General features: G+C 44.1%; 39 protein-coding genes (2 of these 39 running past the window's edge). 21 read left to right on the plus strand and 18 right to left on the minus strand.

The window, feature by feature from the left end; translation table 11 throughout:
- Nucleotides 1–9,119, plus strand: the 3' end of a protein-coding gene (locus R7M72_RS01405) for a retention module-containing protein (RefSeq protein ID WP_318055993.1). It extends 9,499 nt beyond the left edge of the window; the window shows 9,119 of its 18,618 coding nt (coding positions 9,500–18,618); its start codon lies off the left edge, out of view; the stop codon is at nucleotides 9,117–9,119.
- 184 nt (nucleotides 9,120–9,303) lie between these two features.
- On the opposite strand, the gene R7M72_RS01410 is transcribed toward R7M72_RS01405, so the two are convergent.
- From R7M72_RS01410 to yccS, 3 genes are all read right to left on the minus strand, one after another.
- Nucleotides 9,304–9,606: a hypothetical protein gene (locus R7M72_RS01410; RefSeq protein WP_170893184.1), complete on the minus strand. Its 303-nt coding sequence runs from the start codon at nucleotides 9,604–9,606 to the stop codon at nucleotides 9,304–9,306.
- Between the two features lie 80 nt (nucleotides 9,607–9,686).
- Nucleotides 9,687–9,917, minus strand: coding sequence for a hypothetical protein (locus R7M72_RS01415; protein WP_005376575.1), 231 nt, complete (start codon nucleotides 9,915–9,917; stop codon nucleotides 9,687–9,689).
- Between the two features lie 190 nt (nucleotides 9,918–10,107).
- The gene (gene yccS, locus R7M72_RS01420) at nucleotides 10,108–12,261 is read right to left on the minus strand and encodes a YccS family putative transporter (protein WP_005376573.1); all 2,154 of its coding nucleotides are present in this window, start codon (nucleotides 12,259–12,261) and stop codon (nucleotides 10,108–10,110) included.
- A gap of 324 nt (nucleotides 12,262–12,585) precedes the next feature.
- On the opposite strand from yccS, the gene helD reads away from it, so the two are divergent.
- Nucleotides 12,586–14,655 carry a DNA helicase IV gene (gene helD, locus R7M72_RS01425; RefSeq protein WP_005376572.1) on the plus strand — a complete coding sequence of 690 codons (2,070 nt, stop codon included), beginning with the start codon at nucleotides 12,586–12,588 and terminating at the stop codon, nucleotides 14,653–14,655.
- Nucleotides 14,656–14,732: 77 nt separating this feature from the next.
- On the opposite strand, the gene R7M72_RS01430 is transcribed toward helD, so the two are convergent.
- The gene (locus R7M72_RS01430; protein WP_005376571.1) at nucleotides 14,733–15,188 is read right to left on the minus strand and encodes a methylglyoxal synthase; all 456 of its coding nucleotides are present in this window, start codon (nucleotides 15,186–15,188) and stop codon (nucleotides 14,733–14,735) included.
- Nucleotides 15,189–15,252: 64 nt separating this feature from the next.
- Nucleotides 15,253–16,302, minus strand: coding sequence for a TMAO reductase system periplasmic protein TorT (gene torT / locus R7M72_RS01435; protein ID WP_081051359.1), 1,050 nt, complete (start codon nucleotides 16,300–16,302; stop codon nucleotides 15,253–15,255).
- 43 nt (nucleotides 16,303–16,345) lie between these two features.
- Here torT and torS point away from each other — a divergent pair, with 43 nt between their 5' ends.
- Nucleotides 16,346–19,309: a TMAO reductase system sensor histidine kinase/response regulator TorS gene (torS, locus tag R7M72_RS01440; RefSeq protein ID WP_053307617.1), complete on the plus strand. Its 2,964-nt coding sequence runs from the start codon at nucleotides 16,346–16,348 to the stop codon at nucleotides 19,307–19,309.
- Nucleotides 19,310–19,359: 50 nt separating this feature from the next.
- Here the strand turns inward: torS and R7M72_RS01445 are convergent, their stop codons facing one another.
- The 3 genes from R7M72_RS01445 to R7M72_RS01455 form a co-directional block, all read right to left on the minus strand.
- Complete coding sequence (locus R7M72_RS01445) at nucleotides 19,360–19,551, minus strand: hypothetical protein (protein WP_005376565.1); 192 nt, start codon at nucleotides 19,549–19,551, stop codon at nucleotides 19,360–19,362.
- An 18-nt stretch (nucleotides 19,552–19,569) separates the two neighbouring features.
- Complete coding sequence (locus R7M72_RS01450) at nucleotides 19,570–21,924, minus strand: fatty acid cis/trans isomerase (protein ID WP_318055994.1); 2,355 nt, start codon at nucleotides 21,922–21,924, stop codon at nucleotides 19,570–19,572.
- An 80-nt stretch (nucleotides 21,925–22,004) separates the two neighbouring features.
- Nucleotides 22,005–22,391 (minus strand): winged helix-turn-helix domain-containing protein, encoded by a 387-nt coding sequence (locus R7M72_RS01455; protein WP_005376561.1) that lies wholly within the window; start codon nucleotides 22,389–22,391, stop codon nucleotides 22,005–22,007.
- A 306-nt stretch (nucleotides 22,392–22,697) separates the two neighbouring features.
- On the opposite strand from R7M72_RS01455, the gene R7M72_RS01460 reads away from it, so the two are divergent.
- Entirely contained in the window at nucleotides 22,698–24,245 is a 1,548-nt protein-coding gene (locus R7M72_RS01460; protein ID WP_005376560.1) for an arylsulfatase, read from the plus strand.
- 134 nt (nucleotides 24,246–24,379) lie between these two features.
- Here the strand turns inward: R7M72_RS01460 and R7M72_RS01465 are convergent, their stop codons facing one another.
- A complete protein-coding gene (locus R7M72_RS01465; RefSeq protein WP_025767859.1) occupies nucleotides 24,380–25,237 on the minus strand; it encodes a LysR family transcriptional regulator in 858 nt (285 codons plus the stop codon).
- A gap of 141 nt (nucleotides 25,238–25,378) precedes the next feature.
- Here R7M72_RS01465 and R7M72_RS01470 point away from each other — a divergent pair, with 141 nt between their 5' ends.
- The 11 genes from R7M72_RS01470 to yegS all read left to right on the plus strand — a co-directional run bounded on the left by R7M72_RS01470 (nucleotide 25,379) and on the right by yegS (nucleotide 37,484).
- Nucleotides 25,379–26,905 carry an arylsulfatase gene (locus R7M72_RS01470; RefSeq protein ID WP_054576045.1) on the plus strand — a complete coding sequence of 509 codons (1,527 nt, stop codon included), beginning with the start codon at nucleotides 25,379–25,381 and terminating at the stop codon, nucleotides 26,903–26,905.
- Between the two features lie 106 nt (nucleotides 26,906–27,011).
- Nucleotides 27,012–28,313, plus strand: coding sequence for an anaerobic sulfatase maturase (locus R7M72_RS01475; protein WP_054576044.1), 1,302 nt, complete (start codon nucleotides 27,012–27,014; stop codon nucleotides 28,311–28,313).
- 85 nt (nucleotides 28,314–28,398) lie between these two features.
- On the plus strand, nucleotides 28,399–29,382 hold the full coding sequence (locus R7M72_RS01480) for an AAA family ATPase (RefSeq protein ID WP_005376549.1): 984 nt from the start codon (nucleotides 28,399–28,401) through the stop codon (nucleotides 29,380–29,382).
- Nucleotides 29,383–29,394: 12 nt separating this feature from the next.
- Complete coding sequence (locus R7M72_RS01485) at nucleotides 29,395–30,357, plus strand: DUF58 domain-containing protein (protein WP_132937204.1); 963 nt, start codon at nucleotides 29,395–29,397, stop codon at nucleotides 30,355–30,357.
- Nucleotides 30,358–30,936 (plus strand): DUF4381 domain-containing protein, encoded by a 579-nt coding sequence (locus R7M72_RS01490; protein WP_054729304.1) that lies wholly within the window; start codon nucleotides 30,358–30,360, stop codon nucleotides 30,934–30,936.
- Nucleotides 30,929–31,999 (plus strand): vWA domain-containing protein, encoded by a 1,071-nt coding sequence (locus R7M72_RS01495; RefSeq protein WP_104980600.1) that lies wholly within the window; start codon nucleotides 30,929–30,931, stop codon nucleotides 31,997–31,999. The genes R7M72_RS01490 and R7M72_RS01495 overlap by 8 nt, the downstream gene beginning before the upstream one ends.
- On the plus strand, nucleotides 31,992–33,722 hold the full coding sequence (locus tag R7M72_RS01500; RefSeq protein WP_213966174.1) for a vWA domain-containing protein: 1,731 nt from the start codon (nucleotides 31,992–31,994) through the stop codon (nucleotides 33,720–33,722). Before R7M72_RS01495 ends, R7M72_RS01500 begins: the two co-directional genes overlap by 8 nt.
- Complete coding sequence (locus R7M72_RS01505; RefSeq protein ID WP_318055995.1) at nucleotides 33,719–35,020, plus strand: BatD family protein; 1,302 nt, start codon at nucleotides 33,719–33,721, stop codon at nucleotides 35,018–35,020. The genes R7M72_RS01500 and R7M72_RS01505 overlap by 4 nt, the downstream gene beginning before the upstream one ends.
- Nucleotides 35,021–35,069: 49 nt before the next feature.
- Nucleotides 35,070–35,495, plus strand: coding sequence for a bifunctional diaminohydroxyphosphoribosylaminopyrimidine deaminase/5-amino-6-(5-phosphoribosylamino)uracil reductase RibD (locus R7M72_RS01510; protein ID WP_005376542.1), 426 nt, complete (start codon nucleotides 35,070–35,072; stop codon nucleotides 35,493–35,495).
- Between the two features lie 172 nt (nucleotides 35,496–35,667).
- Nucleotides 35,668–36,573, plus strand: coding sequence for a LysR family transcriptional regulator (locus tag R7M72_RS01515; RefSeq protein ID WP_005376541.1), 906 nt, complete (start codon nucleotides 35,668–35,670; stop codon nucleotides 36,571–36,573).
- A gap of 8 nt (nucleotides 36,574–36,581) precedes the next feature.
- Nucleotides 36,582–37,484 carry a lipid kinase YegS gene (yegS, locus tag R7M72_RS01520; protein ID WP_017635356.1) on the plus strand — a complete coding sequence of 301 codons (903 nt, stop codon included), beginning with the start codon at nucleotides 36,582–36,584 and terminating at the stop codon, nucleotides 37,482–37,484.
- A gap of 81 nt (nucleotides 37,485–37,565) precedes the next feature.
- Here the strand turns inward: yegS and R7M72_RS01525 are convergent, their stop codons facing one another.
- The 4 genes from R7M72_RS01525 to R7M72_RS01540 all read right to left on the minus strand — a co-directional run bounded on the left by R7M72_RS01525 (nucleotide 37,566) and on the right by R7M72_RS01540 (nucleotide 41,642).
- A complete protein-coding gene (locus R7M72_RS01525; RefSeq protein ID WP_203345389.1) occupies nucleotides 37,566–37,901 on the minus strand; it encodes a YgiW/YdeI family stress tolerance OB fold protein in 336 nt (111 codons plus the stop codon).
- 15 nt (nucleotides 37,902–37,916) lie between these two features.
- Nucleotides 37,917–38,564: an AcfA family outer membrane beta-barrel protein gene (locus R7M72_RS01530; RefSeq protein WP_318055996.1), complete on the minus strand. Its 648-nt coding sequence runs from the start codon at nucleotides 38,562–38,564 to the stop codon at nucleotides 37,917–37,919.
- Nucleotides 38,565–38,728: 164 nt separating this feature from the next.
- Nucleotides 38,729–40,342: a VRR-NUC domain-containing protein gene (locus R7M72_RS01535; protein ID WP_318055997.1), complete on the minus strand. Its 1,614-nt coding sequence runs from the start codon at nucleotides 40,340–40,342 to the stop codon at nucleotides 38,729–38,731.
- A 67-nt stretch (nucleotides 40,343–40,409) separates the two neighbouring features.
- A complete protein-coding gene (locus R7M72_RS01540) occupies nucleotides 40,410–41,642 on the minus strand; it encodes an OFA family MFS transporter (protein WP_005388232.1) in 1,233 nt (410 codons plus the stop codon).
- A gap of 576 nt (nucleotides 41,643–42,218) precedes the next feature.
- Between R7M72_RS01540 and R7M72_RS01545 the strand changes: the two genes are divergently transcribed.
- Nucleotides 42,219–42,575, plus strand: coding sequence for a hypothetical protein (locus R7M72_RS01545; RefSeq protein ID WP_005376535.1), 357 nt, complete (start codon nucleotides 42,219–42,221; stop codon nucleotides 42,573–42,575).
- 103 nt (nucleotides 42,576–42,678) lie between these two features.
- Here the strand turns inward: R7M72_RS01545 and dcuC are convergent, their stop codons facing one another.
- Both dcuC and R7M72_RS01555 read right to left on the minus strand, forming a co-directional pair.
- Complete coding sequence (gene dcuC, locus R7M72_RS01550) at nucleotides 42,679–44,046, minus strand: anaerobic C4-dicarboxylate transporter DcuC (RefSeq protein ID WP_005376528.1); 1,368 nt, start codon at nucleotides 44,044–44,046, stop codon at nucleotides 42,679–42,681.
- Nucleotides 44,047–44,405: 359 nt separating this feature from the next.
- Nucleotides 44,406–45,530 (minus strand): acyl-CoA desaturase, encoded by a 1,125-nt coding sequence (locus R7M72_RS01555; RefSeq protein ID WP_318055998.1) that lies wholly within the window; start codon nucleotides 45,528–45,530, stop codon nucleotides 44,406–44,408.
- Nucleotides 45,531–45,801: 271 nt separating this feature from the next.
- Between R7M72_RS01555 and R7M72_RS01560 the strand changes: the two genes are divergently transcribed.
- Entirely contained in the window at nucleotides 45,802–46,350 is a 549-nt protein-coding gene (locus tag R7M72_RS01560; RefSeq protein ID WP_104980607.1) for a GNAT family N-acetyltransferase, read from the plus strand.
- Between the two features lie 89 nt (nucleotides 46,351–46,439).
- Here R7M72_RS01560 and R7M72_RS01565 read toward each other — a convergent pair whose 3' ends face one another.
- Nucleotides 46,440–47,057: an HAD family hydrolase gene (locus R7M72_RS01565; RefSeq protein WP_171345646.1), complete on the minus strand. Its 618-nt coding sequence runs from the start codon at nucleotides 47,055–47,057 to the stop codon at nucleotides 46,440–46,442.
- 363 nt (nucleotides 47,058–47,420) lie between these two features.
- Here R7M72_RS01565 and R7M72_RS01570 point away from each other — a divergent pair, with 363 nt between their 5' ends.
- Complete coding sequence (locus R7M72_RS01570; RefSeq protein WP_318055999.1) at nucleotides 47,421–49,466, plus strand: response regulator; 2,046 nt, start codon at nucleotides 47,421–47,423, stop codon at nucleotides 49,464–49,466.
- A gap of 103 nt (nucleotides 49,467–49,569) precedes the next feature.
- Here R7M72_RS01570 and cqsA read toward each other — a convergent pair whose 3' ends face one another.
- Together cqsA and ylqF are read right to left on the minus strand one after the other, a co-directional pair.
- A complete protein-coding gene (cqsA, locus tag R7M72_RS01575; protein ID WP_017635350.1) occupies nucleotides 49,570–50,751 on the minus strand; it encodes an alpha-hydroxyketone-type quorum-sensing autoinducer synthase in 1,182 nt (393 codons plus the stop codon).
- Nucleotides 50,752–51,088: 337 nt separating this feature from the next.
- Entirely contained in the window at nucleotides 51,089–52,033 is a 945-nt protein-coding gene (gene ylqF, locus R7M72_RS01580) for a ribosome biogenesis GTPase YlqF (protein ID WP_005376521.1), read from the minus strand.
- Nucleotides 52,034–52,480: 447 nt separating this feature from the next.
- Here ylqF and R7M72_RS01585 point away from each other — a divergent pair, with 447 nt between their 5' ends.
- The 3 genes in view from R7M72_RS01585 to R7M72_RS01595 are tightly spaced (each overlapping or abutting the next) and all read left to right on the plus strand, a layout consistent with a single transcriptional unit that may run on beyond the window.
- A complete protein-coding gene (locus tag R7M72_RS01585) occupies nucleotides 52,481–56,146 on the plus strand; it encodes an ATP-binding protein (protein ID WP_318056000.1) in 3,666 nt (1,221 codons plus the stop codon).
- Complete coding sequence (locus R7M72_RS01590) at nucleotides 56,130–57,296, plus strand: EAL domain-containing protein (RefSeq protein WP_213906657.1); 1,167 nt, start codon at nucleotides 56,130–56,132, stop codon at nucleotides 57,294–57,296. The genes R7M72_RS01585 and R7M72_RS01590 overlap by 17 nt, the downstream gene beginning before the upstream one ends.
- Nucleotides 57,289–57,671 carry the 5' portion of a response regulator transcription factor gene (locus R7M72_RS01595; protein ID WP_017635347.1) on the plus strand. Its footprint extends 214 nt past the window's final position, so 383 of the gene's 597 nt are visible here — the first part of the coding sequence; its start codon is at nucleotides 57,289–57,291; its stop codon lies beyond the right edge, outside the window. Before R7M72_RS01590 ends, R7M72_RS01595 begins: the two co-directional genes overlap by 8 nt.

The raw sequence follows: 57,671 nt of genomic DNA on the forward strand, positions 1-57,671 counted from the left end.
TGGGACAAACACCGGGTGGAGTGACGGTCTTCACGTTGACACTTCATCAAGATGGTAAATACGACTTTGAGTTATCTGGTCAGTTAGATCACGCGGTTAACTCTGATGAAATTTTGTTGAATCTACCTGTGAAGATCACGGATGGCGACAACGATACCATCACTGCGACCTTGCCAGTGACGATCGTAGATGACAAACCAACCATTGATGCTATTAGCTCTGGTAGTACCTTGTCTGTGGATGAGGATGATATTCCAAGCCAAGGTTCGGACGACACGCCAGAACCCAATATCATTGGTGGTAACTTTGACGTTACGGATGGTGCCGACTCTATCGTTAGCTTCCAGTTGGATAGCTTAACGTCGCCTGTATCTGGACTTACCTCAGGTGGTCAACCGCTCGAGTTGGTTGAGTTTTCAAATTCAAACGGTGTGATTGAGTACCGAGCTTATGTACAAGGTACGACGGACACCGTCTTTAAACTGACGCTAAATGGTTCAGCAGACAGTTATGAATTTGAACTGTTGGGCGCACTTGATCATCCTACGGGTAACGATGAGAACTCGTTAGTCATCAACTTCCCAGTCAACGCGACCGATTTTGACGGTGATGTGTCCAATAACATCACCTTGCCGATCACCGTGGTGGACGATGTTCCAGCTATTGTGAAAGTGACAGACTCTAGCCAACAAACCGTTGATGAAGATGATCTTTCCGGTGGCTCTGACACGACAAGTAATGATTCTACGGTATTGAACGGCGGATTTGAGGTCGTTGCTGGTGCAGACAAGATTGTCAGCTACCAAGTTTCAGACCTCGATGCAGTCGTGTCTGGTTTAACGTCGAATGGCAGCAGCATCGAGTTGAATCTAGTAAGCACGAATGCTGGAGTAACCAGTTACGAAGCGGTTATTACTGGCACATCAACTAAGATCTTCACGCTGTCTCTTGATGCGAATAATGACAGCTACCAATTTGAGCTGTTGGGACCAATCGACCATGACGCTGTTCAAGGTGAAAACAACCTTGTCATTGATATTCCAATTACAGTAACAGACTTTGATGGTGACACGTCATCATCACTGAATCTTCCAATTACCGTAGTTGATGACATTCCCGAAATTAAATCAGCAGATGCTTTGGCTGTTGATGAGGATGACCTTGCCAACGGCTCTCAGGCAACCAACAAAGACAGCCTAGAAGCAACGGGCAATTTCGATACGGTGGAAGGGGCAGATACCGTTGTCTCTTATCAGCTGGATCTTACTTCTAACCCGATACCAGGAGTAACTTCAGGTGGTTTTGCGGTGACGTTAGTTCAAACCGCGGTAAGCAACAACAACTTTACTTATCAAGGTCAAACACCTGATGGTAACTCAGTGTTCACACTAGTTTTGAACGCTGACGGCTCTTACAAGTTTACGCTTGAGGGTGCGCTAGATCACTCAACTCAAGGCGAAGATACACTCATACTTGATCTCCCAGTCTTTGCGACCGATGTCGATGGTGATACGGCAGGTATTAACTTACCAGTGACGATTACCGATGATGTTCCAACCTTGCACGATGCATCTATTTCGCGTGTTGAGGGGCAAGGCAGCCGCACGGTTCGTTTATTCCGAGACCCTGTAGAGGGGGATGATGACCTTGGTGCTGACGGCGCACAAGTGACTTCATTCTCGGCTGATGATTCAGGCATTTACTTTAAGCAAAACGGTGTTGATTCTGATTCTGTCGATTTGAACGGCAGCGACCAAGTCGTATTTGTTCACAAGGTTCTTGACGGAGTGGATACTGAAATCGGTCGTTTGGTTGTTCGAACCGATGGCAGTGTGTCATTCCGTCCGAATGACGATCTTGACCATACCGAAACCGACTCGATTGATTTCACCATCAACGTTGTTGCAACCGATGGTGATGGCGATATCGCTGATGCCGATGTGGATATCTCGATAAGAGACCGCAATGCGCAAATTGACAAGTCTACCGTTACTGCGTTCGAAGACCAAGGGCGTGATGGTGTCGTTGTGGGCGTTGACTCTGCAAATACTCAGGACAACTTGTCGACGCTGGATGTTAGCCCTGCGAAAGTCGACTTGGTTATCAATTTACATGATATCGACCGTAACGAGAGCTTAGGTGACATCACTATTCGAGATGCTGATACTCACAACGGTACGTTCTACTACAGAGACGGCAGTGGCAACTACATTGAATTAACATCTGTGGGCAATACGGTTGTTCTCGACGCATCAAATGTTGAGCAGTCATTCAATGGTGAGCTTGTCTCGTTAGATAACTTGTACTTCGTACCAGATCGACATACATCAACCGATGCTTCTGGTATCGATCCTCGTATCCGCGTGGAAATTCTTAACAATGGTACGCCAGATCATACGATTAATGGTCGTTTAGACATTGAAGTTGCTGCCGTTGCAGATATTGCAACGTGGACGGCAAACAGTGAATTTAACTACTCGGTTGATGAAGATGGAAACAATGTCGCACTTAACATCACGGCTGAAACCCAAGACACTAGTAACCCTGAAGGCATTGTGTACGAGCTTGTCTTTACACAAGGAGAAGGTAACGCAGAGTTAGTCTATTCAGATGGTAGTGCGATACCAAAATCCGGTGGTGTTTATCTGGTGGATGCAAGCCGAATTGATGAAGTTCAAGTTGATCCGATAGATAACTTCTCGGGCGAAATCAGAATTGATGTCACCGCTATTACGACGGAAAACAACAATCCACTGCTTGGGAAAGATACCGCTCGCTCAGAAACCGAAACCATCATTATTGATGTAAACCCAGTTGCGGATAAAGGTAGTTTTACTGTAAACCGAATTAATGTGTTTGAGGATAACGCTCGAACTCAAAATACGGTAGACCCTGTCACTGATCACGACCCACTCCAATTAAGTGAAGTGATCACCATGAAACCATCAGCGGACTTAGATGGTTCTGAAGCGTTATTTGTGCGCATTTCTAACTTCTCAATTGATGGGGTTACTTTGGTGTGGCTGGACTCAGCAAACCCAAGTCAGATAGTAGAAGTGACCGATTCAGGCGGCAATGTACTTTATTACGAAGTGCCAGAGTCTGAATTAGCGAACGTCGAAGTTCTTCCTCCGTTGCACAGCAATGATGACTTTACTTTCAATGTCGAAGGCATTGTGAAAGACACAGCATCATTGTCTACCGGTACGACAGAAGATGTGTTGTCACTGGGCAGTAAGACCGTCATCGTTGGTGTAAAAGGTGTTGCTGACATACCAGACACGGTATTAATTGACGCGGGGAACGTTTGGAACCGATTCGTAGACGGAGATGTGGCCGGGATAGAGACGACTATTGAAGAGAATGGTGTTGTAAACCTCAACTTCTCGGTTGTATCAGGTGAAGTTGCCGATAGACCACAGGATGATTCAGAAGCCATTACTGTTATCCTGTCCAACATCCCCGACGGTGTTCGTGTCGTAGATTCAGACGGTTCAAGCGTTGACCTCACCTTTGTTGGCTATGATGGTAACGGTCAACCGATTTACGAAGCAAACATCACTGGGCTGAATTTTAATTCCGGTATTCAAATTATTCCGGAAGCCTCTTCAACTGAAAATATTGCGATTACAGGGACGATCATTGTTACCGAGAATGATGGTCATAGTCGTGTGATTGAAAGAGAGGTAAGGATCAAGGTCGAACCCGTTATTGACGCTCAAGATAACTACGTTGTTCGATCGGAGGGAGATGAAGATACGCGCTTTGACATCGATTGGAAACCGACGCTCGTACAAAGCCCTGATACCGATGAATTCTTTAGTGATGTAACCATCTCTGGATTTCCTCCAGGCAGCACGGTCTATGTAGATGGTGTGGCACAAACGCTTGTTTCTGGAACACTAACGCTTTCGCCGCAAGCCGGTGAATCAGAGCAAGATTTTTCCGCTAGAATCTCTCAAAGTGGCTATGTTCAAGTCCAGTTGGAGCAGGATTCAAGTACTGACTTTGACTTGACCACGACCGTCACTGTGAAAGAGATTGACCATGAATATGTTGACGCTTCGAATCCCGGTGAAGGTATCGCTGAGAAAACCATCAATGGTACGGTGAATGTCCAAGTTAATCCAATCGTTGAGCCAGAGGATAAGACGGGGGCAATAGATGACCAAACCCGTCTGCTTGTCACTGAAAGTGGTGGTGGTGCTACCGATATCGTGAAGTCAGACGATCAAGGTAACATTGACTTTACGATCAACACTTCTTTGGGGGGCGAATCTGGTGCTCATATCATTAAATATCAAGAGTTTGATGCGTCTTCAGATGAAGTGGTGACTCAACTTGTTGTTCAATTTCACAATGTGGACCCTGAGATCCTCAACCAATTGGTTATCGTCGGTGCACTAAATGAAGGTGGGGGTCGTTGGACAGTAACCAATGAAGATAACTTCTCAATTAAAGCGCCGTCTGGTCTTGATTTAACACCAAACGATGACAGCGACGATGGCGATAACGGCGGTCTCTCTCAAATTGGCTTAACCATTTACGCAGAAGTGAATGATTTGGGCGAAGATTTGGGCAACGAAAAAGATGCGACGGTCATGCGCCAAACGGATGTGACACTTGAATTTCCTACCGTTCTCACACCGCAAATGAGTGTAGCGGCAGAGATTCAGGTGGCTGATGATGTCCAAATTCAAGCGTTGGAAGATAATTCTATCAACCTTGGTGCTCAGTTAACGTCGAAAGTTGATGCGATTAATGCAGATGGCGTGGAGGATGTCTTGACTATTATCGTCGATCCTTCAGCTCCTGGCATTCCTCCTGGTTTGGTGATTACGGGGACGGATATCGACTTTGTCAATGGCAAATACGTGTTCCAAGCCCATATCGATGCGAGTGGAAATATTACTGGCCTTGATGGTTTGACGATGCACTTGGCAGAAGATTACGCAGGTGATTTCGATTTACCAATTCGGTTCGTCACTAAAGACACTGAGTCCGGTGATGAAAAAGAAAATAATGTTCAGTTTCCAGTTCAGGTTTTACCGGTTGCAGACGTTCCGAGTTCAGCCGGGGATCAGCCGTTGGATAGCGATGTCACACCAAATGTAAGAGTAGATATCGTCGGTACTTTCGGCTTGGATGCAAACAAACAACCTGTGACTGATCTAAATAACGACGTTCCCACGGCGGATGGTGTTGGTTACGAAGATGGCTTAATCCAACTTAACTTGAGTGTTGATTTTGCCGATCAATTTAACAACACTCAAGGTGGTCGAGAAACACTAACGAACATCAAGTTAGAGCTTGATGACACAACATTAGGTGAGTTTGTTGATGCCAATGGTAACAGCTTAGGAACCAGTATTGAGTTTAATGAAGCTGAGATTTTAGCTGGTGCGCTTGACAATGTTCTGTTTAAGCCAAAAGAAAATTACCCCGTAGGTGGTGGCCAAAATACCGTCAAGATTAATATCGAGGGAGAAATTACTGATGAAGCTGTGTTTGATCAGTCTATCTTGAATAACTCTGGCGATAATATAGATGTAAGAACCTTCACTGACGATGTCACATTTGAAGTTACGCCAGTCGTTGATGACATTACCATTACAGGTGCCGATCCGACGCAGCCAATCACGGTGATTGGCGACGAAGATACTTTAATTTCGCTTAATCAATCAGGGTCTGGTGTTTCGATCAGCCTGAACGATAATGACGGTTCTGAGAGTTTCGTTTCACTCAAGTTAACGGGGCTTCCTGATGACTTTATCGTTAAATCCAATTCCTCTGATTATGTTGTTAAGAACAACGGTGGGGGCGAATGGAGTATTCAACTAAAAGATCTCACTCAGACGTCCATTGACCTGAGTGACATCCAAATTAAACCGCCAAAACACTTTAGTGGCGAGGCTGAGATAGGTATTACGGTCTTCATTCAAGAGGAGTTGCTACAAGTTCCAACGGAACGAAACAACAACTTTACGCTTATTGTCAATCCTATTGGTGATGATGTTGATGTGAATCCCGATACTTCGGCTGCAGGTAATGAGGGCGAAGACATTGTTATTAATGTAAATGCGTTAGTGGTTGATAACAAAGAGTCCATCGGAGATGGTGCAAACTACCAGGAAAATGATCCAGAGACGCTGAGAGTTGAGGTCTCCAATGTCCCTGATGGGGCGAGTGTTTCATTACCTGATGGGACCGTGTTTACTGACCAAGGCGGCGGCATTTTTGTCTTAGAAATCAATGCTCAAGACTTGGATCAAGTGGTGTTTAATTCTGGGGATCGCAACGATAACTCATGGGATGGTTCGCTGCATTTCAAAGTGCAAGCCGTTGATACTGGGCTCGATGGCAGTCAAAGCTTGGGCTCCGCAGAGGAGTTTGATGTCACTGTTGATGTTGAAGCAGTGAACGATCGTCCAGAGTTCGTCAACACCGTGGATGTGGAAACACCAGAAGATACGCCATTGCTGCTTGATGGTTTCAGCATTACCGATATTGATGCCGTACTCGATGATCCGAATGCTGAATACGTACTCAATGTGAACGTCGACAGCGGTATCTTGGAGCTTAATCCAACGCTCATCACTACTTACAACCTAACCGTGAGCGGTGATGGTACGGACTCCGTTGAACTGAAAGGCACAGTGGCCGATCTAAACAATGCCATTGCAGACGGTCTGATTGAGTTTAATCCAGACCTGAACTTCTTTGGTGACGTTCAGGTGGACGTGACAGTCGATGACCAAGGTAATGAAGGTATCGTAATTGGTGGGGTAGATGACACCCTAAATACCAACAGCAGCAGCTTCAATATTGAAGTGACAGCGGTGAATGATACCCCAGAAACTACGCCAGTGACGCTACCGGATATTGAAGAAGATAGTGGTGTGTTCTCCATCTCTGAAGCGGATCTTATTGCGAATGCGACAGACGTAGAGAACGATAACCTCACGGTCAGCAATGTTCAGTTAACGGATCCGAATTCGGGCAGCATTACTTTCAACAGTGGCACGGGAGAGTGGGAATTTACCCCAGCACCAGATTACAACGGTCCAGTTGAAATCACGTACACCATTACAGATGATGGCACGACAAATGGTGCATCCGATCCTAAATCGGTTAACGGCAGCGCATCGTTCAACGTAACGGAAGTCAATGATGCTCCAACGACGTCTGAAGTGACACTTTCTGATATCGCAGAAGACAGTACGGCGGTTGATATTACCCAAGCTGATTTGTTGGCGAATGCGTCTGATATTGAAAACGACACCTTGATGGTGAGTAATGTCCAGTTGGTTGACCCAAGCAGCGGCACATTGGATTTCGACAACGTAACAGGTACATGGTCATTTACTCCTGCGCCTGGCTACAACGGCAAGGTCGATCTGACCTACGACATTACCGACAACGGTACAACGAACGGTGTTTCTGATCCTCAAACGGTGTCAGGAACGGCGACCTTCGAAGTCACTGAGGTGAACGATGCACCGGTAACATCAGAGGTAACGTTGAGTAGTACGGAAGAAGATGGTGGTTCGGTAACTATTACGGCTACTGAGTTGCTGAGCAACGCAAGTGATCCTGAGTCAGACAACTTGACCGTCGATAATGTTGTGTTAGTGGATCCAGCTTCCGGCACGCTGACTCAAGTGGGTGCGACAGAGTGGACGTTTGAACCCGCAGCAGATTTCTTTGGTGACGTTAATTTCACTTATGAAATCACAGATGACGGAACCACTAACGGCGCTCCAGACCCAATTACAATCTCGGGCACAGCAGTGTTGAATGTTGAAGCTACCAATGACGCACCTGAAATCACTGCAACGTCGGTAACGGATACGATCAATGAAGCTGATGGCCAGAAAGTAACGGGTATTAGTGTGAGTGACGTCGACTTTGCGGGCGCACAAGCAAATGAAAGCATGACCGTGACTCTTACAGTTACCGAGGGCGACCTTCGTGTCGAGCCGCCAGCAGGTAGTGGTGTGACTGTTGGGGCGGGGATGGCTGGTGAAATAACCCTAATGGGCACACCAGATAATATTAACTCTGTTCTTGGAGCAACAGACGCTTCTGAGGGTGTATTTGTGGATGCAGGAGATGTCAACGCAGCTTCAATCACTTTATCGGTGAAAGTCGAAGACAACGGCGTGTACTTCGAAAATGCGGGTACCGCATTGGAAGCGAATCAAGATTTCACTATCAATGTGACACCTGTAGCTGATGCACCTACATTGAGTATCAATCCTCAGTTTAATTACATTCGTCAAATTGCGGCTAGCCAAACCGCGAGCAGTCAAGGTTTAGCGATTGTCGGAATCATGGCGGCGCTTACTGATATTGACGAGGTGCTGTCTTTGGAGCTAACGGGCGTACCAGCTAGTGCTGAGGTAACAAGTGGCGTTTCTCCATCAGGCATTAGCTTCGATGGTACCACTTGGACAGTACCAAGCGATGAAATTGATACGCTAGAAATTGTCGCAACAGATACTAACAGTGGTATTGATGTCGGTTCTTACGATATTTCGCTTACGGCGATATCAACGGAATCTAATGGCGATGAAGCGCAGTCTTCACCTGTCCAAATTAGTTTGGATGTGAGTAGTGATAGCGACGATATTGACCAGTCAACCGAAGTGGACGACAGCTATTTAGTCGGCGGAGACACAGGTATCAACTTGATTGGTGGAGACGGTGACGACGTTATTCTGGGTGGTGATGGTGATGACGTGCTTATCGGTGGCTTAGGTTCAGATATCTTAACGGGTGGAGACGGCAGCGATATCTTCAAGTGGACGGTAGATTCTGTTGATGAAGGGGCAGTGGATACCATTACTGACTTCACTGTTAACGAAGACAGTATCGATTTACGTGAAGTTATCTCTGATCTCAATAACTCAATGATCGACATGGATGATCTGCTTGGTCACATTTCGGCAGACTACGATGCATCGACGGAAAGTGTTTCTCTGAACATTACGACGGATGCAAATGTTCAACAGACTATTGTCGTGGAAAACTTAGGTACTTCAATCGACTTCAACGGTCTCAGCTCCAACGAGATTGTAGAGTCATTGCTCAACAACGGTGTTATTGATAACGGATAAACCTGTATGCAACATAAAAATGGGCGGCTCTGATAAGCCGCCCATTTTTTTCGGGAAAGCTTGATTTTAAACAGGAGATATTTGAATCGAAATAGAAAGAAAGAGCGAAGCAAAGGGGTTATCTTGTTACGACGTTATAGTGATAGTTGGAAATTAAAATAGCGATAATTTGACGTTAAATCGCCTAAACGTGGATGTCTAGCAAGCTGCCAATGATTTCATTGTTTTTCTCTATGACAGACGCGCCAACTCGGTTATAACCAGCGGCTTGTGCTAGGTTGATGAGAGATTCAACTTTTTGAGAGGGAAGGCTAGGTGTTGAGGCTGTTATTGCGACATCCGCAACCGCAGCTAAATCGATGTTGTGATCAGAAAGCTCTTCTTTTACCTTACTTACATTATTGCTAATGCCATGTGCAGCTTTCTCGGTCATTTGTTGTGACATCTGAACGATGTGGTGTCCAGATTGAATTCCCGATACAGGCATATCACTACTCCCAACATTATGATAGTGAGAGCATAGGTGGAGTTTATAAAACGTTCAAGTGTTTTATATCAATGACTTGATTAGGCAAACAGTTTGGCAAGCATTTCTCTTTCTTCACCAGATAGAACCGGTTTTTGCGCTTTATTTAGTTTCACGCTGATCTCACCTTGTAATGACTTTAACTGACTTGCCGTTAAATCACTGAGCTTTTGTTTAAGTTCATTAAATTGTTGTGCGTTCATCTCAATACCTTCGTCGTGATTCGGTTTATCCGTCGTTGCCCGAAATTCTTCATCCTTTGGATACAACATATTTATTCAACCAAAATAGATTAGAATTTGATCGATTGCTTTTTGTCCGAATATTGTCAAGGTGTGTTAAGTGATACGTCAGATTTTTCCTAAGAAGGTACATAATTACCCACTTTGGGGTAGGTGGAAACGTAAAAAGAAAAAAGGGAAGCGATATAGCGCTTCCCTCTTACATATGGTTTGAATGTTACTAACTTACTCTGACGGCAAACTTGCTAGCAAGTGAATGAAGCTCTGGGAGCATGCGATAGATAAGATGAAGTTGCTGCAATACCATGCGGGCAGAGCTGTCGTCTTCATCGCGCCATTCGTTTAAGCGTTGCTCGAGTCCAGCATCATCAATATTAGATAGGTCACACTCCTCACAATGCTGGTGAAGCTGTTTATGAAGTACATCCAGATGCTGATGAATACAACGGTGAGCATCTAAAACGAGTTTATGAATTGACTCATCTTCGATGCGAGTTCTGTGCGCGCCTAATGCAGAAATATAGTTCAACATTGCGTGATTTAACGTTAGGAAGCGAAAACTTTCATCAACAGCTGCGCGATATTTGCCAGGCTCCGCCAGCATCGTACTAATCGCAGAAGAGAGTGAGGCATCATTATTGTGGGCCTGGCGGCGAGCGATACGGTAACTCAAATTGTCTTTCTTGCCGATTCTATACTGACCAATGATCTGATCGAGATACTGCTTGTTCGCCTCTATCGCATCCGACATAACTTTGTGAAGCCTTCTCGACTGCCAGTCGGGCAAAATAACTAATACAGCTCCTACTGCAAGTACACACCCGATGAGGGTATCTGCTAGTCGAGGAAGGACAACTGCGTAACCTTCACCTAGTTGATTAAATAAGAAGAGGACGAGCAGTGTAATAAAACCAGTCGCGTACCCATAGTTGTTCATCCGGAAGGCGAAAAACATCACACCAGAGATAACGATAAATACTAACTGGCTTTCTTGAGAAGGGAAAAAAGTCAGCAATGGTACACCAATCAACAAACCAGCTAATGTACCTATTACTCGCGCCGTCAATTTTTGGCGAGTGGCACTGTAGTTCGGTTGGCATACGAATAAAGTGGTTAAGAGTATCCAGTAACCTCGGTCGATGTTGAATATTTGAATGATTCCATAGCCAATCGTTAAGGCAATTGACATACGTAATGCATGCCGAAACAGCATCGAATCTTTGTGTAAATTTGCTGATATACGCTGCCACATCGCCTTTAGCGTGTGTGGGTTGGTATCGGCGAGGGTATCTTCTTCGAGGCCTTCAACATCTGGGTTGTTAATGTTATTAAGCTGTTTTTCTACCGTCGCTAAGTTATTGAATAAATATGTTAACTGCATCAGAAGACGTTTCCAGTGCCCTTGCTTTTGTTCTTCTAGATAAGCAAGAGAGTTTTGTACTTCAGCTAATGCCAGAATAGATTGATCGGTATGGGAATATTCATTTCCTAGCTGAATGGCTAGTGCAATATCACGACACGCTTGGGCTTGAGACTCCAAAAGATATTTAAAACGAAACAGCACATCAGAACGTTCAAATTCGGTCGCTAAATCCTGATAGCGATAATGGCTAGAACTGACGCGTTCGTGAATGTCTTGAGCGATGAAATAAATATTTAAAAATCGGTCACTAGGCCCATCAATGTGACCCCGTTTCGATCGGTTAAGTAATGTGGTTTTACAAGCGTTTAGTGCCGTAACCGTGGCAGCATTGCATTTTGCAGCTTCAATCCGTAGTGGTTGTGGCGTCAAGTTGGTCACAGGATGAAAAAGCTTGGCTTTCGCATCAAGATAATTCGCCATTTGGAAGAACACATTGGCTAAGCTTTGTTGCACCGGTTGAAGGGGCCAAAATATCTGCCAAATCATGGACATGAAGTAATACCAAGCGGCACCGGTTAAAAGCAGTAGTGGCTGAAACCAAATGTTGGTGCTTTCATGTGCGCCAAGCATAGTATAAATAGCGATCAGCAACGAACCAAAAGCAATACTCGCGTACTTAGGACCTATCGCCCCAAGAATGATGAAGCCGAAGGTTGAAATAAATAATCCCAACGCAAAAGCCCAAGGGGTATCGAACAAGATTTCAATTGAAAAAGCAGCAAGCGCAAAACAGAGAAAGGTGAGAATCAGAGCCTTGATGCGTCCAGTGAAACTGTCATCACTTTCAGCCAAAGCAGCAGCAATAACGCCTAATATTAATGGCGTTATCAGCGTGTTTTGCTCGAAGTACCAAGTTGGGATAACCACACCCAGTAAGGTAATAAGGATAAGAACGCTGTAATTTATCGTCTTGTTTGCCCAATATAGCCGAAATTTAGAAGTTGCTTGCACAATGCGCCTTATGTTTCCGATGAAGAACAGGGGGAATACTACCAGACCCACTATAGCGCGTTTATGATTTACTTTAAGAAAAATTCGTGGTTGCTGATAAAATCAGCAGGGATGTCATTGACTTATATTAAAACTGCCAGGTCATGTATTGAGGATTGTAAAGCCAGCTTCAAATAACCTCAGCTTTAGGTTATTAAATCGACAGTAATGTGAATTTTATTAAAGAATAGAAGAAGAAGCTTACTTAGGTGCTCGCCGTTGCTACAATTTAGCGCCTTAAAATGATATAAATCGACAACTTCTAAACTAAAAGGCGCACGTTTCATGCAGCTTACTGCCACTAGCAAAGCACAGTTTTTTATTCAAAATGAGTACCATCACGTCGAAATAAAAGAGAACAGTGTTTTATTAAGCTCGATAGGCAGTGAAGAACATATTCCTTTTACGATCTGGAATGGCAAAGTTAGCGTAAAGCGTGGGTTATTATGGAGCTCTTTACAGTTTTTTGCTCATGAACACGAAGGCAAACAACAAAGCTGGCTAGTCCAAGGTTTACCGTGGCCACAATGCCGAAAGTTCGCGCTTGAGGCCGTTCGTCAATATCAAGAGTGGCACAACACTCAGTGCCGAAAACTGGCTGAGTATCTACCTAAGTGGGAAGAAGAGCTTTACAAACTAAAGCACTTGCCTGCTTACTTATCGCATTCTCAAGTGGTCTCCTGGGTTGAAAGCCTTAACCAAGAGTTAAGCGAGATGAAAACCACCCTAGAAGAAGCCAAAATGCGAATGCCGAATCGTATGTCGCAAATAGAGCCTTGGCTCATTGATACCTCTGAGGCGCTTGGTGAGCGTAATCGCGATTGGCTAGAAGCAGAACGTCCAAATTGGGAAGTGCTGTTTAATCAAATTGAATCCTCTCCTTTGAATTTATCCCAGCAATATGCGGTATTGCTCAACGACGACCACAACTTAGTTCTTGCTGGGGCCGGCTCGGGCAAAACCAGCGTTTTAACCGCACGAGTTGCCTATTTGTTGCAAAGCCATCAAGCTCAAGCAGAAGAGCTTCTCATGTTAGCGTTCGGTCGTGATGCGGCGACTGAAATGAAAGAACGCTTAGTAGATAAAGTGGGCATGGCGGCAGACGGTGTGCGCGTAAACACATTCCATCAGTTGGGTTTGTATATTCTTAAACAAGTCGAACAGCAACCTGTCGAAATTAGTCCTTTAGCGTTGGACGAAAATCAACGAACAGCATGGTGTGTAGACTGGTTGAAAAAACATTGGATGACACCCACCAACTTTAAACGTTGGCAAAAACATTTAGACAAATGGCCGATTGCGTACCTAAAAGGGGATGATGAGTTAGGAAGCCATTCAGAAAATCCAAAACTGATCGCTTGGCTAGATTCGCAGCTGTCTCATTTAGCGGCGGTGGGCTTGACCAAAAAGCAAGTACAAGAAAAGCTCGTAAACCACCAAGACTATACGCGTTTAAATAGTGAACTCGCCTTATGCTGGCCATGTTTTACAGCGTGGCAGAAAATGCTTAAAGAAAGCAACCAAGTGGATTTCCCAACCATGATCAGTCGTGCGACAGATTATGTGAATAAAGGGAAGTTTGTCTCGCCATGGCGCTTTATTATGGTCGATGAGTATCAAGATATCTCTCCAGATCGTCTGGCATTGATTGAAGCACTGTGTGAATCCACTCAGAAACAAGCAGGTGCCACGTTATTTGCTGTTGGCGACGATTGGCAAGCGATCTATCAGTTTGCAGGAGCGGATGTCGATCTTATCACTGGTTTTAAAGAACGCTTTGCTCACTCAACCGTTCATCACTTAGATACAACTTATCGTTTCAACAATCAGATTGGTGATGTAGCGAATACATTCGTGCAGCAAAACCCATCGCAGTTGCCGAAAACACTAAACAGCCACAAACAACGCAAGCAGAAGAGCGTACATACCGCGCCGAGCAATCAAGTGGAAAAGATCTTGGACCACTTGAATCAACAAGCCAAGCAAACCAAGTCAGTTTTATTGCTAGGACGTAACCATTATCATAAGCCCGATTTGTTCGACGATTGGTTGCGACGTTTCCCTAATCTCGATATTCGCTTTATGACTTGCCATGCGAGTAAAGGACGCGAAGCTGACTTTGTGATTATTCTTTCTGTGGATGAGGGGCAATTCCCCGCTAAGAAGAAGCAAATTCACATTGATGGTGCGTTGACGGAGTCCAAAGACAAATTCCCTTACGCAGAAGAGCGCAGGCTATTTTACGTGGCGATTACACGTGCGAAAGAGAAGGTTTGGATTACCCATACTGGTGCGGGATCTGCATTCGTTCAAGAGCTCGTTAATGGTGACTATCCCATCGTGACTTCTCGTTAAATGCAACGTTTAGAATGTTAAAAACAGTAAAGGCGATACTTGGTATCGCCTTTGCTTTATTTGGTTAGCATCAAAGCTTACATGCGCTCAGCAAGATAGGCTTCGTAATCCGGCACTTCGATGTCTACTTCTTGCTCAAGAAGAGGGGAGTTAAACAGGAACTTAGCGGTGGCTCGGTTCGTTGCTACAGGAATATTCCAAACACTAGCAATACGAAGAAGCGCTTTAACGTCTGGGTCGTGAGGTACGGCATTCAGTGGATCCCAAAAGAAAACGAGAACGTCGATTTTGCCTTCTGAAATAAGAGCGCCTAGTTGTTGATCACCGCCCATCGGACCACTGATCATGCTCTTGATCGCAAGTCCAGTTTCTTTACTTAGCATGTGTCCTGTCGTGCCAGTTGCGTAAAGGAAGTGACTCTGTAGCTTTTCTTTGTTTTCTTTTACCCAGCGAAGTAGCTCAGGTTTGCAGTTGTCGTGAGCAACCAAAGCCACATGTTTATGGGTTGGCATGGTACGAATGGTTTTTTGCATCAAGATGTTTCCGTTTGTATGATTTTAAAATTGTTGTGACTCAATAGAACACGTTTTTGGTCTTTCAATCAACAGCCTTAACACGGAATGTCGGCCTATATTCTGACGGAGATAACGATTCTTCGATCGTGTCGTCATGAAGCGTCTTCGGAGTCAGTGGTTTGATGGTTGGTGAGGCATGTTTGTCATACGTTTTACCTCTTAAGTAATGCGTTGCTTGCATCATGGAAAGCCGACCTTGCTGCACCATTTTATCTGTTGGTGCGAAGAGCACTTTGTTACGTAACAGGCCTCGATATACACCATGACTTAAGTACACAGAAACTAGACCGATCTCCTCAGCTTTGCCGGCACTGCGCAGCTCACTGATGGCCGCTTCAATCGCCACTGCACTGCCAACAATGTAATCTATATTTCCCATATCGATCACACGTTGAACTAGGTTACGTTGTAACTCCTTGTCGTTGTCTGCCCAAAATGAGTCAACAATGTTGATATCACTTCCTTGTATCGCTTCATAGAATCCGGCAGTAACGGGTTTCGTACCACCACGAGTTCGCGGCCCCAAAAGTAAGGCAATGTTGGTTTTTCCTGACCCCTTTGGATGGCGAGCTGCCAAATATTGACCCGCTTCGTATCCCATCCAATGCCAGTCAACACCGACAGTCCCTTTTAGCAACTCACTTTGTTCTTCATCCAAGTCGAGTTGGTTCACAGTAGCAAAAACGGGAGTATTCCCTACCCAATTTTTAAGTGAATGCTCGTAAGCCTGTGGGTCCACGGTCCCAAGGATAACGGCATCTGCTCCCCATTGGTTACACAGTGCGAGTTGTTGTTCTTGACGGGTTTTGTTTGGGTAGCCGCCCGCTTCAAGAACTCGTAGCTCGACACCTTCTCTTTTCGCTTCGGACACCATTCCATAGTTTACTGACAACCAGTATGAATCCTTTAGGTGAGGGTATATTGCACATATTTTCTCTGCGGCAACCGCTGGCAAAGAAGCAACGAGGGTTAAAGTGGCTGCAGAATGTTTGAAAAATGTGCGAAATGCGTGTTGATTTTTAACCATGAAATGAAGTTCGTTGGCATAGATTAAGTAAACACTGCAAAATATAACGTAATATGTCGCTGAACACGAACATTAAGGTCATGAAAATATGCTGCTAGCAACTGCAAGCATCGGTCGTAAACTTTTGTTGTCTTTCATTGCGATGGCAATACTGGTCATGTTATCGGCACTTATTGGTGTGTCTGGATTTTCTTTGGTTGCCAAAACCGAAAGAAATGTCGTGGATTCTGCGATTCCCGCCATGATTGAGGCGAGGCAAGTCTCTGAGTTGAGTACTCGTATTATTTCGTCTGTACAAATGTTGTCGAACGCAAGAAACGAGCAGGAAAGAAAGGAGTCAGGGCGAGTGCTGTTCGAACAGCTCGAGTCTTTACTCACTCACATCAAGGAGCTCGGGAGTGAGTCGTTCGATTCTCAATTGTTAGAAGCTTTAGAGAATAACGTCCAGAACGTTATCGACAATTTGGCAGAACTCGGTGTTTCGGTTGAAAAAAAGCTGTGGCTTGCAAAAGAGATAGATACTCGTGTTGAAGAAATGCGTCTGCTCAGTGAAGAGCTAGAACAACTAACTCGTACGCAAGTTCAGAATACAAGCACCATTGCTGTTGCTAACGTCACGCATATTTATGACTTATTAGAATCGAATAAAAAATCGCAAGTTTATCAGGCGCTAGATGCACTGGTGGAGGTCGATCTTGATCTGACTGAGCGATTACATGAACTGCACTTGTTGGCCTTTAAAATGTTGAATCAGATTGAAGAGGCTCGGACATTAACGAATATTGAGCGAATTCAACAGGTTCAAAGTGATTTCGATAGCAACCTCAAAATCATGCAACGCCGTGTACTCGCTGTGGAAGATCCTACGCGCTCTAAGCAAATGAGCCAACTGCTCATAGAGCTTGGTAAGCGTCAGGTCGTATTTTCTATACTGATGCAGCAATACGAGAATAACGAACAGTCACAACAACTGATGCAAAAGACATTAGAGTTGTTCTCAGAGCTTAATGGCACGGTCAACAAATTGGTTGATGATTCAAACAAAACCACTACCGTCGCTGTAGACCAATTGACCAGCACACTGAAATTCGCTCAGTGGTCTTTAACCGTTATTTCAATTGTTGGTTTGATTGTATTGGTGCTGATTTTATGGCGTGTGGTGTACCTTTCTGTTGTGAAGCGGTTAGCTGAATATTCCGCTGCGTTGCTGTCTGTGGCGCAGGGTAACTTAGCGGTTGAGTTGGAAGTGAAAGGCAAAGATGAGTTGGCGCATATGGGGCAGGCCATCATCACGGCTCGTAATACCGCGCAAGCACTAAAAGTGGTAGCAGAGGGTGAAGCTCAAGCCAAGCGAGAGCTTGAGGAGCATAAAGAGCATTTAGAAGAGCTCGTTGAGCAGCGCACTTCGCAGTTAAAACAAGCAAACCGCCGTTTGAATGAAGAGGTTTTGAATCACGCTAAAGCTCGCAAGCAAGCAGAGCAAGCGAGCCGAGCAAAATCGGCATTCTTAGCGACGATGAGCCATGAGATAAGAACGCCAATGAACGGAGTGTTGGGGACAGCACGCTTGTTGATTGACTCAGGCCTCAACCCAATTCAAAAGCGTTATGCAGAAATCATTAATCGTAGTGGTAAAACGCTGCTCGCGATCCTTAATGATGTACTGGATTACTCCAAGATTGAAGCGGGGCATTTAGAAATTCGTCACATGGGCTTCGATTTACACCAAATGGTGGAGGACACTTTCCAGTTAATGAACAGTCGAGCACAAGAGAAGAAGCTGCTGTTCTCCTACCATATTGAAAGTGATGTTAGTCGCTACTGGAAAGGGGATGTCACCAGAATCAGTCAGGTGCTGAACAATCTCGTTGGTAACGCGATTAAGTTCACTGACGAAGGAGAAATTGATATCTACGTTAGCCTGAACCCTGAGGACGAGTCGCAAGTCCTGTTTGAAGTATCAGACACTGGAATAGGAATTGCCAAAAAATACCAGAGAACGTTGTTTGATGCCTTCACGCAAGCTGAAGGTGGGATGAGCCAAACTGGAGGCACGGGGCTTGGACTTGCCATCAGTAAGCGAATCATTGAAGCGATGGGCGGTGTTTTAGAAGTCGATTCCGAAGAGGGAAATGGTAGCCGATTCTGGTTCTCTATTCCGTTAGAGGAAAGCGAACCTGTTGAAACAGGAACTGTGGCAACCGCACGTTGCAAAGTGAAAGCAAAGGTCTTGCTGGTAGAAGATAATGAAGTCAACCGAGTGGTCGCGGAAGGTTTTCTAGAAAGCATGGGGCATCAAGTCGTGATGGCAGAAAACGGCTCACAAGCAGAGCAACTGATCAGCACACAAGATTTTGATATCGCTTTGGTCGACATCAACCTCCCTGATTGTGATGGAACTGAGTTGATCCAACGCTTAAAGCGGATTGAGTGTGATAAGCCGGCCAATAAAGCGCTTGCCGTCACGCCAATGATTGCAGTGTCTGCGCACGTTTTTGCGGAAGAAGTTGAGCGCTATCTAGCCGCTGGTTTTGACGGATACTTGCCTAAGCCATTGGCAAAAGAGGCACTCGCGGCATTGATTCAGGATGCGCTAGACGGAAAGCCGTTGTTGTTGCCACAAAATGCCGACTGTACCCCGTTTGATCAAATTTCGCCTCAAGAACAAGAGCTACAATCAAAGGTCGTTCAAGCACCCCAAAAAAAGGAACCCGATGTGGTTATCATTAATCCGAGCGTGATTGAGTCCGATATGAAAATCTTGGGCAGAGATAAGATGTTGCACATTATTAATCTGTTTAGATCCACCAGCACTGATGTATTAAGCAAACTGCAAGCGTCTGCTGAGGACAATGATAGTAAAGAAGTAAAGAACCTTGCCCATAAATTAAAGGGCAGCGCGGGAAGTTTAGGACTAACTGCATTAATGAACGCTTGCCAAGCAATTGAAGCCGCGGCTCAACCTTTAGATACCTATAATGCGACTAAAGATGATTTAGTTTCTCAAGTGTCTGCATCAATTCAAGCTCTGGATGAGTTAATGGCGAAGTAATCCATCGAGCATTGAAAATAAAAAAACCTCCGGCTTTCCGGAGGTTTTTTCTATTCGGTCATGTCATCTTCCCACTCGAATCGAGTGTCTAGGGCATAAGGGTCATCATCAAAAGGATGTTCCACTTTGCCACGCAAGTATTCGAGTTGATGCTCAAGCATATTGACCGTTTCGTAGTCTCCCTCAGAACAAGCAACGTAAATCTGTTGTTCAAGAGCGGCAATGTTATCTCGGATACCCATGAGAACCCCCTTAAATCATCATCGATTCTCAAAACGATTATAGTCAAGTAATCCAAATTCGATCGGTTGTTTTGTACGGTACCAATTGTGTAAACGATCGCTAAATGACCAGAATTTTTCTGAGCTTCTACGAATCGCAAAATTATCCAATAACTTAACGTAATCGGACTCGTTTTGGATGGCACTAAATTGATCGACAAAATCTTTTACTTGGTTTTCGTTGATCGAGAAAAATGCCGCAGGGTAGCTTCCCACAACGCCGCGTACAATGGTCATGTCATCGTTAGCAAAGTCACGGTTACTTTCTTCATCAAACAAGCTAGAGATGTTTGTGTGTGCATTGTTGTGAAGTAAGGTGAACAATTCATCTTCCCCTGATTTACTTCTCACCATAAGCATAGTGATTTGCGGAACGGTTTTCAGGCCTTCACCACGAACGTGGTCAATACGTTTTAGTTGCTTTTCACTACTCGCAGAAAGAGCCGTGTCTTGAATTTCGTAGCGAGGCAGAAGCACATCTGAGACATGTTCTCTCAACAACTCCACCAACTCCGTTTTTGGATCGTCACTCTTATACTGAACGCTGGTTGGTTGGTTAAACGGCTTCACATTTCGTTGTAAAAAGTCACTCAACTGCGGGCTTTGATCTTTATACCAGCTAGATTGAAGTTCATGGCGCATATCGGCGGGTAACAACGAGATAAAGTTACTTTCGCCTTCTAGACGCAAGAAGTCCATAAACATTCGTGTCATGAGCTGATGGCCGAAGTTACCGTAAACGTCAAACCCAGCAACAAGCAAATAGTGGATACGCTCTAGTAACGCGTAGTCAAGAATCCACACTGTTTTAGGCTGCTCACCAACTAACCCTTGAACAACAGAAGCACTATCAAAATGGCGGAATATCGTTAATGCCGCATTATGGTTGGTGCCATTACCGTCCCAAATTACATCGGTGGATAGGTTTTCACCTTCTTTAAACCAGTTATTAGTGAACTCAGATTTAGCCTCTAGGTAGCGAGCTTGCTGGCGCGCGTACTTGACCCAGTTGGTAACAGGTAGCGTGTTACTTTCTTGTTCTGCCGGTAGTTTTAGGTTATCAGCCTGAGATCGGTAAAACTCATTTACTTCTGGGATGTCTGCTTTATCTGGATCAAGGAAAAACACCCAAAAGCGATCATTGATAACATTCAATGCCAGTTGGCCACGACAAACTGGGCCTTTGATGTATGCCATTATTGTATTTTGTGCATTATCTAGCATGAACTTAAAGCGCGACTTCACTGGAAGGTCGATGAATGATGTCATCGGGTTTGCAGCAACTTCTGGTTCATAACTCGGTAGCTGACTAACCATGTAATCAGCATCAATAAACCAAGTTTTCCAGTTCTCTATGCGTTGCTTGTTTAACGCGAATGGCATGTGAGTTTTATCTACTATGGTCCCTTGCTCTGGAATAATTCGATAAAACACACGTTCAACCCCTGGATCATCGTACGGGCGACGCGTTGAAATACGTTTGACGGACTGTCCTGGTGGTGTAGCAGAGCGGACGAGCGTGAAGAATCGGGGATCTTCATCGAGTTCCGAAAAGTAGAGATGAGATAAAAATAAATGCTCATATATATACCTCGCCATCAGCTGATTTTTCAAATCAGAGTGGTTAAGTAATGCTTCGTACTTATCTATTTGCGCTTGCTCTTTCTCACTAACAGGTCGGTGAACGTTCATTATTGCGCCGTTTTCCAACCAAGTCATGAGTGTGTGGTATTCACTGTTTGATAGGTTTGGCATACCAAAAGGCATGCCCCAGGTTGGGTTATCCTTTTCGTATTGCTCGTATTCTTCAATCGTTGGACAGGTTTGCTCTCGGTCTATCGAAAAGTCAAAGCCTTCTAACTGGACTTGGTCAGGCAATGGGTGGCGCTCTTTTTGCTGTAGCAAACGTGCGATAAGGCCTGCGTCAATGTTGGCTGCCATGCTTTGATCACGTTCGTTGAGAACCGGATGAAAACCCGCATCGCGCCACTCTTGGGTTGTTTCTGCATCTTCGAATAAGCGTGTTGGTGCTGCGGCTGTGAGTCTTGTTCCTTCATATACCAGTGCTTTACTCGCACCACGGTCAATGCCCTCAACAGAAGAGAGCTTAAGCTGACATGGTGCATCGTAGCACGCGTGGCAGACGACACAGCGGTTATCCATAATGGGTTTAACTTCGCTTTGGAAGAAGTTTGCTTGAGGGGTTTCTACGTCAACAGTGCGTTCACGCACGAGCTGTGGACCAAACAGTTGATCATAGTTAAGACCAGCATAGGTTGCACAGCCGGCAAACAAAGTAGCAATGCAAAGTGTAAAAATTAAGCGCAAATTCATTGAGTTATTTTACGTGATTAGAATTTACATTAATTAAAGCAAAATAAGCGGTCAATTACCAAAAGTTGGGTCAATTAGCGTTAATTTTTCTGTTGATTGTCTGAGCGCTTGAAAATGTAACCCTGGCGGTGGACTGTCTGAATTCTGTCTGTTGGAACGCCTTCGTGAACTAGACGCTTTCTCATTCTGCTCATGTGCATATCGAGTGCTCGATCATGTTCAGTAAATTCACGTTTTAGTACTGTTTCGTAAAGAAAATGCTTACTAAGTACTTGATCTTGATGGTGAGTGAGAGTTTGCAGCAGCTTAAATTGAATGCTTGTCAACTGAACAGATTTCTTGTTTGGCAAGTAATTGAGTACCACAGAGTGAGTGCGCTTATCTAGTAATAGCTCCTCATCATTATGGTGAACGCCGTTGTGTTGGCATTGGGAAGTTTTTCCATTTGAAACCTTGGAGTCAAGCACACGGGTACCTTAATTATTAATAGTAGTAAAACGTATTATCATTAATATTTATGTAAAAGCAATCAGGTACTTTATGAGCACTGTGATATGCGTAGACAATCTTAATACTTGAGATTACCAGTAGTGATGAATGGTGCGATGGCGCTCTGAACTAAAGTGCTATTGGAGTGCGTATTAGCTACAAATAACGATGTAATGTTAGGCAAAGATAGAAAGAATTCTCATTTAGTAAATTCGCTTATCCGCTATTTGTGAACTATACATTCTGTTGCAGGAAGCACTTTTCTAATACACACAGAGGTTTATATGACAGCGAAATATGGCGTTAAACGCCGATTAGCGATTCTTGCCGCCGCTTTAATCGGTGCGACAAGTAGCAGTATCGCAGCAGAGAAACCAAATATTCTCGTCATTTGGGGTGATGATATTGGCCAGTCCAATCTCAGTGCTTACACGTTTGGCTTGATGGGGTACAAAACACCAAATATAGACAGTATCGCCAAAGAAGGCATGATGTTCACTGACTATTACGGTGAGCAATCTTGTACAGCGGGCCGTTCTACTTTCATTACGGGCCAAACCGTTCTTAGAACAGGTTTGAGTAAAGTGGGGCTTCCAGGTGCTGATCTTGGCTTGAAGGAAGAGGACGCAACCATTGCCGAAATGCTGAAGCCGATGGGCTATATGACAGGGCAATTTGGTAAAAACCACTTAGGTGATAAAGATGAGCACCTTCCTACTAATCACGGCTTCGATGAATTTTTTGGCAACCTTTATCACTTGAACGCCGAGGAGGAGCCAGAAAACGTCGATTATCCTAAAGATCCTGAGTTTCGTAAAAAGTTCGGTCCGCGCGGCGTTATCCGTTCGTACGCTGATGGCAAAATTGAAGATACAGGACCTCTAACTCGCAAGCGCATGGAAACCGTGGATGAAGAGACGTTAGATGCGGCACTCGACTTTATGGATCGTGCAGTCAAGGCTGAAAAACCTTTCTTTGTCTGGTGGAACGCAACTCGTATGCACTTCCGTACTCATGTGAAAGAAGAGAACTCTGGAAAAACAGGTATCAGCGAGTATGCAGATGGTATGGTCGAGCATGATAACCATGTAGGTCAGCTACTGAAAAAAGTGGATGATTTGGGTATTAAAGACAATACAATCGTCTTTTACTCCACCGATAATGGCCCACACATGAACTCGTGGCCAGATGCAGGTACAACGCCATTCCGTGGAGAGAAAAATACCAACTGGGAAGGTGCGTACCGAGTTCCTGCGATGGTACGTTGGCCAGGTAAAATTAAAGCTGGCTCTGTTTCGAATGATATCATGCATCACATGGACTGGATGCCAACGTTTGTTGCTGCCGCGGGTGATGACAATATCAAAGAGAAATTGCTCAAAGGTTATAGTGCGAATGGTAAGAAATTCAAAGTTCACCTAGACGGCTATAACTTCCTACCATATTTGACTGGTAAAGAGGATAAGGCCCCACGAGAAGAAATTTTTTACTTCTCAGATGATGGAGACTTAACTGCACTTCGCTATAACAAATGGAAGCTGGTCTTTATGGAGCAACGAGCAAAAGGCACGTTGCGTATTTGGGCTGAACCATTCACCACACTTCGTGTTCCTAAGATCTTCAACTTGCGTATGGATCCTTACGAAGTGGCTGATATCACTTCTAACACTTACTACGATTGGATGCTAGACCGTGCTTACATGCTTGTTCCTGCGCAAGCTTACGTAGGCAGATTCCTTGAAACGTTTAAAGAGTTCCCACCAAGGCAAAAAGCAGCAAGCTTCTCGCTCGATCAAGTGATGGAGAAACTAAAAGAGAACCCAAATAAGTAGGAAAAGCTAAGTGAAGTATCACATATAGAAAGAGGCTCATTAACGTGAGCCTCTTTTTTATCTGTAAAATTCTATCTATTCAGGTTTGTAGAAAGCTTGATGACGAAAACGCCTAACGCTTCAATTGACAAGAGTTATAAACAAATTGGTTCGTAGTGGGCTGCCGTTAAGTTGGCTTTGATTTTTTCACGTAGAGCGATGTGGGCTGGGTTGTTTACCTCTCGCTTATGGTAAACGAACTTGTAAGGGATAGAGCGTATCGAAATGGGGCAGGGCAAAATTTGAAGTTTGAGCGCTTTGCTCCACTTGTTTGCAAAAGATTGAGAAACGATCCCTAAACTGTCTCTTTGGGCGACATACAGCGCCATGCCTGCTAGCGAAGATGTGATCAAGTCGACTTTTCTTTCTTGAATTGTTTCCTTTGCTAGTTGCTCGAACCCCGACATGTTGTTCCATTTTCCTGAAAATAAACAGTGAGTTTCCTCATAAAATTGCTCTTTTGTGAGCGTGCCGTGTACACGGGGATGGTTCTCACGACAGATAACCACGGCTTCTTCCTCATAGGCATCTTCAATAATAAACGCTGCATCTTTCGTGATCACCGTATCGATTACTAGATCGACTTTTTGTTGTCTTAACAGCTCAAATAATAGGAACTTTTCGGGTGGTGATTCATAAAAAATAGTGTTCTTTATTGGGTCCATAATGTGCAACAAAATTTCCGAACAACACACTTCAAAATGATTTTTATCAGATATCGCATTGTCAATAATATTAACCGCTTGCTGGAATTGCGGCAGTAATTGATAAGCGGTGGAGGTTAGTGCGATACCTCGTCCTTTTTTAACGAATAATTGCTTATCTACGACTTGCTCTAAACGCTTTATTGCAGCGCTCACAGCAGGTTGTGTAAGCCCTAATTGTTCCGCGGCTTTTGTATAAGATTGAAACTCCGCAACAACAAGAAAAGTTTGGATCAAATTCAAGTCCATAACGTCACTCATAAATTTAATTTATAGGTTAACTAATTTTGACTGCATTTATCGCCTGAAATTAGTGCTTTATCTTATATCAACAATGGTATTGAAAAGCGAATACCGTTTTTTACGCACTAGCGAACTCTTGGAGATAATATGAAAAATGCGACCAAAACGAGCAGTAAAAAACTCGTACTTAACGCATGTACGTTAGCATTAGGCGCTGCATCTGCAGTTGCACATGCAGCGGACAAACCCAACATTCTTGTCATCTTTGGTGATGATGTTGGTTACTGGAACCTTAGTACCTATAACCAAGGCATGATGGCGTACAACACGCCAAACATCGATAGCATTGCTAAAGAAGGTGCGAAGTTCACTAACTTCTACGCACAGCAAAGCTCGACAGCAGGCCGTTCTTCATTCATCACTGGTCAAATGCCAAAACGTACAGGTCTATCAAAAGTGGGCTTACCAGGCGCTCCGGAAGGTATCTCGGAAAAAGATCCGACGATTGCAACCGTGCTTAAACAAATGGGTTACGCAACCGGACAATTTGGTAAGAACCATTTAGGTGACCGAGACGAGCATCTTCCTACCAACCACGGTTTTGATGAATTCTTCGGCAACCTATACCATTTGAACGCAGAAGAAGAGCCAGAGAACGTGGATTACCCTAAAGATCCGGAGTTCAAGAAGAAATTTGGCCCTCGTGGCGTTATCCATTCTTACGCTGACGGCAAAATCGAAGATACCGGTCCACTAACGCGTAAGCGTATGGAAAATGTCGATGGTGAGTTTCTTGATGCCGCAGAGAGCTTCATAGAAAAGCAAGTAAAAGCGGACAAGCCGTTCTTTACTTGGTTTAACACCACTCGCATGCACAACTTCACACATGTTCCTGAAGAATACCAAGGTAAAACAGGTGCCGGTTTCTACGCGGATGGTGTTAAGCAGCACGATGACCAAATCGGTCAGCTACTTAACAAGATCAAAGAGTTAGGTGTGGATGACAATACAATCATTGTTTACACCACTGACAACGGCCCTATGGTTGATTTGTGGCCGGATGCTGGGATGACACCGTTCCGCTCAGAGAAAAACACTGGCTGGGAAGGGAGTTTCCGTGTGCCAATGTTGATTAAATGGCCTGGAAAAATTGAGGCAGGTAAAACATTCAACGGCATGATGTCATTAGAGGACTTTTTCCCGACACTAGTTGCTGCGGCAGGTGATACCAAAGTTAAAGACGAATTACTAAAAGGCAAAAAAGTTGGCGATGTGGACTACAAAGTTCACCTAGACGGTTACAACCAATTGCCATACTTAACGGGTAAGTCAGACAAATCCGCACGAAATGAGTTCGTTTACTGGAGCGACGACGGCGATCTTGTGGCATTGCGCCAAGGAAAGTACAAGTTCCACTTTATGATTCAAGAGAATGAAACGGGTATGGATGTATGGCGTAAGCCGTTCACTAAACTTCGTGTGCCACTGATCTTTGACTTGAGCATTGATCCATTTGAACGAGGCGATCAAGGCATGGGTTATTCTCGTTGGATGTACGAGCGTTCATTCTTAATGATGCCAGCAATGGATACAGTGAAAGAGGTGATGGGTACATTCAAAGAGTTCCCTCCTCGTATGGAAGCAGGTTCGTTCGTACCTAAGTCTTCTAAGTAAATTAAGATTATATAGCGCTTTTTGGAGCGCTATATACCCAAATAGCTTCACTTTTGCTGTACAGCGCTCAGGAGGTTATTTGGGTATATGTAATAGTGAGAAACGTATGAGTAAGATTTCCCCTCGCCATTCTACTACTATGCCTATTGTTCCCCTTAAAACGGCGTCTAAAGCGCCGGTTCTGGGCGCGTATGACCGTCGATTCCATGTGATGGCAAAGCCAGGCGGAGCAAAGTGCAACATCGATTGTCAGTACTGCTTTTATCTGCATAAAGAAAATCTACTGCACCAAGAAAAGCAGCCAAAAATGGACGACGCAACACTGGAAGCGTTCGTGAAAAGCTATATCGAAAGTCAGGATGGCGAAGAAATTGTATTCTCATGGCAGGGCGGGGAGCCGACGCTGCTTGGGTTGGACTATTTCCGCAATGTCGTAGCTTTGCAAAAGAAACATCAGCCGAAAGGCGTTCGCATTGAAAACGACCTTCAGACCAACGGCATTTTGCTAAACGATGAGTGGTGTGCGTTTTTAAAAGAGCACAACTTCCTAGTTGGCTTGTCGATTGATGGGCCACGAGAGCTGCACAACAAATATCGCAAAACCCGCAGCGGTAAGCCAACGTTTGATCTCGTGATGAAAGCGGTAGATAAGCTCAAAGCGCATGGCGTGAAATTCAACGCGTTGGTCACGGTGAATCGTCACAATGCGAAATACCCGCTCGAAGTATATCGATTTTTAACCCAAGAATTGGGTGTGACTTATATTCAGTTTGCGCCGGTGGTAGAAGCCAACAACTTCCAAACAACCGCGCCGCAGTTTTGGAACGAACAGATGATCCCAACCAAAGGCAGTGTTCTGGCTAAACCGGGGCATCCAATGTCGATTGTAACGGATTGGTCAGTCGATCCTGAAGACTGGGGACGCTTTTTAATGGCGACCTTTGAAGAGTGGGTGAATAACGATCTTGGCCGTGTGCTGGTTAATCTGTTTGAAACCGCGGTGGCGCAAGTAATGGGGAAACCGTCTCAGCTTTGCGTGACGGCGGAGTTTTGTGGCAAAGGGTTGGCGATTGAGCACAATGGCGACGTGTTCAGTTGCGACCACTATGTGTATCCAGAATACAAACTCGCCAACATTCATGAACACTCACTGAATGAAATGGCCTTCTCTACAAGACAATATACTTTTGGCATGGCAAAACGCGATTCATTGCCGACGTATTGTAAGCAATGCCCTTACTTGCCTTATTGTTGGGGTGAGTGCCCAAAAAACCGTTTGATCAAAACGCCGAATGGTGAGAGTGGTCTAAACTATTTGTGTTCGGGAATCAAAATGTTCTTTGATTATGCGTTACCGATGTTGGTTGGTCTTGCACAACTTCTCCAATCTCAAGAACCGCAAAGATAACATAGTGAATATAACCTTAAGTTATTTCATTTGTTCTTATACTTAAATATCGAAAAGACGGCTTAAACCATTGAAAAGGTATCCTATGAACCACGCACAACAAGCGATAAAAGAACTCATCGAACAAACAGAAAAAAGCGTCATTGGACAAAGCCACGTGGTTCGAGCTTTAGTCATCGGGTTATTAACAAATGGGCATATTCTGCTAGAAGGTTTACCGGGAACGGCAAAAACACGTTCCGTAAAATCTTTGGCGAACTTGTTAAACACCAGTTTTGGTCGAATCCAGTTTACGCCGGATCTTTTACCATCTGACGTGACGGGTACTGAGGTTTATCAAGAGCTGGATGGTAAGCCGCAACTCCACTTTCAACCTGGGCCCATTTTTAACAGCATTGTACTTGCTGATGAGGTCAACCGTGCACCTGCCAAAGTACAAGCGGCACTGCTTGAAGCCATGGCCGAAGGCACAATCACGGTAGGCGATAAAACTCACGTATTGCCGGACTTATTTATGGTGCTTGCAACGCAAAACCCAGTAGAGCAAGAGGGCACGTACCCACTGCCAGAAGCGCAAATGGACCGCTTTATCATGAAGGTTACCGTCGATTATCCAGAAGATGACGCCGAACGTGACATCATTCGTTTGGTGCGCAGTGAAGAATTGGGTGCGGAAACCAGCAGCGAAATTATTACGCCAAAACACATTGAGCCAGACGTGGTGCTAGAAGCGCGCCGTCAGTTACCAAACATCGTGGTATCGGACCTAGTGGAAAACTACATCGTTGCGTTAGTGATGGCGACTCGTAAGCCAGAGCGTTATGCCGATTCAAACTTAGCAAAATGGATTGAGATTGGCTCTAGTCCTCGTGCTTCCATCGCACTCGACAAATGCGCTCGTGCGTATGCGTGGATGCAAGGACGTGACCATGTGACTCCTGACGATGTGCGTGCCATGGTTCCGTCTGTATTGGGCCACCGTTTTTCTTTGACCTACGACGCACTAGCAGACGGAGTCGATCACCAACGAGTCGTACAAGAGCTGCTAGATTGTGTAGAAATTGGGTAAGTGGGAGGCATTATGGCTAAGCCAACTCTTGCGCCAAAATCACAGGGGATGGATCCCCGTTTGTACTGCGATTACGCTCGTTTAGTACGTCTGCAAGCACAAGCAGAATCATTCAGTTTACTTCCTCACCTAAAGGCGGGTAGCGTACTCTCTGGCCGACACAATTCGTTGTTTCGCGGTCGTGGATTGAACTTCGAAGAGCTGCGCCATTACCAATTGGGTGACGATATTCGTAACCTTGATTGGAAAGTTACGATGCGTACGGGTAAGCCGCATGTACGCAGTTATACAGAAGAAAAAGATCGCAACGTAATCGTGTGTGTCGACCAGAGAAGCACAATGTTTTTTGCTTCGACGCAAGTAATGAAATCAGTTGTCGCGGCAGAGATCGCAGCGATGTGTGGGTGGCGAGTATTAAAAGATGGCGACCGAGTCGGTTTTGTCATCGCATCCCAGCAGGCGTTGTTTCACAGCAAGGCACAGCGTTCGCAAAACGATCTTCTGGCGCAACTTAAACGTCTCGCTAAAGCCAATCAATCGCTCAATGTGGACTCCCGCAATTCCGAAAAAGCAACGTTCAGTCAATGGATTGAGCTTATTAAACGCATGAAGCTCAAGCAATCCACTTTGATTTTTATCAGCGACTGGAGCGACTGCGAGGAGCACCATCTTGATCACCTTAAACAGCTACAACAGCACAACGATGTTCTTGCAGTGATGGTCAGTGACCCATTAGAACAAGCGCTACCAGACGATTTGGCAAAATCGAAATGGGTGGTTGGTGATGGGCAGTATCAACTCAATTTAGACAGCAAAGCAAAGGTAGAAGCTGCGAGCGCAAAGCTTGAGGCTCGAACTAGCTTACAGCGTCAATCACTCTCTCAACTTATGGCGATGAAACACCTTCCGCACATCGAACTCGATACGACAGGTGAGCACATTAAACAATTCCAAAAACTGGTAGGAGGGCGTTAAATGAGTGATCTTCCTACGCCTCCGAGTACCTACATACTCAGAGAGCTGCATGATGTGGCTGTACCACCCAGCGTGAGTTGGTACCCGCAAACTATTGGCTGGAAAATTTTAGCGGCGGTTGTGCTCATTGCATTGGTGTATGTCGTATATCGATTGGCTCGGCAATGGTGGCATAATCGTTACCGAAAAGAAGCTCTACTGGCGATTTCGCAAATCAAATCGAGCGACAAAGACATGCCAAAAGTATTGTTCTCTGTGCTTAAAGTAGTGCTGATTCATATTGATAGCCGCAACGCGAAATTGTTTGATACCGCCTTTCTGCGCAAGCTCGATGCGCTGTATCCGCAAACCGAAGATTCTCAAGCAAACTCGCAAATGGTTTTTAACGATGAGCTTTCAAAGTGCTGGCTACAAAGTATTGTTGACCCAAGCGTTACGCTAACCAACGAAGAGCGAGTAACGCTTATTGCTCGTGCGAAAAACTGGGTGAGTGAGCACCGTTGTGATGCTCAAAAAAGCGCGGCAAATAAATCACCACGATTGAAACGCAAAGCACATCAGGGAGGTCAACATGAATGATCTTCTTGCATCGATAACTGGTTTGTCTGGTTTTGAATTTGCTCACCCAATGTGGTTTCTGGTTTTGCCCTTGCCGTTGGTGGTGTACTACTTGGTGCCCGCATATCGCACTAAGCAAATGGCGATCAAAGTGCCGTTTTTTAGTCAGCTGGTGGAAGCGATTGGCGAGACGCCATCAGAAGGTGCAAGCCAGTTGACCCCGAGTTGGTGGCAGCGAGCAACGTTAATTCTTTCATGGCTTTTGGTGGTGTGTGCGATGGCAAAACCCACCGTGTTAGGCGAGCCTCAAGTTCGCGCGAGTTTAGGCCGCGATGTGATGGTGGTGGTGGATCTTTCGGGCTCCATGGCCGAGCCAGATTTCACCTCACGTACAGGCGAAAAAATTTCTCGTCTTGATGCGGCAAAAGAAGTGCTGTCGGAGTTTGTTCAGTCTCGTAAAGGTGACCGATTAGGCTTGGTGCTTTTTGGTGATGCTGCTTTCGTGCAAACGCCATTTACCGCAGACCAAAAAGTGTGGCTCGAACTGCTTAACCAAACCGATGTGGCAATGGCAGGGCAGAGTACCCATCTTGGTGATGCGATTGGCTTAGCGATTAAAGTTTTTGAGCAAAGCGATAAGTCGCGTGGTGCTTTAGAACAAGATCAAAACCGTGAAAAAGTCGCGATTGTATTAACCGATGGTAACGACACGGGCAGTTTTGTTGAACCGATTGATGCGGCGAAAGTTGCGAAAGCCAAAGGCGTGAGAGTACACGTCATTGCGATGGGCGATCCGGAAACGATAGGTGAAACCGCGTTGGATATGGACACGATTCATCGCATTGCGAAAGAATCCGGCGGTGAAGCGTTTGAAGCACTCAACCGTGATGAACTATCGGCTGCCTACGACGAAATTGGCAAACTGGAACCTCAACTTTACGAAAGCACCACATACCGCCCAAAACAAAGCCTTCATCATTACTTGATGGCGTTAGTGGTCATCATGCATTTGCTCGCGTTCAGCGTCGCAACACTTAAAAGAAGGGCTGTTACACGATCATCATTAGGAGAGAGCGATGTTTGATTCTCTTAGTTGGACGCAATTCTTTACGCAGTTTCATTTTATTCGACCACTGTGGTTACTGGCTTTGGTCCCCATGTTTTTCTTGGTGTGGTTACGCTGGCGAGAAGAAAGCAAGCCAAGCTGGAAGGATATTCTGCCCGAACATTTACGCAATGCTTTGACGATAGGTGAGCGAGGCTGGCGTAAGCAACTGCCGCTTAAGCTCTTGATGCTGATTGTGTTCATCGCCATTGTGATTTGTGCAGGCCCAACGTGGCAACGTGAATCTTCCCCCTTTGGCGAAGATAAAGCCTCTCTGCTGGTGGTGCTTGATAACAGCGAATCGATGCTGCAAAAAGATCTCCCACCAAGCCGCCTTGAGCGTTCCAAACAGAAAATACGCGATTTGCTAGCCGTGCGAAAAGGCGGAAAAACGGGTTTAGTCGTGTTCGCGGGCAGTGCTCATGTCGCGATGCCTATAACTCAAGACAGCAAAGTATTTGACCCGTTTTTGGCGGCCATTACGCCAGAAATTATGCCCGTGCAAGGTAAGCTTGCCGAAAAAGCATTGCCGTTAATTGACCAACAATTGCAAGGTCAACCAGGCTCCACCGTTCTGTTGGTGAGTGATGGCGTTAATCCAGCCACGATTGAGCAATACCAAGCGTATTTCTCGGGCAAACCTTATCAACTGTTAATTCTTGCGGCAGGGAATGCTGACATTGTGAGTAACAACCCAATGGATTTGGATTCTCTACAAAAACTGGCTAGTCAGACTAACGGTCGATTGGTGGAAGTGACCGTCGATAATAGTGATATCGAGCAACTGAATCGATACGTTGAGCGCAATATGCAGCTTAATGGCGAATCTTCAATGCCTTGGAAAGACATGGGGTATCAACTTCTGTTCCCAATCGCGCTGATCATGATGCTGTGGTTTAGAAAAGGGTGGTTAGTGCAGTGGTGCGTGATTGTAATGGTGAGCGGCACATTATTGATGCCAACAAGTGCATTGGCCGAGAACATTTCAGTTAAAGCCGAGCAGCCACAAGTTGTGCAAAAAGTGACGGCTTTCGACAAGGTGACGCAATGGTGGTGGGATTTGTGGCTAACGCCAGATCAACAAGGACAGCGTTTGTTCAACCAACAAGCGTATTTAGAAGCCGCGAAACACTTTGTCGATCCATTACGCAAAGGGACGGCGTACTACTACGCTAGCGAGTTTGAACTCGCCCACAGTGCGTTTTTGGAAATGCAAAACGACCCGTCCGAAGAGGTTCGAGATTACGGTCTTTATAATGCGGCGAGTGCATTGGCGCGTCAGCGTGAATATTTGGCTGCACGTGACTTGTTAAAATCCCTAGCCAACAAGCCAACGTTAAGCGAGAGGCTAAGACCGGATGTTGAGCATAACTTGAAAGTGATTGGTGGTATTGTAGAGGACATCAACCGGATGAGTGAGAGTCAGGCAGGAACGGAGCAAGAAGCATCAACCGAGCTAGGCGATAACCCTCAAACCGCAGAAGGGGCGGATGAAAAAACGTCAGCGGAGTTGATGATTAAAGAGACGTTAAGTGCAGACGACATCTTAGGTAGCCAAGAATTAGCCGACAAATGGTTAAAGCGAGTCGAAGCGGATCCTAAATACTTCTTAAATGCGAAGTTTCAGATTCAATTGCGTTCAATAGAAACCGGAGAATCAACCTCTACTGCGAACGAAAATACAGAGGAGGCGGTGCAATGATGAAAAGCCACCGTTTTACGCACTTTGCTTTACCCTTGTGGTTAGTTATCTGTTTCGGTTTCCTCCTGAGCAGTAGTGTGTTGGCTCAAGATATTCGTGACGTTCAACGAGAGCATGGTGTTGAGTTACAAGCGTGGGTTGGTCAACAACCAACGGCTGGAGAGAAGCGGAAAACACCAAGTTTTAGCGTCAATGAGCAAGTTATTTTAACCATCGAAGTGGCAACGCCGCGTTGGTTTACGGGTGGTACGAGAATTGGCAATATTGAAATACCCAATGTTATCGCCAAACAGCGTAATCAACTAGCAACCAACTTTACTGAGCAAAAAGAGGGACAAACTTGGTCGCGTCAACGCTGGGAAGTGACTTTGTATCCTCAAGCTTCTGGTGATTTTGTGATTCCACCTGTCGCAGTGGGCGTTCAGGTGTCGGCGCCGGACGGCGAGAAGGTGTCAGGCACACTTTACACGCAGCCGATTAAGTTCAAAACCGTATTGCCATCGGGCCTGCTGAGTGGTGAGACACCTTGGTTTTCTGCAACAGATGTAGAGGTAAAGCAAGAGTGGGATACCTCCACTGAGTCACTCAAAGTTGGGGATGCAATCACGCGTAAAATCACCATTTCGGCTCAAGATTCACTATCTGTATTGCTACCAGACTTGTTGAAAGGAGAATCAACAACCCGTTATCAAGCGTATCCTCAACCCCACCGTTTGACAGATACGCAAACACGTAGTGATTACCAGTCAACACGCACAGAAGAGAGCGTGTACGTGATTCAACAAGGTGGTGAATTAACCCTGCCGGATTATGAGTTCCGTTGGTGGAACAGTAAGACTCAGCAAGTGGAAACGGTGATGTTAGAGGGCAAAACTTTTGCCGCGAAGCACACGTTGAAGTCCTTCATCAGAACGTACTTTGAATGGATTGTTTCCACGCTTGTGTTGCTGGGTTTTGTGATTATTTCATTGGTAGCCATTAAACGTTACTACCGCAACAGACCGACACCAGCATGGCTGACGTTCCACCGTTTGTTAAAGGCTAAACGTTGGTCTGAAGCAAGGACCATATTGTACAAACAATTGCGTTTAAATACGGCCGAGCTAGAAATGACCAAAGCCGATACGAGTGAATCGTGGCAAAAAAGTGCGTCGCGAATGCAAAATGGTGAAAATAGCGCTCATTTACTGAAGTCGATGTGGCGCAAAGTCCAGACCAAACAAAAACGCTTTAAATTCCGTATTCCGCGAGCGTTACCAGAATTGGACAAAGTCATTGGAAGAGATGGCAATGAATAAAACGGGGCGCTAATATAGCGCCTCGTTTTTATTAAAGAATAGAGTTCAAATGAGCCAAGAGTTTATGCGCCGCGCATTGGAAGTGTCCAAAAATGCGCTTCCTGAATGTCAACCCAACCCGCCGGTTGGCTGCGTGTTAGTGAAAGACAATCAAATCGTTTCTGAAGGTCATACTCAAGCGATTGGTGGCAATCACGCGGAAGTGGAAGCGCTGAATGCGTATCAAGGCTCGTTAGAATCGGTGACGGCATACGTTACGCTGGAACCGTGTTCGTTTGTTGGTCGCACGCCAGCTTGCGCGGTGACATTAGTCAAATCCGGCATAAGCAAAGTCGTCGTAGCCATATTGGACCCCGACCCGCGCAACAGTGGTCGAGGTATTGAGATTCTAAAACAAGCAGGTATAGAGGTAGAAACGGGTTTGTGCGGCGAGGAAGTCAGCGAGTTTCTTACCCCTTACCTAGGCAAAGCCTAAGTCAAGCTTTACGTTGCACTATGGTGCCAGTTTATGTGGTGAATGAAGTGCGTCAAAATTGAGTTAAAACTTATTAAAACAAGCGATACCGCCCATTTATTGCACTTGGCTACGTGAAGGATCATGCTGTTAGATTAAAATAGAGAAAGTGACTTTTGAAAAATTTAATAGCATGAAACCGACCGACCTTAATCTTATTCCCATTTTCACTGCCATCTATGAAGAGCGTAACTTGTCTCGGGCGGCGGCGCGTTTAAACATCACCCAGCCTGCGGTGAGTAAAGCGCTAGCAAGGCTACGTGATATCTACGATGATCCATTGTTTCATCGTTGCGTTAAAGGTGTCGAGCCTACCTCGTTTGCGATGGATATTTATCCTGCTCTTCTAGCTTCAGTACAAAATTTCACTTCGACATTATCGGCCTCTAGTGAGTTTGACCCTAAAGTGTCGAATAGAGTGTTTTCTATTGCCTGTGTGTCCGTTGCAAGCTTTGAGTTGCTACCTCAAGTCATGAAACAAATCCGTGTGTCGGCGCCAAATGTTGCATTAGAAGTACATCCGCTTTTTACGGAAGATTTTGAAAGTGATCTGCGGTTACAACGATACGATTTGATCATTGATATCACACCAAGAGCAAGAACGGTGTTAAAACTGGAAACTGTACTTACGGAGCGTTTGGTGGTGGTATGTAGCGAAGCGCATCCACGCCTGAATGACGAGATTACGGCTGAACAATTTTTTGAAGAAGAACACGTAGTGGTTTCGCAGTGGCAGAGTCGTAAGAGCTTGTTAAACGCCGATGACATTGTCGACTTGGATAAGAGAAAGATTAAGTATCGAGCCTCAGGCGTACTAGAAATGCTCCCAATTATTTGTGGTAGTGAATACATTGGTTTAATGCCAGAGTCGATGATCAACTTGTTCAATAACACCTATCATGTTAAATCTTTATCAATGCCATTTGATGAACAAATGTATGAGCTTTGCACAATCTGGCATCCTAGTCGCACAAACGACAGCGCCCATCAGTGGTTGCGTTCACAGATTAAGCAAGCAGGAAAAGTCATCAACCAATAGGAAGTGCAATGAAAAAGACAATACGTGCCATCCTTAACGGAAAAAAAGCTGGGAATCCAGAGTTAAGAGATGCAATCATGAAAATGAGAGACAAAGGCATCGACGTACAGGTGCGTGTGACGTGGGAATCTCAAGACATGCCGCGGCTAGTAAAAGAAGCGGTTGATGAAGGCATTGAACGTATTGTTGTCGCTGGTGGCGATGGGACCGTCAATGAGGCGGCTTCTGCGATTATTCAAATTGACAAAGAAAAACGTCCTGAGTTAGCCATTATTCCACTTGGTACCGCCAATGACTTTGCTACCGCTATTCAAGTACCTAATTCCATTAAGGCGTCTTTATCTCTTGCTGTTGAGGGGCAGTCCGCTTTGGTCGATTGCGTCAAAGCGAACGATCGCTGCTTTATTAACGTGGCAACAGCAGGGTTTGGCGCAGAAGTTACAGCAGAAACGCCTGTTGAACTCAAAAACTTTCTTGGCGGCGGAGCTTACACGCTAACTGGTGTTGTAAAAGCACTTGGCTTTAAACCATATGACGGAACAATAACGATTGAAGGTGGTGCGTATCAGGGAGAAATGTTGCTCGGTGCGTTTTGTAATGGGCGCCTTGCTGGAGGTGGGCAAGAGTTAGCTCCAAAAGCGATGATTAATGATGGGCTGATGGATCTAACATTGGTGCGCCCATTTTTACCTCATGAGCTGCCTAAAGTAATCGACGAGATCAATAACCCGAGTGAGAAAGGAGAGTTTGTGAAGTACACAAGAGCAAGCTGGTTGGAGATAGACTTCCCGAATCCATTACCTCTTAATTTAGATGGAGAACCCTATCATTCGAGAACCATTAGATTTGATGTTCAGCCTAAGAGTATACGATTAGTCGTACCGCAAGATTGTCCTTGCTTGACTAGCTAAACGAGCGTTTTCCATGATTATTGCGTAACACAGCCACTAAAATGTGGCTGTGTTGTTTGTGTTGAGGTATTAGTCAACTTCTTAACGTTTTTGAATGGTCTCAACGTCTATCTGCGTAGCTGTCCAATCTGAATCAACCTCTCCTCGAATCATTACGGTATCTTTTGGTGTCACTTCTTGACCCATCCAATCTTCGTTGTCGATCTCTACTTCGATCTCACCAGTGTTGTCTTTGAACAAGTAAGTCTCGTTACCAAATGATTGAACAATATGCCCGGTTAGCACTACAGCGCTGTCGTCGGTTGCGTTGCGCGCCTCTTTCACCGTATTGATTGCACTGACTTCCGGACCATTAAACGCGGCGAAAGCCGAGCTTGAAAGTAGAGCAAGCATGGATGTTAACAATACTCTTTTCATTATCATCTCCTTATATTAGAAGTAATAAGTTGTGCCTACGTTAAAGGATGCAGTGTTTGCGTAGCTGTCTAGTTGGTATTTAGCGTTTGCGCCAATGGTGAGCTTTGGCAACACTTGGTATTCCGCGCCCACAGAGAACATTGCGCCTAACTCGTTGCTTTTCTCCGAGCTATGGAAAAGCGTGTTGCTTATTTCCACATCGTCATTCGCGACAAGCTCATATTCTTGATGTTGAGCAACCTTGGCGTCGTATTGTGTGTAAGTTAAACCCGCTTTGAACTTTGTTGTCCATTTGTCACTTAATGCATAGCTAAACACTGGTGCTAGCGAGACTTGTTTGGCTGTGATAGAAGAATCCCAATCCATTTCATGATGGTAATCTTTGCCATCAATTGTCTTGATACCAAGGTTCTTAGAACGGCCGTCATCAAGGTCAAACTGACTGTAACCTAGCTCAATTGCCCAATTGTCATTAAACGAGTAACCGATAAATCCTGAGAAAATACCATCCTCAAGTTCTGGATTAAGTGTTACATTTTCAGATGAAAAGTGAGGTTCCAAGTCATGGTCAGTGGTGCCTAGTCCATATTCCAGACCTACATAAGGAGCCGCAGATACCGAAACTGAGCAGGTAACGAGTAACGCAAGAATGGTTTTGTTCATTTTATTTTTGCCTCTTCAAATCAACTTAATGAGTAGAAGCGCATTGTGTGTGATGAAGCGTGAAGTGATCGTGAAGAAACGAAAATATTTCAGAAAAAGAGCAAGGTGCGGTAAAGAAGAAATTGTTTTAATGAACATGCGCCAAGCTCTTTATATAAAGAGAGTTAACTTGCGGCGACGTAACACACCGCAAATGGCACATTAAGGCGGGTAAACTCTTTAATCCAACGCCATTGGTTGTCTTGGAGTTTATCGCCTGGCCCTTTTACTTCAATCCATTCGAACTCGTTTCCTTTAAAAGCAATCAGATCAGGCATCCCATTGCGGTAAAGCTTTAGGTCACTCAATTGTATTTTAAATAGCGCCATCAACATGTTAGTTGGGATTGTATCGAGTGCTGTTTCGAGTAGTTCTTTACTTATTAAGCTCCAATGCACAAATGGATTGCTGATACCAAACTTCTCATCGTATCTAGTTAACAACGTATAAGTATTGCCCGTTTCCAACATATCAAACGTCGCATCTATCAAAGCTTGGCGTTTGGTAACAAAATCAGAATGGTACAAATCCAGAGGACGATGTTGATAGGCATTGATGAATGCGCCTTCGATGGGAGCGAAAATCGCATCCCAAAAAGTGAGACCAAGTAATGCATTAAGCAGTGCATTTTCGGCGTAAAATACAGTCCAGCCTAAGGACTCAAAATACGCTTTGCTGGCGAGTTCGACTCTCTGTTGAGATAAATCCAGTTCAAGGCGGTATTCCGTACAGGTTGGCTTCGTCACTCTTGGCACTTTCTCGCCTTGTTTTCGTTTTAACCGTTGCTCAAGTTTTTGTGCAACTTCGAGCTCAGACACATCGATCGGTGAGTTAAGCATATCTGTGACAATGTCACAAAATAAATCATCATGGTTTAATTTGTCATAGATACGTGCGCGTCGTTCTCGGCTCGGTGTGAGTTGAGTTTGGCCAAATAGAGATAGGGCGGTCTCTAGATCATTAAGCCGTTCGTAATCACGTGCTATGTCATTCAACATGTGCTCGCGTTTACGATCTACGTAACGGTGTTTAACGGGCTGAGGCATTGCCTCAATTAATAAGTCGAGATTGGCTTTGTCTTTTCGGTCAAATTGCCAGTACAGGTTGGCCAACTGGCTCAGTTCAATTAAGCGGTCTATTTGCTCACGTGAATCAAAGAAACGGCGCACTTTACTCAATTGATATTGCTCGAACTGATGCAAACCTAAGTCATCAAGCACAAACTGACTTAAGTCTTGATGGGTGTTGGCAAAAAACAGAGTGAGTAACACGTCGATCATATGAGCAGAATTGAGTTTGACGATCGTAAACTCAAGCCGCTCTATACGATCAAATTCCGTATTACTCAAATGTTCGACAAGGGCGTCTTTCTTGAGTGATTTCGGCAGTTCGGGATAAAGCGCGGAGATTTCTGGTTTGGTCAGTAAATTAGCCGCTAACTCTTGATGAGAAAGGGGGGGGGAAAGGGCTACAAACTCATGCTGACTCAATTCTGCCAGTGCTTCATTGATAGAAGGTATTTCTTGATAACTCAGCTTATCACTTCGAAACCAACATCCCTTTCGGCTGTATAAACGCACCAAAAGGCACTGGGCGTGTTTGCTCAAAGAATCAAACGAGCAAAGCCATGCGTGTTCTTCCTTGGTCAGTAAATCGCTGTACCAAGTTATTGCGTGATGAGTCAGCTTGAAGAAGTTCTCTAGATAGTAGTCTGGTGCAAGTTCGATAGGGCTTTCCATAAACGACCGATAACAAAAAAGGCTTAACCCATAGGTTAAGCCTTTTCGCTATCAAATCAATTCGCAATTATGCGTTTTTTAGCTGTGCTACTTTCGCTTCAGACAATGGCTTAGTGATGAACGCTAGTACGATACATACTGCCATCATTGCTGAAGAAATTGTGTAAGCCAAGGTGTAGCCGTCGCCATTTGTCATCGAGAAACCAACAACCGCTGCGCCGATTGCACCACCGATACCCCATGCTGTGTAAAGCACGCCGTAGTTAGTGCCGTAGTTTTTCAGACCGTAGAACTCAGCCGTTAGAGTAGGGAATACCGCTAGAAGTGTGCCGTAACCTACCGCTGCGATTGCTGTACCGATGATCAGTGTAAACTCAGAGTCGAACGTCGCGAACAGCACCATGTTTACGCCTTGTAGAACGAACGCGAGTAGAAGCGTACGAACACCGCCGATTTTATCTGCAAGCATACCCGCGGCAACACGACCGCCAGAGTTAAATACAGCAAGAATAGACGCTAGGTAAACCGCGTTTGGCAAGTTTGCTTGAACGCTTGCGATTGTCGTGATGTTACCAATGATCATTAGACCAACAGAAGCTGCAAACGCGTACATGATCCATAGAGAGTAGAACTGTGGCGTTTTCAACATTGCTTTCCAAGTTAAGTCATCTGACTTTTTCACCGCTTTAGGTGCTTGGCCTTCTTTTACTTTAGGCTCCGCAGGTGTGTAGTCTGCTGGTGGGTTGTTGATGGTTGCTGCAAGAGGAACCGCAATCGCTAGGATACCAACACCAAGAACCATAAAGCTAGTTTGAATGCCCATGCTGTCTATTAGCGCAGAAGTTACTGGCGCGAGGTAAATAGCCGCTAGACCAAAACCTGCCGCAATAATGCCGTTAACCATACCTTTCTTCGAAGCGTGGAACCACTTCATCGCAGAAGGTGATAGGCATGCGTAACCAAAACCGATACCTGCACCTGTGATCACACCGAATGTAATGTTCAACATTAGTGGAGAGTTCACAAAGCCAGAAGCGATCATGCCCAGACCTGTAAGAACAGTACCTAGGATAAGGATCATTCGAGGGCCCATGCGGTCTTGAAGAATGCCTGCAATAAGAAGACAGATAGAGAAAGTGATGGTTGCAGTTGCGTAAGGTGCAGAAGCTTCTGCAGCACTCCAGCCTGATTCAGTTACCAGTGCCTTGTTGAATACACTCCAAGCATACAGGATGCCAAGACAAAGGTTGATACAGAACCCTGCTAACAGGATGCGCATAGCTTTATCAATCTTGCTCATTTTTATTCTCAGTTTTTCCTCTTATTGGCAATGCCGCAAAGAAGGTTGGTTTAAAGATGTTTTTTCTCAAAATTAGTTTGCGTTTTTCAACGTTTAACGCAATGAGCGCGGATTATAACCAATAAATATGTGATTGGAATCTCTTTTTACGGTTACTGATAAAATAATTTGCAACATTAAAAGTGGATGTGAATTCATGGTTTTGTATGTAGTAAGAACGTTGTAAAAAAGTGATATTTTTTGTTCGCTAATAACGAATGATGAGTCAAGACAGAGAGGTTTTACGCTGTTGAGTGCACAGTTCACATTTCAAATAAAAAATTTCAAAATGTTTCCATGTTAACCATCTGTAACAAAAATGGCGAATTTATCATCTGACTGTCGTAAGTATCAGATGCAAAGGGTTTCTTAATTTTTAATTGTTAACCTTTTGTAATAATTGAAGCTGATTAGCTTTTATGTTCATTAAGTGAGCAAAAAAGTAACTTGTAATTGCTGATTTTAGGCGCAGAATATAGTGAAAAATGAGTTTTCATTTATGAAGGGATGCTTTTTAGATTTGTTGTGAGGTGACTTATGAAACTGTTCCTATTACTCATGGCTTCGGTATCCGCTGGTATCGCATCAGCAGACCACATCCATTCATTTATGTTGGGCTTATCTATTGCTTCTTTAGCGGTAGGTAGCTGTTATTTCTTCGCATTTCGCAGCTCGCGCTTTCCACAGCTTGCTTTATTCCTACTCATTTGCGGTATGCTTTCTAAGTTGACGATAACCGTAGTCGGTGTGATGTGGGGAATGTCCGCGGAATTAATCACGTCTCCAATCGTATTCGCACTTTCATATTTATTCTTTTCGCTTGCCGTTACCTACTTATGGTTTAGCTACAGAGAGAGCATCACTAAGATTCCTGACCGATTTAAGTCAGCGTAAATCAACACATTAGAATAAAAAAAACGCCAGCACATTTGCTGGCGTTTTTAATTAAACGTAATTTTGTTCGGATATTGCTTTTAGTTTGATCGTGGCAATACCGTTAGGCACTCATTGGAACAAGCACCATAGTACCAATAATCACCGTGATAAGGCCTGCTAGAACTGGAACGGATGTGCGTTTTACAACCTCAAACGGGCTGATGTTTGCCATACCTGATGTCGCAACGATTACGCCAGATACCGGTGAGATAGTACGGCCTAGGTTTGATGCTTGAAGCATCGGGATAATTAGGAACGCAGGGTTTAATCCCATTTTAGCAGCTAAAGATGGTGCTAACTCCACGAACGCATAAAAAGGCGCGTTGCCCGAACCCGTTGCAATTGCTGCTGCAACTGTCAATGCAGTTAGAATAAGCATTAAAGCAACGCCGCCTGCACCAGCATTGTCTGCGAGATGAAGTAGGTTATCGATAGCTCCGATAGACATCAGACCTTGCGCAAAAACCCCTGCGGCAACCAAAAGCATCACAACGCCTTTGAACGCGTCAGCCATGCCTGCGTAACAAGAATCTAAATCTTCTAGTGATTTCTTACCATCGAACTTATTTACAACATAATGGATCAGAGCTCCAAGGAAAATCGAACCAACCACAATAGTGTAGATGTCTAGACTAAGTCCTGGAATGGTACGACCGTTGAATAGGAAAACGCCGATGATAGGTAGAAATGGAAGAGCTGCATAAAACGCTGGTGCGTCAGCTTTGATCTCTGATACATCAATTTTTTCCATTGGTGTATTTTCTTTCTTATCTAAGTATTTGTTCCAGAAGAACGCTGCCGCTGCCATGACGATGATTGCGCAAATAGAAACAGGCAACACAGTTTGTACCGCAAACACATCAAGCTCTAAACCAGACTTTTCTGCTGCGATAACAACATCACCAGAAGTAGGAGAAAGGATGATTGCCGCTGGAGAGGCACACACTGCAACGGCTGCTGGACGAGAAATGCCCATCGCGACCATCATTGGGAATAATGTCGCCATTAATAGTACGCCAAGGCCTGTTGCAGAACTTACCGCAAGAGACATTAAACACGCCACAATGTAAGCCGCTACCAAAAGGACGTAAGGAGACTTGATGACAGAAAGCGGTTTAGAGAACTGTTTCACTACCACGTTGTTCGCGCCGATATGAGTCATGTATGACGCAAAACCACAAAGCAGCATGATTTGCATACCAAGACCGCCACCGCGGTATTGAAGCATGTATTTCACGTATTCAAGCGCATCTGTCACCATGTTACCAGTTGAGGTGATTTTTGACGGCAGCACGTCGTGCCCCAAAACGCCAGTCATAAGAAGTAAAGCAATACCAGCTGTCAGTAACACGCCTGCAGCTTTATAGCCTTTGACAATAAAGTAACCCACCGCAATGGTAACCACTAAGCCAATTAAGAGCTCTAACATAGGGATCTCCGAATGTTATGTAAAAAAGAAAGAAACTGTTTCAGTTTATGACAAGGAATTTACAGAATTCTTAGCTGTGGCACGAGACAAATATGGGGCTTGCATGATCTGAGACAAATAATAATTTAATAAATAATTTCGTTAGATTGTATTGTTGGAATTTGGTTTTCTAAGTGTTACGTGCTGGTTTGAAGCTATTTATAGGAAGGAAAATATGACTAGGAAAGTGAATGAATAAAGAGTGAATTGATTCACAATAGGAAAAAGACTTTACTCAGTAAGCAATTATTGGAAAACACTCTTCACAACAAAAAAGCTTCGCCGAAGCGAAGCTAAGTAATCGTAAGAATGAGGATAAACTATGCGTATCGACGAACCATAAGGTTCCAACTACGTTGCTGCCGTTCGAACTCTGCTTTAATTTGCTGGTACTTCATTTTCGTTACAGAACATTCGTATTTCTTTACCACACTGGCAGTTTTGGCACCGAGTACTTCTTTGCGCATCTCGTAGTATTCCTGCATGTGATGAACTAGAGTATCAAACTCGTGCTGTAGCTGATCGAGGATTGTTTGCGTGTTCGGTTTCGATTCTAGCTTTTCTCTTGCTTTCTTCAAAAGTTGACTAGCACGGGCTTTTTCAATTCTAAATGTAGGCGTTGTGCGCAACTTAGATGTGAGTCCTAACCAAGAACATGACTTTATCAACCACTTCGTTGGGTCGTAATGCCACCAATACACGCCATTGCGATAGTCATTCTCGAAAATATGATGGAAATTATGGTAACCCTCTCCAAATGTGAAAAAGGCGAGTACACCATTATCGCGAGCAGTGTTTTTGTCTGTGAAAGTTTGCTTACCCCAAATATGTGCGAGGGAGTTAATGAAAAAAGTCGTATGGTGACTCATAAAGAGTCGAGCCGCACCAACGACCAATAACATCCCCCAGATATCACCGTAGATCAGTCCGAGCATGACTGGGAAACCAATATTAGTCAGTAGGGCAAGTGGAACATAATACTTATGCTGCCACATGACGATTTTGTCGCGCTTTAGATCACGGCAGTTTGTATATTCGTTTTCCTTTGATTTATTGTAATCACGTAACATCCACCCAATGTGAGAATACCAAAAACCCCGCTTGGCTGAGTACGGATCTTTACCGTTATTGTCGACATGTTTGTGATGCACACGATGATCAGAAGACCAATGTAATGCACTATTTTGCAAAGAAAATGCTCCTCCAATCGCAAAAATGGCGCGCAAAATAGGATGAGCTTCGTATGTTTTGTGGCTCCAGAGACGATGATAGCCTGCTGTAATAGAAAGGTTAGTAAAACTAAATGCAATCACTCCCCAAATTAGATGTTCCCAACCCAGTCCAAAATGATATGCATACCAAGGCATTACAATAAAAGTCAGAACAAAACTGGAAGAAAATATTAATGTATTCAACCAGATAACAGGTGGTTTGTTTTGAGTCACAGGTGTATCCCTAACTTTGAGCTAACAACTGTTCGCCAGAATATCAGCGTACACATGTAAGTCAAATTAAAGTTAGACAAATGTGACTATTCCTTTGGGTGTAGATTAAGGAACTTGATGGGATATTTTGCTTTTAATTGAATAATGAGTAGTATTAAAAAATGAGCTCTGGCTTAAGGTGTATAAAATCTGCCAAGAAACAAGTGTTATAAAGGTGGAATATACCGAGACTCTATAAAGAAGCAAAAATGTAAGAAAATAGGAATACGTAATGGATTTACGATTAGCGGAATATAAGGACTACGAGCGCATTGCGCATCTTCATGCGGATAGCTGGAAGCGTCATTACCGTGGCATTCTTAGTGATAACTATCTTGAGAAAGAAGCGATTGACGACAAACTACTGATTTGGCAAACCCGTTTGACCAACCCACCATTCAATCAGCACATTGTCTTGGCGGAGGAGGGAGGTTTGCTACTTGGCTTTGTTTGTGTGTTCGGCAACCATGATTTCGAGCGTGGAACCTTTATTGACGCATTGCATGTTGATGACAGTTACCGTGGTCGTGGGATTGGTAAGCAGCTATTACTTGCTGTCGCAGAATGGCAACAGCAGTACTTTCAAGACACAGGTCTTTATTTAGAAGTTGTGTCGCAAAACATTTCTGCGATTGAATTCTATCGCCACATTGGTGGACAAGAGGATCAAGAGCGAACTTGGCGCGCACCTGATGGCAAAGAGGTGTTAGAAAAAGTATTCCGTTGGAAGAACGCCCAGTCATTAGTTAGTGGGATTGAGGAAAACGTGATTTACTCCTAACCTAGCGTTCTAAAACATTAGATAAGAGCAGTCTCAACACTGCTCTTTTTTGTTTATGCACCCTAACGTTATGTTTTATTAAAAGCTTTCTAGAAGTTAACCCCCATAGCTTTTAGTTCGAGCTCACATTGCTGAGCATTTTCAAACTGAATAGCAGCCATGCCAACTGCTCGGGCACCTTCAACATTGTAAGGCATGTCATCAATAAATACTGTCTCTTCGGGGTTAAGCTGATACTTTGAAAGTAGAGTTTGGTAGATCTCCGCTTGTGGTTTTAGTAATTGAACTTCAGAAGAGATGATTGCTCCATCAAACAGTGGCCAAAACTCATAGGTAGTACGAAGATGTTCCACAATTTCGTTGATGTTGTCTGTGAGCGCATATACGCCATATCCGGCACTTTTTACTCGTTTTAACAGCTCTATACTGCCGTAAAGTAGTATTTGAGTGTGTTTTACATAATAAAAGAAGCGGTCTATTTCTTCCGTCGTTACTTGGTGTTCACGTTGATAACGCTGTTTTGCTTCCCTTTCGGAGATCGTCCCTTTATTTAAATCTTTCCAGATTTGTGATGAAAATAGCATCTGAGCCATTTTCTCTGACTCTACGGAACCACCAAATGTTAAGCGAACGATTTCTACTGGAGACCAGCGTACCAATACATTACCTACATCAAAAATGACATTTTTTATCTGGACAGAATTCATAACACATCCCAAGCCAATTGTTCTTCACCACGCTATATGCGGTGAGTACTGTTTTTGAATCGTTGGAAAGTCGTGCCAAAGGCGCGACTTAAGTTTCTTGCACAAAATGAGATTAACATCCAATTGGATACAGAGCGATTATCGCAAAATTGCACTAAACTATATGCAACTTTGTTTATTTGGTTGTAAATCAAGTGTAGCTGTCTTAAAAGATTGAAACTAAAGATAAGTATTGCGAGCTGTTTACGTCATTTCGCGCTGCTTATAAATGATGATTAATATATAATTAGTTAATAATAAAACGATAAAAGTGAATCAAAATCACACTATTGTGCGTCAGGCGGAGTAAGCAAAACAGATTATATGGACTCGATACGTAAGGTTTATCAATATGCAGAACCAAACCTAACTCTCGTTGGCTGGATGGGGTTTCTTGGCTTTCCGCTGTACTACTTTGTCTGGGAGTTTGCCTTTCCACAGGCTTATGAAAATTTACCTCTTAGATTGTTTTGCTCGTTATTGTTTTTCGGCATCATTTTTAGAAACCGCTTATCATCGACTTGGAGAGATTATGTTCCTATTTACTACCAAGTGACGATAACGCTGTGCTTACCGTTTTTCTTTTTTTATATGTTACTGATGAATGACTGGTCCAATGTATGGGTTATGTCGTTTATGTCTGCAATTTTCTTACACATTTTACTGGTTCATGTTACTAGGGTCATGTTTGCTCAAACCTTTGCTGGGATAGGTTTAGCAACATTCTTCGCTTGGGTTGCAAAAGGGTTCCATCTTGACTTGACCATGGATTGGACTCATGTGCCAATCTTTCTGTTTATTTATGTCTTCGGTAATTTGTTCTATTTTCGTAACCAAGTTGAACATGAAGCGAAAGTCTCGCTGGCAAAATCATTCGGGGCAGGGATCGCACATGAAATGCGTAACCCGTTGAGTGGGCTTTGCACTTCAATAGATGTTATCCAGTCGATCTTGCCCAACATGAAAGAGGCAGGAAAAGAGCAGTACGTCATGAGTGTAGAGGATGTCACCTTATTACGTGAAGTGAGTCAGGATGCAATGAACATTATCCAATCGGGTAATGAAACCATCGATTTATTGCTAACTTCGATTGATGAAAATCGAGTTTCTCGTTCTAGCTTCAAAAAATATTCAGTTCACTCGGTCGTTGAACGGGCAATTGAAAGCTTCAGTTATAAACGTGCCACTGATCGATTTGCCATATCGCTGGATGCGAGAAGTGAGTTTGAGTTTCTAGGTAGTGATACATTACTTAAATACGTTATGTATAACCTCTTCAAGAATGCCTTCCATCACCGTAAATCTGAAGATTTTCACATACATGTATCCATGATAAGTTCAGAACGCTTTAATCAAATTGTTGTAACCGATAATGGTGCTGGCATTGCTCCTGATGTTCTACGCAATATCTTTCAAGACTTTTACACCACTGGCAAATCAGGAAGTTATGGTTTGGGTCTACCGTTTTGTAAAAAAGTCATGCGTTCATTTGGGGGGAACATTGAGTGTCAATCTCAGTTAGGGGAGTGGTCTCAATTTACGTTAACTTTCCCACTAACGACATCTGATACCGTTACTGAAATCAAAAACGATCTGACTAAACTCAAAACCATTCTAACGGTGACTAGCCAAGATATCTTGGTGTCTAAAGTAACAGATATTAGCCGTATTATGGGCTTTGACTCGACGATTTTAGATGCCAACCAAGTACTCAAAAAGAAAGAGTACGAGTTCGAATTCGATCTGATTTTTATCGATCTTGAGAGCTTAGATCCAAGAGCAAACCAATTGGATAGATTAGAATCTCTCTTGTCTTTCACTGAAGCACGCATAGTTTATCTTTTTGAGCATCATCCGACTCAGAGAGCACGTAAGGCTGCATATGAACCTATTTGGATCGAAACGCAAGCCTGGTTATTGAATACTAAACCAACTATTGAGCGTCTCTTATATGATTCAAGCTATGTATCGACACCAACGGCCTCGGTGACGTTAGATAATTCAAATAAGCGCACAATTATGGTCGTGGATGATAATGAATCTTTGCGTAAATTCACGGCAATGTTACTTGAAAAGCAAGGCTTTGAAGTGATTCAGAAAGAAGACGGGCAGCAGGCTCTGGATACACTAGAGCAAGAAGATGTTGATCTCATTCTGATGGATATCGAAATGCCAATTATGGATGGTGTAGAAGCGTCTAGGCGAATTCGAAGCTCGGATAAAAACTATGCGTCGGTACCTATTATTGCGCATACAGGGGATAGTTCACCTGTCACGTTGGACAAAATTGGGTCTTCGGGTATGTCTGACTTCATCGTAAAACCGGCGGATAAAAATCGTTTGTTCGATAAAATCGCAAACTGGATCTAATCATTCGCGACTTGTTTTCTTGAGGCGAGTTGCTCACAACGAATAACACGAATAAAGAGCTCAGCAAAACTGTTGAGCTCTTTAGTTTTATCTACACACTAACTTACACAAACTCTAAGTCAGGGTGTGCAAATGCTTGTTGGCAGACAGTGAGTACATGATCAACTTCAGCAGCTGTCATGTCTGCATTGACTGAAAAACGGATGATGTTTTTGTTCCTTCCAGTTGCAGGGCGGCAAAACACTGCGCCGTAAACATTTCGCTCTTCGAGAAAGTCGCGGACTCGCTCAGTGTTTCTCTCGTTACCACATTCTAATGCGATAATTTGTGATTCACTGCGAATAGTAAATCCAATGCGTTTTAAACCAACGGCTAAAGACTTGGCTCTTTCAAACAGAATATCTCGCTTATCATCTGATTTTCTTATGACGTCCAGTGTTTTCTCTAGCCGAATGATCTCTTGCGGTAATACGGTAGAACTAAATATTGCAGGGTACGCCACAAATGGAAGCGTCTTCGCCAGTTTTTCTGGGCCTAAAATCGCGCCAGCACGATAAGCAAATGTCTTGGCAAGACTAACGGTAATAAAATCTACCTTATGAGTTAAGCCAAGACCCTGCAGTATCCCCGCACCTTGTGGACCGTGTGTACCTAAAGAGTGTGATTCATCTACAACCAGGCCGCAGTCAAACTCCTGTGCTATTTCGTAGATATCACGTAGAGGAGCGATGGTCCCGATAGTGCTGTAAACCGAATCCACAACAATGATCCCTGAACCGTGACGTGAAATCTGTTTTCTTAGGTGACTGGTGTTGTTATGCATGAACGGATGAATTTGTGCTCCGGCAATACGTGCGCCTTCCCACAAAGACATATGTGCAAAGAAATCAATGTACACAGGTATGTTCGGTGCACAAATAGTCTGCAATAAACCGACATTCGCAGCCCAACCAGATTGAGAAAGTAGACAACTAGGCATACCAACGAAACTGGCTAGTTGCGTTTCAAATACAGGTTTCGATTCATCGTCTTGTAAGAAAATCGCGGACATCACGACGTTGTCATCGTGCTGGGAAATCGCATCACGATGCGCGTTTTGAATCTCCTTATTATGAGACAGTGCAAGGTAATCATTGCTTTGCAGGACAACGGCATTACACGGTGGGCGTTTACCAAGAACAAGGTGTTTTTTGTTCTCATTCGGTTCGATTAGATCTTGAATATAAAAATCTAGGCGTTCCTCGATAAAGGAGGGAAGTGGTTTGCTTTGTATAGTTTCACTCATAATAAATCTCTTCTTCATATGGAAAAACGCCAGCGCTGACACTTATTCATATTGCGGATTTTGGGGAGAGTGTCACTAACCAGGTTGCATAAGTTTGCAGACCCTTGCAAACTCGACATTTGAGGGTTGGATGGTGGCTGTAACTCTATAGGGGCCCGGGGTCTAAACTAGTTTGTGCTTAAAGTTTATACGGCGATTTTGCGGTGTTTTTTCGTGCTTCATATCTGGGATTTTGGATGAGGAATATAAAGTTTGAAAAGTGAAAAAAATGGGCGCATTAGATAACAAAAAAGGCGCGAAAATCGCGCCTTGAAACATGAGTAGATAAGAGACAAGCTTATCGCTTATTACGTAAATAGCGCTTACGACGCTCTTCTTTACGCTTCGCTTTTTCTTCTTCTTTACGGGCGGTCTCAATCTCGACTTCAATCAGCTCTTGAGTGATCATTTCTGGGCGTTCTAATGTAATTTGGCCCAAAGTGCCTTGACGAAGTTCGTGCAATAAGATCTCTGATACTTTGTGCAAGTCAACACGTCCACCTGCACGTAGTGCACCGCGGCGACGACCAATTTCTTCCATGATCTCGATATCTGATTCTGGAAGCTCTTCAATTTGATAACGCTCTTTAAGCTTGTCTGCATAATGAGCTGCTAGGTATTCAATGGTATAGAATGCGACTTCGTCATATTCCATCGCTGTATCTTTTACCGCGCCGGTAGCCGCAAGGCGGAAGCCACTGTGTGGATTTTCCACTTTTGGCCATAAAATTCCTGGAGTATCAGATAATACGATGCCATTTTGCAGGTTGATACGTTGTTGACGACGTGTAACCGCGGGTTGGTTACCTGTTACAGCGATTGTTCGACCTGCGAGGGTGTTAATGATCGTCGACTTTCCAACGTTTGGGATGCCCATGATCATGGTGCGAATGTTTTTACCAATTTCTTCTCGGTGTGGTGCAAGTTTGCGGCAAAGCTCCATGATTCGATGCACTTCTTGTGGTTCAGAAGTCGTGATCGCCATTGCTTTTACATGTTGCTCTTGCTCCAAGTGCTCAATCCACAGTTGAGTTAATTCTGGATCGGCCAAATCACGTTTGTTCAAAACTTTAACGACAGGTTTGTCACCACGGATTTGAGAAATCAAAGGGTTTTCACTACTGAAAGGAATACGAGCATCCAGTACTTCGATGATCACATCCACTTGAGGGATTGCTTCTTCGATCTCTTTACGTGCTTTGTGCATGTGGCCAGGAAACCACTGGATTGAGTTATTAACCATTTGAATTTAATACCTTAATTTTTCTAATGCTCCAGCGGTTGTAAAAGTAGCAATGTGAGTCTTGAGTAATACAATACTAGAACGCATTTTCTAAAACTGTGTTTACTTCAAGCTGCTCGAAACCGCGGAGTTGAGCTTTCTTTCATGTTAATACGCCAGTTTATCATGGAATGATGATGAATCATTCAAGATGAAAGTAAAAAGCTATGGCGTGCAAACCTAAAAGCACACATCCCTTATGTATACCGACTCGCAGTGAATATCCGTCTGGGTGAGAGACCGAACGCAAACGCTGTGTAGTCAAAGGTGGATTGTGTTGTCAGATTGTTCTGACGAATTTTGGTTTTTTACTTTTATATCAGAGTGTTATTTTTATTTCACTATTGAGCTAAGTTTGACTTTTATCTGACAAAAACTAGTCTGAGCTTCCATTCAGAGGAAGCAGTCATGCTCAGTATTCTTAGAAGTATTACGGTATCGTCCGTCGCCTTAATTTTTTTAGCGAGTTCTTTTTGCTCAACTGCCAAACAGAGTCCTAAACCGAAGGTCATCGTTGGTGTTATTGCGCAAGACGAAGCTAAAGACTCGTTTGACGGTAGCGTTGGTCCTTCGTACGGAATTAGTCTTGAGTATTTGTCTAACATTACTAAAGCTTTGGATTATGAGTTAGAACTTCGGACTTACAAGCATATTCCGTCTTTACTTGCGGATGTCGAAAGCAAGAAGATTGATGGTGCGGTTGGATTTAGTAAAACAGCAGCAAGAGAAAAGCGTTTCTTGTTTTCGATGCCTTTCTTTTCGAGCACTATCGCTGTTTGGTATCGGAATGCCACTTACCGAGATAGTGATGCGCGTGATCTTAAATGGGTGTGTGTTGAGGGCAGTGTGTATTGTGGCAACCTCACTGAACGCGGTATCGATAAGATACATTACGTTAAAACACGTTTAGAGGCGTTTAATGAAGTTAAGCGAGGTAAAGCGAACGCGCTGATTTACACTTATGTTGGTATTACCCAATATTTGGATTTGAATGACATTGTAAAAGGGGTTGTCGATATTCCCAGTTGGTTGAAAAACGAAGAGGTGAGTTTTATCGCTTCGTTGGACAAACAGAGTCTGATCGATGACATCAACAAAATCCTTCAGTGGGAGCAAAATGGAAAAAACATTCGCTCCGTCGCCTCGAAAAATCCTTACCATATCAGTGATAAGTTATTGGTAGATTACCGACGTAATCATCAAAACAAACTAGTGATAACTTACAGCAGCAGTGACGAAGCTTATCCGTTTCTCTACCGAGATTCGCAAACGGGTGAGTTAGACGGTTTCTTTCCAGACTTCATCGACTTATTGCAGTCTCGTACTGGCTTGAGCTTTAAGTATGTGAAACCGACGTCGAGCCTTTCCAATGGATTAACGGCATTTGATGCCGATATAGTCCCCATCTCTTATGTGGGTGAGCTACCTAAGTCAGATTGGTTGTTCACTAAACCATTCATGCACAGTAATTACGTGGCTATCCAAGCGGAGCAGAGCAAGCGCGATAAATCTGCACTGAAAGAAGCGGGTATTCTGCTCACTTTGAAAAAGCAAGGGTTAGTTCATTTGGGCACTTGGCAGCAAGGCCAAGTTGATCATTATGATGATTTGAAGAAGCTGCTTACCGATTTGAAATCGGGCGTTTTGGATGTGGCTTACATTCCTGACGACATCGTTCACAACATGATTGCACAAGATCAAGTCAATGGCTTGGTGATCAATGCGGAGGACGTTTTGACGTTCTCTAATGCATTTGCGGTTGCAAACCACAATACACAACTGCAACACATGTTGAACAGCATCATCGAAACCATTGATTCTAACGAGATCGAAAAACTGCTGCGTTCTCACCGAAGCTTCAAACTGACTTATGGCTATGACTCGGAGCAGATCGCTACATTTGTTGTTGCTGGTTCATTCATATTCTGTCTCATGTTAATTGCGGCGTATTTCATCTTATCTCACATGCGACTTAAAGTGAGGTTAGCCGAATTTAATGCTGACAATGAGGAAGCGGAAAAGCAATGGCTGATGGACATCATCAAAGAGATCAATAGCTTGGTTTTTATCCATAGTGAAAATAACCATATGGAGATGAGTAATTGTGCGAACTACAACAGTAAACAGTGCCAACAATGTAGTTTGAAAAGTGATTCTGCGCACGTTCCTCTAGTGAATAATTTTGATGAACTGACCACTGTTATTGCTGGAAAGCGTATTTCAGAAGAGGTTGCCTCGTCGGGCTGTGAACTTGATATTAAACATGTATATCGAGAACGCAAAGTCATCGCTTCTCCTAGCGGTAAGAACAAGTTTGTACTGACTGTGATTCAAGATATTACCCAGCAAAAAGAACGTGAGCAGGCGTTAATCGATGCGCAAAAAGAAGCGCAAACCGCGGTACGTGCGCGCGAAAACTTTTTGGCAACCATGAGTCACGAATTAAGAACGCCATTGTCGGCAGCACACGGCATCCTCGATTTGCTAAATCACCAAGTGACGACAGATTCAAATCGCGAGTTAATTGACCAAGCCATATGCTCGCTCAATCATTTAAATATGCTAGTAGACGAAGTACTGGATTATTCAAAGTTAGAGGCAGGGCACTTAACCGTCGCCCTAGTTAAGACCGACTTGCTTAAAACCTTGTGCGATGTGTTTCGAAGCTTTGAACCACGAGCGCTCGCGAAAGGTTTGGATTACAAAGTGACAATCAAACCATTTTCGAATGCTTTCATTGAAATCGACGCGCTGCGATTGGTGCAAATTACCACCAATCTACTCTCCAATGCGGTGAAATTCACTGCGGAAGGAGAGGTTGGAATCAGTGTCATTCTTCATGAAAAGCAGCTTATTTTGAAAGTGGCGGATTCAGGTATCGGCATGACGGATGACCAACTCGAAGGTATTCTCAATCCTTTTGTTCAAGCGGATGACACTATTACGCGTAAATATGGCGGCACTGGATTGGGACTGAGCATTGTTGACCGATTGATCGACTGCATGGGCGGCGTGCTCTGCATCGATTCACAATTTGGCTTGGGCACGACGATTACCGTCAGACTGCCAATTGAGCATTGCGACTCTGAGCCAGACGTTTGTTTGAACTGGACGTATAGCGAGAGCTTACCACTTAATATTCGCCAGTGGTGTGACGCGTGGAAAATGCGTCCAGCAACGTTAAAAACAATGGTGGCGAACCTTCACCCTATACACGACAGCGATGCCAGTTTTAATGGCCTAATGCTGCGTGACGAACAAAGAGTACTTGGCAGTCTTACGTTAAGAGAGCTTCAGTATCCAGATACATTGTTCAATTTACTCAGCCAAACGCAGCAAGAAACCAAGCTTAATGACGTAAATCAAGAAGTGGTTTCTTGGGTCCTCGGCACGGTACTGGTCGCAGAAGATAATCCCATTAACCAAAGCGTGATAGCAATGCAGCTTCATGAACTTGGAATCGAACCTGTCATTGTGAACAACGGCCGCGAAGCATGGGAATACATCAACCAAGATGAAAACGTTGTGTTGCTGCTGACCGATTTTCATATGCCAGAAATGGATGGCTATGAGCTTGTTAGGTACGTGAAAAGCTCCGAATTTAAAGCAATTCCAATCATCGGTGTGACAGCAGAAGATGCTCGTCTTGCCATTGAACGTACACAGGATATCGGCATTGATGACGTGCTCTACAAGCCCTATGACCTTAATCAATTAAAAACCGTTTTGATTCCATTTATTGGCGAAAAAGAGAGGGGTAGGCTGCCCGGCTGGATTAAACGGTTCAAAGCACAGGACGCAAAAGAGATTGCGCGCGTGTTTAGTCAATCAATGTCTACAGATATAAAAAACTTAAACGCCGCATCAACTGAGCGAGACAAAAAACGGGTCATTCATGGCATCAAAGGAGCGGCTGGGGCGATAGGGGTAAGCATGCTGACTGAGCTTTGCATTGAGGCAGAACGAGTTACTGCTGCGGAGTTTGACAGGCGAACAGCGGAGCTAATTTTACGAATCGAGCAGGAGATCGAAAACATAAACTATTGGGTAGAGACAAATGAATACACAATTTAATGTGATGGTGATTGATGACCATCCGCTACAAACCACAATACTTACGCAAATATTGGATCGCTATTGCGCGCAAGTCATCCCTTTTAACTGTGTGGATGCCGCTATTCAGAGTGTGCAGGAACAATATTTTGACGTGATTTTTTGTGATATCCAAATGCCCGGAAAAGACGGCATCGATATGATGGAAATGCTCGATAAAGTCCAGTACCAGGGGCAAGTTGTACTGGTCAGTGCAATGGAATTGACCATTATTTCTGCGGTAAGAGCCATGTGCGAGGGATTTAGTTTTGAAGTATTAGGGAAGCTGCCTAAGCCATACGATGAAAATGAAGTCGTTGATTTGTTGGGTAAAATAAAAGATGAAAAAGCGAAACAAGTCAGCTTTGCGCAACCTATTGAAGTGGAAGATCAAGAATTCCTGTTTGCTCTGGCTGAAGGGCGCGTGAAAAATTATTACCAGCCTTTAGTCGATGTGCAAAGTGGGGAAGTGCTTGGGTATGAAGCGCTCGCGCGTTGGAATCATCCTATTTATGGTGTGTTACCCCCTCATTATTTTTTGCCAATTGTAGAGCGTTGCCGCCTTTCAGGAGAGTTGTTTCAAGCTGTATTGAGTAATGTTATCTATGACATGAAACACCGAGGATTGACGCAAAACGTATCCATCAATGTAGACCATGAAAATTTAGAAGATACGGCGTTCTCTCACTACTTTTTACAGCAATGTTCAGAGAGCGAGATTGACCCATCACAAATCACCATTGAAATTACAGAGCGAGATACATTTCAGACTAGCGCGTCCCTGTACAAGAATTTACTCAAGTTGAGGATGAACGGTGTCACTGTCTCAATAGATGATTTTGGCACGGGTTCATCAACGTTTGAAAAACTGGCTCAACTGCCATTCAACGAGTTAAAAATCGATCGTTCGTTTGTACAAGGTGTCGAATGCGACATCAAAAAACGCAACATCGTTGTTGCTATTTGCGCGTTAGCGAAAAGTTTGAATATACGACTGGTCGCGGAAGGTATTGAAGACGAAGTCACATTGCAAGCGATACGTGAGTATGGCATTGATCTTTGCCAAGGCTTCTACATTGATAAACCCATGCCACTAGAAGCCATAACCATACTAAATGAAAGATATGAATAAATTGAATTACTTGATCTTTGACGATCATCCTCTCGTTTGTGTTGCAATCAAGTCGTTGTTGGAAGAGTTAGGTAAAACAAATGGGGTATTTACTGCAACATCAGCGAAGATGGCATTACAAATATTGAAAAAGGAAGAAATTCAACTGTTGATCTTAGATGTGAACTTGGCAGATTGCGATGGGTTTGATTTCTACAAACGTATCAAATCCCATGGTTATGAAGGCAAAGTCATTTTCTTCTCCGCTGAAACTAGCCAAATGTACAGCCAAATGGCTTTTCGTTCTGGCGCTGATGGCTATGTGTGTAAATCGGAAAATCACGACATTCTTAAAGACGCGATAGAAGCGGTAGAGAAGGGGTATACCTTCTTCAA

The organism is Vibrio sp. YT-18 (assembly GCF_033337345.1).
Taxonomy (GTDB): domain Bacteria; phylum Pseudomonadota; class Gammaproteobacteria; order Enterobacterales; family Vibrionaceae; genus Vibrio; species Vibrio alginolyticus.

Bases quoted from the DNA above. Each gene is read 5' to 3' on its own strand.
- R7M72_RS01410 (WP_170893184.1), bottom strand. From the start codon at position 9,606: ATGCCTGTATCGGGAATTCAATCTGGACACCACATCGTTCAGATGTCA.
- R7M72_RS01415 (WP_005376575.1), bottom strand. From the start codon at position 9,917: ATGTTGTATCCAAAGGATGAAGAATTTCGGGCAACGACGGATAAACCG.
- helD (WP_005376572.1), top strand. From the start codon at position 12,586: ATGCAGCTTACTGCCACTAGCAAAGCACAGTTTTTTATTCAAAATGAG.
- R7M72_RS01430 (WP_005376571.1), bottom strand. From the start codon at position 15,188: ATGCAAAAAACCATTCGTACCATGCCAACCCATAAACATGTGGCTTTG.
- torS (WP_053307617.1), top strand. From the start codon at position 16,346: ATGCTGCTAGCAACTGCAAGCATCGGTCGTAAACTTTTGTTGTCTTTC.
- R7M72_RS01445 (WP_005376565.1), bottom strand. From the start codon at position 19,551: ATGGGTATCCGAGATAACATTGCCGCTCTTGAACAACAGATTTACGTT.
- R7M72_RS01450 (WP_318055994.1), bottom strand. From the start codon at position 21,924: ATGAATTTGCGCTTAATTTTTACACTTTGCATTGCTACTTTGTTTGCC.
- R7M72_RS01460 (WP_005376560.1), top strand. From the start codon at position 22,698: ATGACAGCGAAATATGGCGTTAAACGCCGATTAGCGATTCTTGCCGCC.
- R7M72_RS01465 (WP_025767859.1), bottom strand. From the start codon at position 25,237: ATGGACTTGAATTTGATCCAAACTTTTCTTGTTGTTGCGGAGTTTCAA.
- R7M72_RS01470 (WP_054576045.1), top strand. From the start codon at position 25,379: ATGAAAAATGCGACCAAAACGAGCAGTAAAAAACTCGTACTTAACGCA.
- R7M72_RS01475 (WP_054576044.1), top strand. From the start codon at position 27,012: ATGAGTAAGATTTCCCCTCGCCATTCTACTACTATGCCTATTGTTCCC.
- R7M72_RS01480 (WP_005376549.1), top strand. From the start codon at position 28,399: ATGAACCACGCACAACAAGCGATAAAAGAACTCATCGAACAAACAGAA.
- R7M72_RS01485 (WP_132937204.1), top strand. From the start codon at position 29,395: ATGGCTAAGCCAACTCTTGCGCCAAAATCACAGGGGATGGATCCCCGT.
- R7M72_RS01490 (WP_054729304.1), top strand. From the start codon at position 30,358: ATGAGTGATCTTCCTACGCCTCCGAGTACCTACATACTCAGAGAGCTG.
- R7M72_RS01495 (WP_104980600.1), top strand. From the start codon at position 30,929: ATGAATGATCTTCTTGCATCGATAACTGGTTTGTCTGGTTTTGAATTT.
- R7M72_RS01500 (WP_213966174.1), top strand. From the start codon at position 31,992: ATGTTTGATTCTCTTAGTTGGACGCAATTCTTTACGCAGTTTCATTTT.
- R7M72_RS01505 (WP_318055995.1), top strand. From the start codon at position 33,719: ATGATGAAAAGCCACCGTTTTACGCACTTTGCTTTACCCTTGTGGTTA.
- R7M72_RS01510 (WP_005376542.1), top strand. From the start codon at position 35,070: ATGAGCCAAGAGTTTATGCGCCGCGCATTGGAAGTGTCCAAAAATGCG.
- R7M72_RS01515 (WP_005376541.1), top strand. From the start codon at position 35,668: ATGAAACCGACCGACCTTAATCTTATTCCCATTTTCACTGCCATCTAT.
- yegS (WP_017635356.1), top strand. From the start codon at position 36,582: ATGAAAAAGACAATACGTGCCATCCTTAACGGAAAAAAAGCTGGGAAT.
- R7M72_RS01525 (WP_203345389.1), bottom strand. From the start codon at position 37,901: ATGAAAAGAGTATTGTTAACATCCATGCTTGCTCTACTTTCAAGCTCG.
- R7M72_RS01530 (WP_318055996.1), bottom strand. From the start codon at position 38,564: ATGAACAAAACCATTCTTGCGTTACTCGTTACCTGCTCAGTTTCGGTA.
- R7M72_RS01535 (WP_318055997.1), bottom strand. From the start codon at position 40,342: ATGGAAAGCCCTATCGAACTTGCACCAGACTACTATCTAGAGAACTTC.
- R7M72_RS01540 (WP_005388232.1), bottom strand. From the start codon at position 41,642: ATGAGCAAGATTGATAAAGCTATGCGCATCCTGTTAGCAGGGTTCTGT.
- R7M72_RS01545 (WP_005376535.1), top strand. From the start codon at position 42,219: ATGAAACTGTTCCTATTACTCATGGCTTCGGTATCCGCTGGTATCGCA.
- dcuC (WP_005376528.1), bottom strand. From the start codon at position 44,046: ATGTTAGAGCTCTTAATTGGCTTAGTGGTTACCATTGCGGTGGGTTAC.
- R7M72_RS01560 (WP_104980607.1), top strand. From the start codon at position 45,802: ATGGATTTACGATTAGCGGAATATAAGGACTACGAGCGCATTGCGCAT.
- R7M72_RS01565 (WP_171345646.1), bottom strand. From the start codon at position 47,057: ATGAATTCTGTCCAGATAAAAAATGTCATTTTTGATGTAGGTAATGTA.
- R7M72_RS01570 (WP_318055999.1), top strand. From the start codon at position 47,421: ATGGACTCGATACGTAAGGTTTATCAATATGCAGAACCAAACCTAACT.
- cqsA (WP_017635350.1), bottom strand. From the start codon at position 50,751: ATGAGTGAAACTATACAAAGCAAACCACTTCCCTCCTTTATCGAGGAA.
- ylqF (WP_005376521.1), bottom strand. From the start codon at position 52,033: ATGGTTAATAACTCAATCCAGTGGTTTCCTGGCCACATGCACAAAGCA.
- R7M72_RS01585 (WP_318056000.1), top strand. From the start codon at position 52,481: ATGCTCAGTATTCTTAGAAGTATTACGGTATCGTCCGTCGCCTTAATT.
- R7M72_RS01590 (WP_213906657.1), top strand. From the start codon at position 56,130: ATGAATACACAATTTAATGTGATGGTGATTGATGACCATCCGCTACAA.